We start from the raw sequence: 57,671 nt of genomic DNA on the forward strand, positions 1-57,671 counted from the left end.
AGATCTGGAAGAATATCAGCAATCAAGACTGGCTGAAGGACTTCCGGTTCAGGAAATCAGGCATCACCAGCATTTTGTGAGCAGCATTGAGAAAACAATTGACCATTATCAAAAGATGGTCGCAAATGCAAGAAGCCAAATGAATTTCCAGCAGGAAAAACTAATGGAAAAAAATATTGAAGTAAAGAAATTTGAAAAAATTCAAGAAAAAGATTTAGCAGGATTTTTGGAAAGCATGAAGCAAGCAGAAGGAAGGCAAATGGATGATATCTCGATTCAGCTGTATATGAATCGGGGAAATTAGGTGGTTAAATGGAAAAAATACCAGAAAAGCAAGAGACACGCAAAACTAGCCGGTTTCAATGGTTTATATTTGCTTTCTTAATCCCGATCCTGTTCGTAATAACTGTAGCCCTGCTGGTTTTCACGCTATCAGGAAACAATATTTTTGAAACAGCCAAAAAATATAGCCAGGAAGTGCCATTTTTAGCTACGGTGTTTGATGATAAGAAGTCCCGTTCACAGGAAGTAATGGAAGAGCAGCTCATCGGACTGCAGGCAGAAGTTAAAGATCGTGAAGCAAGAATATCTCAGCTGGAAAGCGAGCTTGACAGCAAAGAGCTGGAAATAGAAAGAGCAGGGCTCGAAAAGCAAAGGCTGGAGGAAGAAATCAGCGAGCTTACGGCTATAAAGGAAGAGAACAAGCGGGCCTTTAAAGATATCGTAAAGACTTATGAAAATATTTCTGCTAAAAAAGCAGCACCCATTCTAACTGAGATGAAGGATGAAGAAGCTGTAAAAATATTATCAAATGTTAATTCTGACGCGCTGGCTGCCATTATGGAGAAGATGAACCCGGAAGATGCCGCTCGATATACAGCACTCCTGACGGCAGCCAAAGAAAAAAGCGGATCGGATGATTAACACCAAGTTTTGAGAGGAGGTGAAACTAAGTGGAAATTGGAGGATTGGGATTTATTCAGTCACAATATTCATCCGAAGATAAAGTATCTCTGCAGGATGCATCCAGCAGTGGTTTTGGAAGTCTTTTCTCCGCTTTAACCGGAACCGCTAAAGCTCAAGGAGAAAGCTTAACTTCTGCTGCAGATGAGAATAGGATTGAACAGTTACAGGAAATAATTAAATTTCTTAAAGTAAGTGAGATCTCTGAAATAGAAAATGGAAGCGAGCTGCTAGGGAAGAATTCCTTTCAAAATGGAACTGACATCATTGAAATCATTTCAGAGCAGCTGGATCTTTCACAGGAAGAATTGGTGCAAATGCTTGAAGGTTTTATTGGACATGTTCTTCCGGAAGTAAAGCGTAAGGATGTATATCCTGAAGAAGATATAGATGCAGAAAATAAAATCAGTTTACTAATTTCTGCAATATCAAATCATAAGATAAGCATCAACTTGGAGGGCAAAGATCTTAGCGGGGCATTAAAGGTTCTGAAATTGTATGAATTGCTTTCTTCGAAACAAGACTTTCACACTAGTAAATTAAATCTGAAAGATTTCCTGAAAGATGTTCAAGTGAAAATTGAGAGTCTGCTAAACAATAGAGAGGGTATTTTACAGAAAATTGTTACCCCGCTCGCAAGCGAATTAAACTCTTTAAAACAACAAAAGAATGCTGCTAATGAACCTGCGGGTCAGACTGCCGCTAAAATTGTTCACAGAGCAGAAACTGGTTTACAGGGATTTATTCAGGTTCAAACCTTTTCTAAACCTGAACAGATGTCTCTCTTAAATCCACAGGGAAAGACAGTAAGTGCAGACCAGATTATGCAGCAATTTGAAAACATATTATCCCGGAGCAGCTTCCTTAAAACGGGAGGGACACAAAAGCTATTTATTAAGCTTAACCCTGACCATCTTGGAGCGCTGCGTATAGAGCTTATTCAAAAGGACTCTGCGATGATTGCCAGGATACTTACTTCCTCTGGAGCAGCAAAAGAAATTCTGGATTCACATATTAACGGATTGAAGCAGGCCTTTAGTTCACAAAGTATCCAGATAGAGAGAATAGAAATCTCTCAGCAAATGACACAGCAGGATCGGGCCTTCAACAAAGATCCTCAGCAGCAGGAACAGAGGCAGCAGCAGAATAAGGATGATAATACGCAGCCTGAGAGAGAATTTAACAGCTCTTTTGAAGAAGCACTTCTTAATACAGAAGCATAGGAGTGATAGTAAATGGCAAATACAATAGATTCTTCCTTAATGCTATCAAACTACCAAAGCCAAACTCGAAAAACCGGCTCAGATATATTAGGCAAAGATGATTTTCTGAAAATTCTAATGACACAGCTGCAAAACCAGGATCCCATGAATCCGATGCAGGACAAAGACTTCATTGCGCAAATGGCAACATTCTCGTCTTTGGAGCAGATGACCAATATGAATAAGACGATGGAGAAGTTTGTACAAGCCAATGAGCAAAATCAATTAATTTCATACAATCAATTTGTTGGGAAGAATGTTACATGGCATAAATTGAAAGAATCAGATGATCCAGCTAAGCCGCCAACTATTGAAGAGGGGAATGGCAAAGTAGCTTCTATTCTATTTAAGGACAGCAGTGTCCTCTTTATCTTAGAAGATGGAACCAAGCTGGAACCTGCAAATATATCAGAGGTTAAAGAAGCATCTAATGATAGTCATGTACAGCAGGCCAGTATGATGATAGGCAAAAAGGTTACTTTTCTGAATGCTGACGAAAAGGAAGATTCTTCTATAATCAAGTCAGTTTCTTTTAGAGATGGCAAGACACTTTTCCAATTGGAAGATGGCAAAATGAGCATAACAGCGTCTCAAATAATCGGTGTTGAATAAACAAAGGAGTGTGATTGGATGGATAAGTTGATGTTTCGTCCGATCCATACCCAGAATGCAGTCACCAAACAGGCTAGCACTGTTCATTTACCAAACAAGGTGCAAAATGGTTTTTCAAATCATTTGCAGACTGCCCTGGAAAATAACTGCAAACTAATTGTCAGTAAACATGCAGAACAGCGGATGAACCAAAGAGGCATAGAAATTACAAGTGAACGCTGGCATCAAATTGAAAATAAAATGCGTGAAGCAAAAAAGCTGGGTGTAAATGAATCGCTTGTATTACTGAAAGATGCTGCACTTGTTGTAAGCGCCAAAAACAATACAGTAATAACTGCTATGGATAGACAAGAAGCAGGTACTCAAATATTCACCAACATTAATGGAACTATTATTCTTGATTAAATTAACAAGGCTGGACCTTTATAAAGGAAGCCTGGGCTGCGGAATGACAGAAGCTGCCAATAATGAGAGGAGCAATTTAAGATATGCTACGTTCTATGTACTCAGGAATAAGCGGTATGAAAAACTTCCAAACGAAGCTTGATGTTATTGGAAATAATATTGCGAATGTAAACACATTCGGCTACAAAAAGGGCCGTGTAACTTTTAAAGATACGATGAACCAGACAATTTCCGGAGCAAGTGCCGCCCAGGATAATCGCGGTGGTAAAAACCCGATGCAGGTTGGACTGGGTTCGACGATTGCTACGATTGATACGATTCATACGCAATCTAGTTTGCAAACTACTGGACGATCACTTGATCTTGCTATTTCCGGTGATGGATATTTTGTTGTAAAACAAGGGGATGCACAATTTTTTACCAGAGCAGGAAATCTTTATTTAGATGATAATGGAACTTTAGTTAATGGCGATGGTATGAAAGTTCAAGCTTATGAAGTTGATCCTGCTACCGGGAAATCAACTGGTCAAATTGGCGATGTTTCAGTGAATGTTAATGCTTTATTACCTGCTGTAAAAACGGACAAAATAACATTTTCTGAAAACTTAGCTGCAAATTCTAATAATGGTTCTATCTTTACTCAACAAATAAAGATTGTTGATGAGCTTGGAGAAGAAAGATCAGTAGAGGTTCATTTTAAAAAGACAACTACAAGCAATCAATGGGAATTATTTATTAATAAAGATCCTAATGGTGCCGGTGTTACTCCTGATCACACATTAACTTTTGTAAATGGTAAAATAAATGCTGCTAATGCTCTTGTTACAGGTAAGTCGATAAGTATTCCTTCAGGTATAAATGATGACCCAAGTACTGCTGCTGCTGATGAAAGTGTTAAGAATATAACAGTAAGTTTTGATTTTAGTAATTTAACACAGAAAAATGGGACAACTACTGCTTTAGTAAATCCTAATGGAAACACAGAAGGTGCTTTAGAAAGCTTTAATATCGGTGCTCTTGGAGAGATTAATGGTGTATATTCTAATGGTCTAGTTGTGACTTTAGGTCAATTAGCATTAGCTAAATTCAGCAATCCATCAGGTCTAACCAAAGCTGGCAACAATTTATTCCAGGAATCTATTAACTCTGGTACAGCAAATATCAATGTAGCAGGTGATGGACGTGGCTCAATCGCTTCCGGCTCCCTGGAAATGTCCAATGTAGACCTGTCAGAAGAATTCACTGAAATGATCACAGCGCAGCGCGGATTCCAGGCAAACACCCGCATCATAACAACATCTGATGAAATCCTGCAGGAGCTTGTTAATTTAAAACGTTAATCTAAAGGAGGGTCAGGGCTGAAGGTACAGGATCTTTAGCCCTGAAAAAAACATTGATTAAAGTATCTCGCCTGAACGGCAAAACTTTTGTATTGAATGCTTTGTACATAGAAACAGTAGAGTCTTTTCCAGATACTACAATTACGCTCACGAATGGGAAGAAGTATGTTGTAAAGGAATCTGAAGATCGAGTCATGCAATCGATTATTAAATTTTATCAATCTGTTAATCTACTGGGGCAGCAGCTGGCGGAGGGGAATGAAAATGAAGAATAATAAGCTATTAATGATTATGTTAATGATGCTTGTAGCGATCACGCTTGTAGGAGCTATTGCCCTGGTGATTGTGATGAAATTTACGGATGATGATGGTTCAAATGAGCCAGACATAGATGAAGTTCTGGAGGCCTCTGTTGATATTCCGCAGGTAACAGCTAATTTAGCGAGTGATGATTATATCAGGATTTCTTTTAAAATTCAGACTGAAAACAAAAAAGCAAAAGAGGAATTGCAAAAAAGAGATTTTCAGGTGAAAAATCTCATCATTCAGGAATTGTCCGAAATGAAAGCAGAGGATATACAGGGGAAAGAAGGCCAAATCAAGCTGCAGGAAGATTTAAAAACCAAGATTAACGGTTTAATGCAAGAAGGAAAGATCGTTCAGGTGTACATTACCGAATCTCTCCTCCAGTGATAACCAAATAATTAACTGCATTAGATGGAGGTGAAGATTCATGTCAGGTGAGGTTTTATCGCAGAGCGAGATTGATGCCCTGCTTTCGGCTCTCTCTACCGGAGAAATGGATGCAGATGAGCTGAAAAAGGAACAAACTGAGAAAAAAGTAAAAGTTTATGATTTTAAAAGAGCATTAAGATTTTCTAAAGATCAAATACGAAGTTTAACGAGAATTCATGAGAATTTTGCCCGGCTTTTAACTACCTTTTTTTCTGCGCAGCTAAGGACCTATGTGCAGATTTCGGTTGCTTCTGCGGACCAGATACCATATGAAGAATTTATCCGGTCCATACCGAAAATGACCATATTGAATGTAATTGAAGTGCCCCCTCTGGATGGAAGAATTCTCATGGAAGTGAACCCGAACGTGGCCTATGCCATGATGGACAGGCTGATGGGCGGCAGAGGAACAAGCATCAATAAAATTGATAATTTAACAGAAATTGAAACAAAAATCATGTCAGCTACATTTGAAAGGGCTTTTGAAAACTTAAGGGAAGCCTGGAGTACAATCGCTGACATTGATCCGATATTATTTGATTTTGAGGTAAATCCGCAATTTCTGCAAATGGTCTCTCCAAATGAAACAGTTGTCGTGATCTCACTAAATACGATCATTGGGGAAACGAGCGGAATGATTAATATATGTATCCCTCACGTTGTTCTTGAGCCCATTATTCCTAAGCTGTCTGTACATTATTGGATGCAGACGGACAAAAAGGAAAGGGAGCCGGAGGTCATTGCCCGGCTGGAACGAAACATTCAGAAAGCGGAAGTTCCGGTCATATGTGAACTCGGCAGTTCTGACATAGCCATTCAGGATTTCTTAACACTCGATATTGGAGATGTCATTGAGTTAAACCAGGGGATTGACCAGGCGCTTACAATAAAAGTCGGCAATATCCCAAAATTCATCGGGCAGCCCGGAAAAATGAATAAAAAAATGGCAGTGCAAATTTTAGACACTGTGAAAGGGGGAGATGAGGATGATGAGTGATGATATGCTTTCGCAAGATGAAATTGATGCTCTATTAAGGGGAGCAGCTGACGACAGCGACGAAACGGAAAGTTATAATGAGGCATTTTTTCAAACAGAAGATTATTTATCCCATATGGAGCAGGATGCATTAGGTGAAATCGGCAATATCTCTTTTGGAAGCTCTGCAACAGCATTGTCTACTTTGTTAAATCAAAAAGTTGATATCACAACACCTGCTGTATCAGTTGTTTTGCGCAAAAAATTAGCTGATGAATTCCCGCATCCTTATGTAGCAATTCAGGTGAGTTATACGGAAGGTTTCTTTGGAAGCAACCTGCTTGTAATACAGCAATCAGATGCAGCCATCATTGCTGACTTAATGCTTGGGGGCGACGGAACCAGCCCGGCTGACCTACTGGGAGAAATTCAGTTAAGCGCTGTTCAGGAGGCAATGAACCAGATGATGGGTTCTGCAGCCACTTCGATGTCAACCATTTTTGGTAAAAAGGTAGATATTTCACCGCCGGCAATCGACATCCTTGATTTGCCTCAGGGAGAAGGTGCCGAACGAGTCCCGGCTGATGAAATGCTTGTAAGGATTTCGTTCCGATTAAAAATTGGCAGTCTGATTGACTCGAATATTATGCAGCTGCTTCCTTTGGAATTTGGCAAAAGCCTAGTAAATGAATTATTAAATCCGGGTCAGAATCTTCCAGAAAATAGCGCTGTAACTGAAGAGAAGCCAGTGGCGCAAACACAGCCCGATTATCAGGAAAGTCAGCTTTCGTATGATCATAAACCTGAAGTACACACAGGCGGATTAGATCAGCCATACACTCAAACGAGTTATTCCGGAGAGCAGCCGACATATTCGCAGCCGGTTATGGGTCAGGCATCAAACCCTCAAAGCTATCCACCTGCTCAAAACCAGGCTCAGCATTCAGGACCGCAGCATTTCGGAGGCTCTTATGCAAATGGAGTGCAGCCGAATGTACAGCCCGCAGCCTTTTCGAGTTTTGAACCATACCATATGCAAGAGACTGAAACAAAAAATTTGGATATGCTTTTGGATATTCCTCTTCAGGTAACGGTCGAGCTGGGAAGAACCAAACGTTCCGTAAAGGAGATTCTTGAATTGTCTTCCGGTTCAATTATAGAACTGGATAAACTGGCAGGTGAACCTGTTGATATTCTGGTGAATAACCGGTTAATTGCGCAGGGAGAAGTGGTTGTCATTGATGAAAACTTTGGTGTGAGAGTTACAGATATTATCAGCCAGAGTGACCGAATAAAAAAATTAAGATAAAAAGTGGGGGTTATTAGAATGGCACATAAAATTTTAATAGTTGACGATGCAGCTTTTATGCGAATGATGATCAAAGATATTTTATCCAAGAATGGGTATGACGTAGTAGGCGAAGCTGCTGACGGTGCACAGGCTGTTGAAAAATATAAGGAAACACAGCCTGACCTTGTCACAATGGATATAACCATGCCGGAAATGGACGGAATTACAGCTCTGAAAGAAATTAAAAAATTAAATCCAGCTGCAAAAGTCATTATGTGTTCTGCAATGGGCCAGCAGGCGATGGTTATTGATGCTATTCAGGCTGGGGCAAAGGATTTTATCGTAAAACCGTTCCAGGCTGATAGAGTACTGGAAGCAATCGGCAAAACTTTGGGCTAGTCATTATTCTTTTTAGAGGGTGCAAAATAGTGTGTAATGTAAAGAAAGTGATTTCTTTGCTGCTGTTGTTTTCAATTGTTCTGCTGGGCGTGCAGCCGCAGGCCCAGGCAGAGCAATTGAATAATAGTGTTAAAGAATGTATGAAAAATTCTGAGGAATGCGGAAAACAGGAATTAAAAGAATCAAAGGATTCAAAGACGGCAGAAGGACAGAACCAACAGGATGAAAGCGGCAAAATTGGTCTTACTTTTTGGGATTTTATAAAGATGATTTTAGCAACAGGCTTCACGATTGGATTACTGTATGGTCTTCTAAAGTTCATCAATAAAAAAAGTAAGGTGTATAACAGGTCGCAATTGGTTGAAAACCTCGGAGGGACAGCTTTAGGTGCAAACAGGTCAATACAGCTGATTAAAGTTGGACAACGCATTTTGGTAGTAGGGGTAGGAGAAAATATTCAGCTGTTAAAAGAAATAGACAACTCAGAAGAGTACAGCCAGATCATCAAAGAGCATAATGACAAACTGGAACAGCTTATCCGTCCAAGCGATATTGTGACAAAGGTGATGAAAAGAACACAGCAAACAGAGGAAAGCAAGCAAGGCAGCCAAAATTTCAGTACACTGCTCGGGATTCAGCTGGCTGAAATGAAAAAGGGCAGAAAAAAACTGTTTGATGAATTAGAAAGAAAGGGCCAGAAGAAAGATGAATGAATTCATGGAGTTTTTTAATAGCAGCTCTCCTGAAAATGTATCTACATCTGTGAAGCTTTTTTTATTGCTGACGGTACTTTCTCTCGCACCGAGTATTCTAATATTAATGACATGCTTTACAAGGATTGTCATCGTTCTTTCCTTTGTCAGAACGGCGCTTGCTACTCAGCAAATGCCGCCGAACCAGGTTTTAATCGGCCTATCCTTATTCCTGACATTCTTTATTATGGCTCCAACCATGCAGGAAGTGAACGAACAGGCTTTAACTCCTTTATTCAATGAAGAAATAAATCTGGAACAAGCGTACGAAAAAGCATCAATACCCTTCAAGGAATTTATGAGTGCCCACACAAGGCAGAAGGACTTGGCTCTATTTCTTGAATACTCCGGGGCTGAAGCTCCGGCTTCCATTGAAGATATTCCGCTTACGAGTCTTGTTCCGGCATTTGCTATAAGTGAAATTAAAACAGCTTTTCAAATTGGCTTTATGATTTTTATTCCTTTTCTGGTTATCGACATGGTTGTTGCCAGTGTGTTGATGTCCATGGGGATGATGATGCTTCCTCCGGTTATGATTTCGCTTCCGTTCAAAATATTATTATTTGTACTGGTGGACGGATGGTACTTAGTAGTTAAATCCCTTTTACAAAGCTTTTAAGCAGGTGAACATTCAGAATGACTCCAGAAACAGTTATATCCATTGCAGAAAGAGGGATCATCACAGTATTGATGATTTGCGGTCCCTTGCTAATTCTGGCACTAGTAGTCGGCTTAGTTGTCAGCATTTTTCAGGCTACAACTCAAATTCAGGAACAGACGCTGGCTTTCATTCCTAAAATTGTAGCGGTCCTTGTCGGTGTTGTATTCTTTGGTCCTTGGATGCTTAGCCACATGCTCTCGTATGCAAATGAGATTTTCTCTAATTTGACCAGGTTTGTAGGCTGATGACATGTTAGATTTTCTGCCTTCTTTTCCGGCTTTTTTACTTATTTTTGTAAGGGTGACATCTTTCTTTTTAATGATGCCTCTTTTTTCTTACAGATCCATCCCGGCATCACATAAAATTGGCCTTGGCTTCTTTTTGGCCTGGATTATGTTCCTGGGCATGGATGTCCCTGCACTTGAAATTGACGGCACATTTTTTCTTTTAATCATAAAAGAAGCATTGGTTGGGCTGATGGTTGGATTTATTGCCTATTTAATCCTTTCAGCCATTCAAATTGCCGGAGGATTTATTGATTTTCAGATGGGCTTTGCCATTGCGAATGTGATTGATCCGCAGACAGGAGCGCAGAGCCCTTTAATGGGACAGTATTTGTATACGATCGCTCTCTTTTTTTTATTAACCGTTAATGGCCACCATCTCATGCTAGATGGAGTGTTTTACAGCTATAATTTTATCCCGCTGGATCAGGCATGGATTTCTTTCGGGGATGAAAATATGGCTGAATATGTCATTAAAGCCATGAATACGATGTTCGTTATTGCCTTTCAGATGTCCATCCCTGTTGTCGGCAGTCTGTTTCTTGTAGATGTTGCTTTAGGGATTGTCGCCAGGACAGTTCCTCAGCTAAATGTTTTCGTCGTAGGACTTCCTTTGAAAATAGGCGTCAGTTTTATTGTTCTGATCGTTGTTATGAGTGTATTAATATATGCTTTTTCCCTTGCAATTGAAACGATGCTGCAGACAATGAGAGGGCTTATGGAGCTTATGGGAGGTTCATAGAATGAGGTTACTGCTTTCTTTAGATCTTCAGCTGTTTTCCGGAGAAAAAACAGAAAGAGCCACTCCGAAAAAAAGGCAGGATTCCAGAAAAAAAGGACAAGTAGCCAAAAGCCAGGATGTTAATACAGCCATCGTCCTTTTAGCTGTGTTTCTATTTTTGCTGTTTGCCGGATCGTATTTGAAGAATATCATCCTTTATATATTTACGCATTCATTTAATGATTATATGATGATGCCGCTGACAGAGGCGAATGTTCAGGTGATTTTTCTTGATGTACTAAAGGAACTGGTGCTTTTTTTAGCTCCTATCATGCTGATTGCTATGCTTGCGGGTGTAGCTGCAAACTTCATGCAGGTAGGTACTCTTTTTTCAACAGAAGCCATACAGCCTAAATTGGAGAAACTGGATCCGATAAAAGGCTTTAAGCGCATTTTTTCCATGAGGGCGATCGTGGAGCTGCTAAAGTCAATGCTTAAGATTGCTTTTGTCGGTGTCGCTGCGTTTACCGTCTTATGGTTAAGGATAGATGAAATATTAATTCTTTCTCAAAAATCAGTAGGAACGGCGATGGCCACAATTGCCAGCCTGACCGTTCAAATGGGTTTAATTGCTTCAGCGGCACTTCTATTTTTATCCGTCCTGGACTATCTGTATCAAAAATATGATTTTGAAAAGAACATTCGCATGTCAAAACAGGACATTAAGGATGAACACAAAAATATTGAAGGGGATCCGTTAATTAAATCCAAGATTAAGCAAAGACAGAGGGAAATGGCAATGAGAAGGATGATGCAGGAAGTCCCTAAAGCAGATGTGGTTATTACCAATCCGACACATTTTGCCATAGCCTTGAGCTATGAAGAAACAAAAAGTGATGCTCCTATTGTAGTGGCGAAAGGTGTGGACTTTGTTGCCCAAAAGATTAAATTAATCGCAAAGGAGCATGATGTAATCGCTGTTGAAAACAGGCCGCTTGCCAGGGCTCTTTATAGTCAGGCAGAAATTGGCCAGGCTATCCCTGAAGAGTTTTTCAAAGCTGTTGCAGAGATTCTAGCTTATGTGTACAGAACTAAAAACAAAATTTAACCAGAGAAATATGAAATAGCTGGTCTTAGGAAGCTGTTGGATGGCTGCCAAGGCGTTTCCGCTTTTGTAAGGAGAGAGTTTTCAATGCAATTAAGAGACTTATCAGTATTGATGAGTGTAATTTTAATAGTAGCCATGCTTATTATTCCTTTTCCGCATTGGCTTTTAAGTGTACTGATAATCATTAATATTGCGCTTGCACTTATGGTTTTGCTGATGGCCATGAATATGAAGGAAGCGCTCGAATTTTCCATTTTTCCTTCCTTAATATTGTTAATGACATTATTCAGGCTGGGATTGAATGTTTCTACAACCAGGTCCATTTTATCTGAAGGGGAAGCAGGAAAGGTCGTTGAAACATTTGGTTCATTCGTAACCGGCGGTAATGTTATAGTCGGACTCGTTGTTTTCTTAATCCTCATTATTATTCAATTTATCGTCATTACCAAAGGATCTGAGAGGGTTTCCGAAGTGGCAGCGCGTTTTACACTTGATGCCATGCCGGGTAAACAGATGAGCATCGATGCAGACTTGAATGCAGGAATGATCTCTGAGCACGAAGCCCGGGAACGCCGTGAAAAAATCAGCCGTGAATCTGATTTCTATGGTGCAATGGATGGTGCGAGTAAATTTGTAAAAGGTGACGCCATAGCAGGAATCATTATAACTCTAATAAATCTTCTATTCGGAGTTGTCATCGGAATGATGCAGCTGGGGCTTCCGTTTGCAGAGGCTGCCATGAAATATTCAATGCTGACGGTTGGGGACGGAATCGTCAGTCAAATTCCGGCCCTGTTAATCTCCACCGCGACGGGTATTGTAGTAACAAGGGCAGCATCAGATGGAAATATTGGAAAGGACATTACTTCCCAGCTGTTTGCTTATCCTAAAATGTTATATGTTACTGGCGGAACTATCATTCTGCTAGGGTTGTTGACACCCATAGGGCTCGTTTTAACACTGCCGATTGGCGGCTTGATGATTTTTGGCGGATATACGATAGCTAAGACTCCACAGCCAGATAAAGATCAGTTGCTGGAGATGGAAGAAGAGGTCGAAACCGATGAAATGAAAAGTCCTGAAAGCGTGGTTAACCTATTAAATGTAGATCCGATAGAATTCGAGTTTGGCTATGGGTTAATACCTCTTGCCGATACGAATCAGGGCGGGGACCTTCTAGATAGGATTGTCATGATCAGAAGACAGCTGGCGATTGAATTGGGCCTAGTCATTCCGGTAGTTAGAATACGTGATAATATTCAGCTGCAGCCGAATGAATACAGATTGAAGATTAAAGGAAATGAAATGGCCCGCGGCGAGCTTCTGCTAGATCATTATTTGGCAATGAGTCCCGGTATTGAAGATGATAGCATCGAAGGAATTGATACAATTGAACCTTCCTTTGGCCTGCCTGCAAAATGGATAACAGAAGAAATGAAGGAGCAGGCAGAAATTTTCGGCTATACAGTCGTTGACCCTCCATCAGTTGTTTCTACTCATATCACAGAAGTAATAAAAAGCAATGCCCATGAGTTATTAGGCCGCCAGGAAACAAAACAGCTGATTGATCATGTTAAGGAAAGCTATCCGATCCTTGTTGAAGAAGTTACACCAAATCCAATGTCTGTTGGTGAAGTTCAAAAGGTGCTTGCAAAGTTATTGAGGGAAAACGTTTCGATCCGGAATTTGCCGGTTATTTTTGAAACGCTTGCCGATTTTGCCAAATCTACAAGTGATACAGATTTGCTTACAGAATATGCCCGTCAGGCTTTGGCCAGACAAATTACGAACCAGTTTTCACAGCAGGGTGACTCTATAAAAGTCGTTACCCTATCAGGGAGAGTCGAGAAAATGGTTGCTGAAGGTGTTCAGCAGACAGAACATGGCAATTATTTATCCATGGATCCAACGGTCTCGCAGAATATTCTTGAATCGATTGCTTCCCAGGTAGAACAGCTTTCCTTGATGGAGCAGACGCCTATTGTCCTTTGTTCTCCAGCAGTCAGAATGTATGTCAGGCAATTAACAGAAAGGTATTTCCCGCAGATACCGATCCTTTCCTATAACGAGCTGGAAGCAAATGCGGAAGTTCAAAGTGTCGGGGTGGTGAATATAGATTGAAGGTAAAAAAGTTCATGGCTGCTTCCATGCCTGATGCGATGAAACAGATACGCGCGGAACTGGGTAAGGATGCCGTAATTTTGAATTCACGAGTAGTATATACCGGCGGGGTTTTAGGCTTTTTTAAAAAGAGAAATATAGAAGTGATGGCGGCAGCGGATTCATATAAGGAGATAGAGCAAAAACCTGCTGTTAAGCCTGCAGCCATCCCTGCTGCTTCAAATCATTTCAAGGGAACCACTGAAGAGTCTCAATTTCCCGGATCTAGAACATCAGATGAGCTGATTAAAGAGATAAACGGCCTGAAAAAAATGATGTCCTCATTGGCCGGTGGACAGCAGACAAGTACTGTTTACCCTGAAGCGATAAGAAAAGTCATGCATGTTCTTTATGAACAGGAAATTGACAATTCTATTCAGGACCAGGTGCTGCAAGTAATGCTGGAAAAATGGTACCTTGGCGGTGCCAAAGCTAAAGTTGCTGAAGTAGAAGCCTGGCTGCATGAAGAACTGATAAAGCAAATTGAGAATATTCCATTCAGCGGGATTTCATTCACCAAAAAATATATCAATGTAGCAGGTCCAACTGGCGTAGGGAAAACAACTACCTTGGCGAAGATGGCAGCAGAGTGTGTAATTAAACATAAAAAAAAGGCTGCATTTATCACAGCCGACACCTACAGGATCGCGGCGATCGATCAATTAAAAACATATGCAGGCATCTTGGATATACCTTTAGAAGTTTGCTATACAATAGATGACTTCAGACAGGCAGCAGAGAAACTGAAAGATTACGACCTTGTACTAATAGATACAGCCGGACGGAATTTCAGAAACAGACAGTATGTGGAAGATTTGAAGAATGTGATTGACTTTGAGAAGGATATGGAAACCTTTTTAGTGCTGTCGCTTACCGCGAAACAAAAGGATATGGAAGATATATATAACCAGTTTTCAATTATTGACATTGATAAACTTATCTTCACAAAGGCAGATGAAACGTCAACTTACGGTGCCATGTACAACATCATTCATAAATACAAAAAAGGCGCAGCTTATATTACAAATGGCCAGGATGTTCCGGATGATATCCTGATGGCAGGGCCGGAAGCTATTGTAAAACAACTCATGGGGAATAAGAAATGAACGATCAGGCAGAAAGGCTAAGGTCAAGGCTGAAAGAAGAAGAGAGACGAAGTCATCAATTTAAAACAATAGCAGTGGTAAGCGGAAAAGGGGGAGTAGGGAAAACAAATTTTTCATTGAATTTCTCTATTTCCCTATCCAAAACGGGCCACAGAGTATTGTTATTCGATTTGGATATCGGCATGGGGAATGTTGAGATTCTCATGGGAAGATCAGCTGAGTATTCAATTGCTGATTTTTTAGAAAAGGATATACCTTTAAATAATATTATCTCAGAGGGGCCATATGGACTGAATTATATTGGCGGCGGGACAGGCCTTTCGCATATTGTGAAACTCGATGATAAGCAAATTTCCAGGTTTACCGGAGAACTTGCCCAGCTCATTCAAAACTATGATTATATCATCTTTGATATGGGTGCAGGCATTACAGAAGAATCGGCGAAGTTTATACTCTCTGTTCAGGAAATAGCGGTCATTACTACACCTGAACCAACGTCTATCACAGATGCATACTCAGTAATGAAGCATATACATCTATTGGATGATAAGATACCATTACAATTGGTCATTAACCGATCTGAAGGAGAGCGGGAAGGGCAGGAAACATATAAAAGGATTTCTGCTGTCGCTTCAAGGTTTTTAGGGAGGGATGCTGACCTCCTGGGAATTATTCCGGATGATCGCAGCATACAGCAGGCTGTTAAACGGCAGATTCCTTTCATTATTTATCATGAAAATTCAGCTGCTTCAAAAGCAATTCGGAGTATGACTGAGAAAGTTGGCGGCAAGCCTGGAGGCATTGCTGGTGAGTATCATACTTCCCAATTTATTTCAAAGCTCAAAAAATTTCTTTTTAATAGGGGGTGAATCAGCATGAAAACTATAAAAGTGCTTGTAGTGGATGATTCAGCCTTTATGAGGAAACTGATTGCGGACCTCCTCTCTGAAGATGAGAGAATTCTAGTTGTTGGGACAGCCAGAAACGGAGAAGAGGGCTTAAGGAAGATTAAAGAATTAACTCCTGATGCGGTAACAATGGATGTTGAAATGCCGGTTCTAAACGGCCTGGAAGCTCTCAAAATAATTATGAAAACTATGCCTGTTCCTGTAGTCATGCTTTCAAGCACAACGAAGGAAGGCACTGAAAACACCTTCACTGCCATGGAATATGGGGCAGTAGATTTTATAGCAAAGCCATCCGGGCCAATTTCACTAGACCTGCATAAAATTAAAACTGAATTAACAGATAAAGTAGTGCAGGCCAGCAACGCGAATTTGAAAGGTCTGGTTAATTTTTCAGGTATTGGAAAAAAATCTGACGGACTTCGGCGGAATTATAGTAAAATAGAACCACGTCATTCTATTCCTCTTAATCGTTCTGCTGATGAATCAAGCCTTAACGTCAAACAGCTTATCTGTATGGGAACTTCCACTGGCGGACCACGGGCACTTCAAAAAGTGCTGAGTGATCTTCCGGGAGATCTTAACGCACCGATTCTGATTGTTCAGCATATGCCTGCGGGATTTACGAAGTCACTGGCAAGCAGGCTAAACGGATTATCGGCGTTATCGGTTAAGGAAGCCGAAGAAGGAGATATTCTTAAAAACGGGACAGCCTATATTGCTCCTGGCGGCTTCCATATGACAGCTTCAAGGTCAGGCAGGGATCTGGTTATACATCTGGATAAATCACCTCCAAGGAACGGACACAGACCTTCAGTTGATGTGATGTTTGAGTCTTTGGGTGAAGTTAACGGGATCAGGAAGATTGCTGTCCTAATGACTGGAATGGGATCAGATGGCAAAAATGGCTTGATGGCACTGAAGAAAAGCGGTGAGGTAAAAGCCATCGCTGAATCAAAAGAATCATCGATTGTATTTGGAATGCCAAGAGCAGTGATTGAGTCAGGCCTGGCAGATGATGTGCAGCATATTGAACGTATAGCAGAATCCATATTGAAATTTGTTTAAAGCCGAGGGGGCAGGCACATGGAGATGAACCAATATTTAGAGGTGTTTATCGAAGAAAGCAAGGAGCATTTGCAGTCGTGCAATGAACAGCTACTTGAATTAGAGAAAAATCCTGATGATATAAAAATAGTTAATGAGATTTTCAGATCAGCTCATACGCTGAAAGGCATGTCAGCCACCATGGGATATGAAGATCTCGCAAATCTAACTCATCAGATGGAAAATGTTCTTGATGCAATCAGAAATCAGAAGATTAAGGTAAATGCTGAAATTCTCGATGTCGTTTTTCTGGCTGTTGATGATCTTGAAGCAATGGTCCAATCAATTGCAGAAGGTGGAGACGGCAAAAGAGATGTTTCTATAGCTGTTGAAAAGCTGATGCTCATTGAAAAAGGGGAAAGCCCGGCATTATCAAAAGCAAGAGCCGAAACGGCAGCAGCTATTGCTGAACCGCAGGGACTGGTCAAGAGTACATACGATGATTTTGAGTGGACCGTAATTCAGCAATCGAAGGAGCAGGGCTTTGAGACCTATGAAATATCAATAGCCTTGCGGGCTGATTGCCTGCTGAAAGCAGCCAGAGTATTTATGGTTTTTGAGGTCCTTGAGAAGAGCGGGGAAGTGATCAAAGCGACTCCTTCTGTTGAGCAGCTAGAAGAAGAGCAATTTGATCAGGAATTTTCTGTAACAATTGTGACCCAGGAAACACCCGAAGTTATCCGTCAGAAATTATTGAAGGTCTCAGAAGTGGATAGGATAGATGTACTTGAGGTTTCTATGGGTGCTTACACCTCCCGGGAAGCTGTGAAGAATGAAGGTACTCTGCAGCCAGAAATGGAGGAGAAGGCAGATCGTGCATCAGATATGCCAAAAGAGGAAAAGAAGGCGCCTGCAGCAAAGCAAGTCAGCAACAAAACTATCAGGGTGAATATAGAGAGACTGGATATCCTTATGAACCTATTTGAAGAATTGGTGATTGACAGAGGCAGACTTGAACAAATATCCAAGGAATTAAACAATCAGGAACTTCATGAAACGGTTGAGCATATGTCAAGGATCTCCGGAGACCTGCAGAATATTATTCTGAATATGCGCATGGTCCCAATAGAAACAGTATTCAATCGTTTCCCGAGAATGGTCAGACAATTAGCAAGAGATTTAAACAAAAAGATCAATCTCGAAATTGTCGGTGCAGATACCGAACTGGACCGAACGGTTATTGATGAAATTGGCGATCCGCTTGTTCACTTAATCCGAAATGCATTAGACCATGGTGTTGAAACACCGGAGGTCCGTAAAGCAAATGGTAAAGGTGAAGAAGGAAATGTCATTCTTAAGGCTTATCACAGCGGCAATCATGTTTTCATTGAAATAGAGGATGATGGCGCAGGAATAAACAAAGATAAGGTTATAAAGAAGGCATTAAAAAATGGCATCATTACGGAGCAAACGGCTTCAGCACTAACGGACAAACAGGCATATGAACTTATTTTTGCCTCAGGATTCTCGACTGCGGATAAAATCTCCGATGTTTCCGGACGGGGTGTAGGGCTGGATGTTGTCAAGAATACAATTGAGTCATTGGGAGGATCCGTTTCAATAGATTCAAAAGTTGGACAGGGGTCCATATTCTCCATACAGCTGCCATTAACTTTATCCATTATTTCTGTCATGCTCGTCGAGATTGAGAAGGAAAAATACGCAATCCCTCTATCTTCTATTATTGAAACAGCTATTATCAGAAAAGAAGACGTCTTAAGTGCACATAATCAGAAGGTGATTGATTTCAGAGGCAAGGTTGTTCCTCTCCTTTCATTGAAGGAAATCTTTGAAGTGCCATCTGACAATCATGAAGATAATTTTATTTCAGTTGTCATCGTCAGAAAAGGGGAAAAGATGGCCGGACTTGTGGTGGATTCCTTTATCGGGCAGCAGGAAGTCGTTTTAAAATCACTTGGAAACTACTTAACAAGCGTGTTTGCCATTTCCGGAGCAACTATATTAGGAGATGGACAGGTTGCCCTGATAGTGGACTGCAATGCATTGATTAAATAATACTTTATGATGAGGAGTGAACATGATGAGCGAAACGGCAGCCGCGGATTTAAAATTGATAGTATTTCAGCTGAAAGATAAGGAATATGCGATTCCAGTTAATCAGGTGCGTTCCATTGAAAAGGTTGAGCATATTACACGGGTTCCTCGAACAGTCGGTTTTGTTAAAGGAGTAATTAATTTAAGGGGTGTTGTGACACCTATCATTAGTCTGAGAAGCAGATTTAATCTTGAAGAGGCTGAATATAATGAGCATTCACGAGTAATAATTGCTGTATTGAACGATATGGAAGTCGGATTAATTGTAGATTCTGCAAATGATGTGATTGATGTGGCGCCTGAATCAATTGAACCCCCTCCGGAGGTAATCGGTTCAGAAGATGCCGATTTTATCAAGGGTGTTACAAAAATCGATAAACGGTTATTTATCCTAATAGATTTGGAAAAAGTCCTGAATCCGGAAGAATTGACAGCTCAGGATGGAAAAGGATTAGCGGGATGAATTTTTTAGAGAAAAATATCAGCAGCATGCAATTGGATATTCTTAAAGAAATCGGGAATATCGGTGCGGGTCATGCTGCTACTGCATTATCAACCTTGCTTAATAAAAAAATTGATATGTCTGTCCCGGATGTGAAAATTGTTTCTTTTGATGAAATGATCGATATGGCCGGAGGTCCGGAAAATGTTGTGGCAGGGGTGTTTCTAAGGATAGAAGGAGATGCCCCTGGCAGCATGTTTTTTGTCCTTCCTCTTGCACAGGCTGAAATCTTTATTCGGGAACTGCCTGGAAACATTCCTTTCTGTGCAGATGAGCTGCCATATGATGAACTTGCTCTTTCCGCTCTCCAGGAGCTTGGCAACATTCTTTCAGGATCATATTTATCTTCATTATCGGATTTTACTAAGCTGTCACTTTTCCCTTCAGTGCCGATGCTAAGCATTGATATGGTGGGGGCAATTATCGGAACGGGTCTCCTGGAAATTTCGCAGGTGAGCGATTACGCCATCGTAATTGATACAGCTTTAAATGATGAGCTTCAAAATAAGGATGCTGTTAATGGACATTTCTTTCTGCTGCCTGATCCTGAATCATTTCAAATAATCTTTAAGGCATTGGGAGTTCCGGATTATGAATAGTATTCTAGAAATTGTAAAAGTTGGCATAGCAGATATGAATATTGTTAAAACTCCCGGATTAATCAGGACATCAGGACTTGGTTCCTGTGTCGGTGTGGTACTTTATGATCTTAGTTCAGAAATTGCCGGGCTGGCACATATTATGCTGCCTGATTCATCTCTTGCAAAAAACACAAGCTTTAATTCAGCTAAATATGCTGATACTGCAATTCGGGATTTAGTGAGCCTGCTGGAGAAAAAAGGTGCAAAAGCTTCACGATTAAAAGCCAAAATTGCCGGCGGAGCCCAAATGTTCCAATACTCCTCCGGAAGTGATTTAATGAGGATTGGCCCAAGGAATGTGGAAGCAGTTAAAAAGGAACTAAATTCCTTAAAGATTGCTATTTTAGGTGAAGATGTTGGCGGACATAGCGGCAGAACAATTGAATTCAATCCTCAATCAGGCGATCTGATGGTGCGGACTGTTAATAAAGGCCAAGTTGTTATTTAAACTCACGTTCCAGGGTGGGCAGATACAGCCTTATATAAATCGTCTTAAAAGTCTTAATTGCTGCCGGATGATCACTGCCAGCCATACAAGCTGATTTTTTCTCCGGCTTAATTATTGCTCTCTCCAATTATTTCTTCGAAAGCACCCCCTTTTTTTTGGAAAAGAACTGAGCAGTTTAGGATGAAAGGTAATATTTTTATATAAAAGTTTTGATATACTAACAATAATTAATAGAAATGGAAACGTTTGAGGAGGATGGCCATGGCAGACATGATAACCGAAGAAAGCACATACTGGGCTAAATGGGTCGACTCTCGTGATGCTCAAGCGGGGAATTTTCTTGTGAAAAAATATTTGCCTCTTGTAAGCTATCATGTTCAGCGAATATCCGCTGCCCTGCCGAAGAATGTTTCAAGAGATGATATAAGAAGCCTTGGGCTAATGGGTTTGTACGATGCGCTGGAAAAGTTTGAGCCTGCAAGAGATTTGAAATTTGATACATATGCTTCGTTTCGAATTCGCGGTGCCATTCTTGATGGATTAAGAAAAGAAGATTGGCTTCCCAGAAGTACGAGGGATAAGGCGAAAAAAATTGAAGCAGCCACTGAGAAGCTGGAGCAGCGGCTGATGCGCAATGCAACAGTTTATGAAATTGCTGAAGAAACAGATATGCAGGAAGAAGAAGTATATTCTGTTATGAACGAACATTTTTACGCAAACATCCTCTCAATTGATGAGCAGCCTGATTCAGAAGAAAAAGATGCCAGTTATTCAATTAAGGATGAAAAAGCAATCATTCCAGAAGAAAAGGTATTAAAAAATGAAATCTTGGAAGAAATGGCTGAAAAAATCTTACAGTTAAATGAAAAAGAGCAGCTTGTGCTAAGTTTATTTTACAAAGAGGAATTAACTCTTACAGAAATTGGCGAAGTAATGGGCCTATCAACTTCCCGCATATCCCAAATCCATTCTAAATCAATTTTTAAGCTGAGGCAGTTGCTGGAAAAAGCCATATAGTTTTATGCCATTACTTTCTGCGAAGGAAGGAATCAGCATGGAAAACCAATTTCAACTTTTAGTTGATGCTCACGGTTTATCTGCATGGATACAGACGACAGATATTGATGAACTGGATGGAACTGTCCAGCCTGAAATGATCCATAAACTGCTTGCTGACGAAAAGGTCATTTTTGGTGTGAGCGAAGATGTAATCCAGAGAATCTGCAGAGATCCGTTCTCAGTGGAATATCCCATACGAATAGCAAAAGGAATTCCTGCAGAAAACGGCAGTGATGCATATCTGTTAAATGAAATCTCTTTTGACCGGAAAACGGGCAGAAAGAGATTTAATTTTAGAGATGTTCTCCATATCCCATCTGTTACACAGGGACAGCTCCTGGCCTCTGTTATTCCTGCTACCCCCTGTGCTTCCGGAAAGAATATTTTTGGCAAGCTGATACCGGCAAAGGATGGAAAACCTTTAAGAGTCAAGGCAGGGAAAAATGTTTTCGTAAATGGCGACAAATATTATTCGCTATTAGATGGACAGGTTAGTTTCACTCAGAACAGCATTTCTGTGAATCCAGTGTTTGAGGTTAAAGGAGACCTTGACTTGAAGACAGGGAATATTAATTTTGTCGGGAACGTTGTGATTCGGGGAAACGTTCCTGCCGGTTATGAAGTCAAAGCCGGAGGTGACATCATTGTTGCCGGTATGGTTGAAGGCTCTTTCCTGCAGGCGGATAATAACGTGCTTGTTACTGGCGGAATTTCAGGCAGTCATAAAGGTTCGCTTGTTTCTGGAGGTTCTGTTCAGGCAGCATACCTGAATCAGGCAAATGTGAAGGCAGAACAGGATGTTATTATACAAAAGTCAATTCTGCACAGCAATGTTCAAGCTGGCGGAGCCATCAGATGCAGTGGCGCATTGGTTATTGGAGGAAAGCTTCAGTCCGGGTCAGACATTGAAATCAAAGAACTGGGCAATCACTTATTTACTAAGACAGAGCTTCTTGCCGGAATGGACTCCAATGTGGATAACACCCAAAAAGAACTATTAAATGAAACAGCCAAACTTCACGAATCGATCAAAAAGCTTGATAGTATCGAAGGCAGACTGACAGAAATGGCAAAGCTGACAGGAAAGCTGACAGATGAACAAAGAATAATTATTCTCAAGCAAAGGGCTACCAAAGCTCATTTGCAGAAAAAAATGAGCAAAATAAATGAAGATCTGGCTGAATTGGAAAGAGAAAAAGAAGAAAAAATGAATGCTTCAATCCTTATTTACGGTCAGGTCTATCCCAACACGGAAATTCACTTTGGAAAGTATTCAAAAGTGATTCGGCAAACTGTCAAATCTTTAAAGTTTCATTTTCTAAAAGGAGAAATAAGAAGTGAGCCGTTATCAGGGTGTGATCAGGGATGAGTTTGAAATCAATAGAACTTCAGATAGCACTTCCAAGAACGTTCGAAGCAGGTAAAATTCAGGATCAGCTTCAGCAGAGGGGACAGACCATCAGCGGGTTTGCTGCCGACAGTATACAGGAAAATGCTGAAAAGCAGCGTAAAACTGTGGTAAAACAGGAGCATAAACAAAATGTCAATCTTGGCAATGATGACAGTGAAAGACAAAAAGAGGCCGGGGGACAAGATAGGAAAGAAGATCAAAAAAAAGACAGCAATGACAGACAGAGCCATCCATACAAAGGGAAGGTTATTGACTACAGCGGATAGAGGGATATCATGACAGCTTTTCTATTAGCTATAAGCCTGCTATTAAATATTGTAGCCTTATTAGCCATTATTCTGCTTTATTTGCGTCAGAATAAACTAATGGATACAGAGAAGAGACAGGAAAAAGTGCTTATTGAAATGGAAGAGGTTATATCGGCGTACCTTGTTCAAATGAAAGAAGAAAACGATGATTTTATTAGCAGACTTTCGAAGATCAATGTGAAAAACGATACTTCTATAAAAGAGACAAGCATCAGAGTAAATTTGGACAGAAAAAATGATCAAGATATAGCTAAAGCAGATGAGAAATCAATGCCATTAGCCAGAGCGTCCATTTACCAGGCATCTAAAGCCTACAAACAGAATCTGAGGGCAGCTGAGGATAAATTGAGTGAAACAGAAAGCTTATCATCCTTAAAGGAAACTGAATCTGTCACACGGTCAGATAGCAGTCAGTCAACTAAGGAAGAAAATTCCTCATCAATAGATGATCAAGTGTTTATTCTGAAAAAACAGGGAATGAGTGCAGGGGATATTGCCAAAAAATTAGGCAAAGGGAAGACAGAAGTCGAGCTAATGCTTAAATTTCGTCAAAATCAGCAAGAATAGCTTGATTGTGAAAAACACTTATGCTATATTAACAAATGGTGTTAATACACACGCTTATGGATTTAGCCGGATGGTGCTGTTCACATGCAGTTGCCGGCTGAAAATGATATAGGCGGAGGAAATAAAAACCATTAGGAGGAAACACAAATGTCAGTAATTTCAATGAAGCAATTGCTTGAAGCTGGTGTACACTTCGGACACCAAACACGCCGCTGGAACCCTAAGATGAAGAAATATATCTTCACTGAGCGTAACGGCATCTACATCATCGACCTTCAAAAGACTGTTAAGAAGGTAGAAGAAGCTTACAACTTCGTTAAGGAGCTTGCTGGAAACGGCGGTACTATCCTTTTCGTAGGAACTAAGAAACAAGCTCAAGATTCTGTTAAAGAAGAAGCTATCCGTTCTGGTATGTTCTTTGTGAACCAGCGCTGGTTAGGCGGAACTTTAACAAACTTTGAAACAATCCAAAAGCGTATTTCGCGTTTAAAGGATATCGAAAGAATGTCAGAAGATGGAACTTTCGAAGTTCTTCCTAAAAAAGAAGTTGTTCAATTGAAGAAAGAGCAAGAGCGCTTAGAGAAGTTCTTGGGCGGAATCAAAGACATGAAGAGCCTTCCAGATGCTCTATTCATCATTGACCCTCGCAAAGAGCGCATTGCTGTTGCAGAAGCACATAAATTAAACATCCCTATCGTTGGTATCGTTGATACTAACTGTGATCCGGATGAAATTGATGTTGTAATCCCTGCAAATGATGATGCTATCCGTGCTGTTAAATTGTTAACAGGCAAAATGGCAGATGCTATCCTTGAAGCTAAACAAGGTGAAGAAGTTACAACTGCTTAATAGAAAAGCGGAAGCGCTCTGTGGCGCTGGGGCTGTACAGCTCTAAGTTGCTTTTTTCTTGATTTAAAGAAGGTGATAAGAGGGAGCCCCTTTATCACCTTTTTTTAAAGAAAAGGCAAAGTTTAGTTTTCTATACAGTAATAAATGGTAAAGATATTATTACATAACTCATTAAGGAGGATCTCATAATGGCAATTACTGCTCAAATGGTTAAAGAACTTCGTGAAAAAACAGGCGCAGGCATGATGGACTGCAAAAAAGCTCTTCAGGAAACTGAAGGTGATATGGAAAAAGCAATCGACTTCCTTCGTGAAAAAGGAATTGCTAAAGCTGCTAAAAAAGGTGACCGTATCGCTGCAGAAGGTCTTACTTCTGTAAAGGTTGACGGAAACGAAGCGGTTATCCTTGAAGTAAACTCTGAAACAGATTTCGTTGCTAAAAACGAAGGATTCCAAACACTTGTTAAAGAAATCGCGGAGCACTTACTTACTGCAAAGCCGGCTTCAGTAGAAGAAGCAGCTGGACAAACTATGGCTAACGGTGCTACTTTAGAATCTCACATCAATAGTGCGATTGCTAAAATCGGAGAAAAGCTTTCTCTTCGCCGCTTCGAAATCAAAACAAAAACTGACAGCGATGCATTTGGTGCATACCTTCACATGGGCGGACGCATTGGTGTGCTAACAGTTCTTGAAGGAACAACTGACGAAAATGCAGCGAAAGATGTTGCAATGCATATTGCAGCTCTAAATCCTAAATATGTATCCCGTGATGAAGTGTCACAGGACGAAGTTGAGCGCGAGCGTCAAGTATTGACTCAGCAGGCTCTTAACGAAGGCAAGCCGGAAAACATCGTTGCAAAGATGGTTGAAGGACGTCTTGGCAAGTATTTCGAAGATGTTTGCGTAAACGACCAGGCTTTTGTTAAAAACCCTGATCAAAAAGTTGGCAAATTCGTTGAATCTAAAGGCGGAAAAATCCGTGAGTTCGTTCGCTATGAAGTTGGAGAAGGCATCGAAAAGCGTGAAGACAACTTCGCTGAAGAAGTAATGAACCAAGTTAAGAAGTAATATTTTATAGAAATAAATCAGCTATGATTCAGGGAACACTTTGTGTTCCCTGTTTTTCAAGAATGAGATAGATTGTAAATGCAGCAATAGCGCCTTTAAGCGCTTGAGCTTTTTATACTACATATGGAGGTTCTTATGAGCAGCCCAAAATTCAAACGCGTAGTCTTGAAATTAAGTGGAGAAGCTTTAGCAGGAGAGCAAGGTTTCGGAATTAATCCTTCAGTGATTAAATCAATTGCTGCACAGGTTAAGGATCTGGCTGATCTGGGTGTCGAGGTTGCTGTTGTAGTTGGCGGCGGAAACATTTGGCGAGGAAAGATCGGAGAAGAAATGGGTATGGACAGAGCAAATGCAGACTATATGGGTATGCTTGCAACTGTTATGAACTCATTGGCATTACAGGATAGCCTCGAGAATCTTGGAGTGGAGACGAGAGTTCAAACCTCAATCGAGATGAGACAGGTTGCTGAACCGTACATCCGCAGAAGAGCCATCCGCCATCTCGAGAAAAAGCGGGTTGTAATCTTTGCTGCCGGAACCGGAAATCCTTACTTCTCTACTGATACTACAGCAGCATTGCGAGCTGCAGAAATTGAAGCAGAAGTAATTCTTATGGCGAAAAACAATGTGGATGGGGTCTATTCAGCTGATCCCCGTGTTGATAAAAACGCAAAGAAATACGATGAACTTTCCTATCTTGATGTATTGAAAGAAGGATTGGCAGTAATGGATTCTACAGCATCATCTTTATGTATGGATAACAACATTCCGTTAATTGTATTTTCAATCATGGAAAAAGGCAATATTAACCGCGCCGTAATGGGTGAAACAATCGGAACAATCGTTAGGGGGAAAAAATAATGCCAAAACAAGTTATTTCAGATGCAAAAGAAAGAATGACTAAAGCAATTTCAGCTTATACAAGGGAGCTTGCGAGCATCCGTGCAGGTAAAGCTAACGCTTCTTTGCTTGATCGCATCACTGTTGATTACTACGGTGCGCCGACTCCAGTTAACCAGCTTGCCGGGGTGTCTGCTCCTGAAGCGCGCCTTTTAGTCATTACGCCTTATGACAAAACTATTCTGGGAGAAATTGAAAAAGCCATTCTTAAATCTGATATCGGCTTAAATCCCTCAAATGACGGCAGTGTAATCAGACTGGCTATTCCGCAGCTAACAGAAGAACGCCGTAAAGAGCTTGTTAAGGTTGTTAAAAAAGAATCAGAAGAAGCAAAAGTTGCCATCCGCAATGTTCGCCGCGATGCCAATGATGACCTGAAAAAGCTTGAGAAAAATGGAGAGATCACAGAAGATGATCTTCGCGGTTTTTCTGATGATATTCAAAAACTTACTGATGACCATATCAGCAAGATTGACGAATTAACAAAAGAAAAAGAAAAAGAAATCCTTGCAGTCTAATTTATTCTATAGTTAGAACCCTCTATCAATAGGGGGTTCTTTTACTCTTTAGAAGCATACATAATCAGATCAGGTGCTAAGGCGCCAACTCTGCTGTAATATACGAAGAAGGCAGATTCCTATCCTGAATTAACTTTCTGGTAACATACTCTTTTATAGAGATATATTTAATTATTTTTGGTATGATATTATCATGCGGAAAGAGGCAATATCATTATTTTACCATTAGAATAATCTCTAAAAGATACTATGACTGAATTTCAACTATTAATAAGCGGGAAAAAGCTCCTGCTTATTGAAGTTTCACACTTTGTCTTTTATCGGAGGATTAACCTATTTTAAAGGAGCAGACTTATGTTTGATAAAATGAAGTTATGGAAGTCCCAAAACAGTTCTTCCAATCTCCGAGAGAGAGTTGAAAAAATAAAAGAATTACAAATACCTGAGCATGTTGCCATCATTATGGATGGTAATGGCAGGTGGGCAAAAAAACGAGCGCTCCCGAGAGTTGCCGGCCATCATGAGGGAATGAAGGTCGTCCGAAAAATCACCAGATTTGCAAGCGATATTGGAGTGAAGACTCTAACCTTATATGCATTTTCAACTGAGAATTGGAAGCGTCCTAAAATGGAAGTGGACTTTCTTATGAAGCTGCCAGAGGAATTTCTGGGAACTTTCCTTCCAGAACTGATTGAAGAGAATGTGCAGGTAAGAATGATTGGTTATTTTGACCACCTGCCTGCTCATACGCGTAATGCAGTTTCCAAAGCGATGGAAGAGACAAAAAACAACACCGGGCTGGTGCTGAACTTTGCATTAAATTATGGGAGCAGAGCAGAAATACTCGAAGCCGTCAGGCATGTCTTAAATGATTGCAAAAGTGGTATAATGAATGAAAATGAATTGAATGAAGAAAAATTCTCATCCTACCTTATGACAGGCGGGCTGAAGGATCCTGATCTGCTGATACGTACAAGCGGTGAAATTAGATTAAGCAATTTTATGCTCTGGCAGCTTGCATACACAGAATTCTGGTTTACAGATGTCTTATGGCCGGATTTCAATGAAGAGCAAATGCTTGAAGCGATCGAAGTATTCCAAAGCCGCCAGAGGCGTTTTGGAGGAGTACAATAAAGGTGTTGAAAATTGAATGAAACAGCGTATTATCACAGCCATAATATTTGGAGCAATCCTCCTGCCGATCATTATCTTTGGAGGCATGCCAATCATCATCCTGGCATATTTGCTGGCATCCATTGCCCTATTTGAATTATTGAAAATGAGAAATTTAAGTTTATTCTCGATTCCAGGCATTATTTCTTTATTATTATTGTGGATTTTCCTTTTGCCTAAAGAATTTCAGTCAATCCTGGATGATATGAATTATACAAAAATTGAGGTAGCTCTTTTTGGGGTGCTTCTTTTCTTAACGTATACAGTCGCGACAAAAAACAAATTTACTTTTGATGATGTGGCTTTTTCCATTATGTCCACATTATATGTTGGCATTGGATTTTATTATTTTATGGAAACCCGCTTCGCCGATCAAGGCCTGACCTATCTCTTTTTTGCACTTTTCCTCATTTGGGCAACAGATTCAGGTGCCTATTTTATAGGGAAAGCAATGGGAAAGAAGAAGCTTTGGCCTGAAATCAGTCCAAATAAGACCGTTGAAGGTTCGCTTGGCGGTGTTGCCTGCGCACTGGCAGTTGCGGTGTTATTTATTATCTTTACAGATATTGATGAATCCCTGCTTGGGTTATTAGTAATTACTGCAATCCTGTCTGTGTTTGGGCAAATAGGGGATTTAGTGGAATCAGCATTAAAGCGTCATTATAATGTAAAAGACTCAGGAAATATTTTACCTGGTCATGGCGGAATTCTGGACCGCTTTGACAGTTTATTATTCGTCCTGCCATTGCTTCACTTTTTTCACCTGCTGTAAACCTATAGGCAAAAGAGCAGTATATATTTGGATACCAGATAATTGTTCAGCTCCAGCGCCAGCCACCTCAAGGTCATAAGATTGTCTAATTGCGGCTCCTAGGGACTCGAGACATAAGCCAATCCCTTCCAGAAGGAAAGAACACCTTCTTGCAGGGCTCGTCATATGCTTGTCGTCCCTAAGCAGTCGCCTCCACATTTCGGGCAATCCTCCCAGAAAGGCAAAAAACGCCTTTCTGGAAGGCTCGTCTTATGCTTGCCGGGGGTGGGCAAGGCGCTTCCGCTTTTCTTATAAGGAGGAGACTATGAAACATATCAGTTTGATGGGGGCAACAGGGTCTATTGGAATACAGACCCTCGATATTATTAAGGAGCACCCCGAGGATTTTAAGCTGGCAGCCATGTCTGCCGGCAGGAATATAGATCTTGCCAGGAAGATTATATCTGACTTTCAGCCAGAACTTGTCTCACTATCAGAAAAAAGTTCCGCAGATATTCTTAAAACGGAGTTTCCCGGCATAACATTTACATATGGACATGAAGGTTTGATAGAAGTTGCTGTTTACAAAAAATCAGAAATACTGGTTAATGCAGTATTAGGCAGTGTAGGCCTTAATCCTACCCTGCAGGCGATTGAGGAAAAGAAGACAATCGCCATCGCGAATAAGGAAACCCTTGTAACTGCCGGCCACCTGGTCATGGAAGCAGCAAAGCGGAATGGTGTACCCCTGCTTCCTGTAGACAGTGAACACTCTGCTATTTTTCAATCTCTGCAAGGGGAAAAAGAAAAAAATATTGAAAGGCTCATTTTAACAGCTTCCGGAGGCAGCTTCAGGGACCGCTCCCGCAAGGAACTGGAAAATGTGACTGTTCAAGAAGCGCTAAATCATCCAAACTGGTCAATGGGAGCAAAAATAACTATTGATTCTGCCACTATGATGAATAAGGGACTCGAAGTTATTGAAGCACATTGGCTTTTCTCCATGGACTACAGTAAAATAGATGTCCTTCTTCATAAAGAAAGCATTATCCATTCCATGGTGGAATATCATGACAGCAGTGTAATCGCACAGCTTGGCACACCGGATATGAGAGTACCTATACAATATGCATTAACATATCCTGACAGGCTCCCTCTGCAAACAGCAAAACGGCTGAATCTTGCTGAAATCGGCAAGCTCCATTTTGCAGAAATGGACTTTAATCGTTTTCGCTGCCTGAGATTTGCCTATGAAGCCGGAAAAGCTGGCGGATCAATGCCAGCCGTATTGAATGCTGCGAATGAAGCTGCTGTTGCTGCATTCCTGGATGGAAAGATTACCTTCCTGCAAATAGAAGATTTCATCGAAAGAGCACTGGGCAGCCATGACATCATCTCAAATCCAAGTCTGACTGAAATTCAGGAAACAGATTTGGAAACAAGGAGATTTGTCAGCTCGCTTCTATAAGCTTGTGTTCAAGTGCTGAAAGGTGCGTAACAAGTTATAAATTAATGCACGTACCAGCAGCAGTTGAACAACCTCTAAAAAAAGGTGGTTAAAACTTGAGTACAGTAATAGCCTTTATTGTTATTTTCGGGGCACTGGTATTTTTTCATGAGCTCGGACATTTAATATTCGCAAAAAGAGCAGGAATACTCTGCCGGGAATTTGCAATTGGATTCGGGCCAAAGGTGTTTTCCTTTAAAAAAGATGAAACAGTATATACGATTCGTCTTCTGCCTATCGGCGGGTTTGTCCGCATGGCCGGTGAAGATCCTGAAATGGTGGAAATCAAACCAGGCTACCGTATTGGTTTGATCCTTGATAAAAACGAGGAAGTAAGCAAAATTATATTAAACAACAAAGATAAGTATCCTGATGCAAGAATCGTTGAAGTTGAAGATGCTGATATTGAGCATACCCTTGTAATAAAAGGATACGTTGAGGGAGAAGAGGATGAGTCCATCCAAATTTTCAAAGTCAGCCGTTCAGCTGTACTGGTTGAGGATGGGACCGAAACGCTCATTGCTCCGTATGATCGTCAATTTGCATCAAAGACCTTGGGCCAGAGAACAATGGCGATCTTCGCGGGCCCAATGATGAATTTTGTTCTGGCTTTTATCGTTTTTGTTCTAATAGCCTTATTGCAGGGAATTCCAACAAATGAACCTGCCCTTGGCAAGCTGACGCCTGATGGTGCTGCATATGAAGCTGGGCTAAAGGAAGGCGATATGGTTCAAAGTGTGGATGGAGCCGAAATTTCAAGCTGGTCAGATGTAGTGGAAATCATTAGAAAGAACCCAAGTGAAGAACTCGAATTTTTAGTGGAAAGAAACGGCCAGGAACATACTATATCGGTTACACCAAAGGTTCAGGATGTAGAAGGCGAAAAAATTGGAATCATTGGTGTATATAGCCCGATGGAAAAATCTCCATTAAAGGCTATTACCTACGGAGCCAAGGAAACGTATTTCTGGACAAAAGAAATTTTTGTTATGCTGGGCAAGCTTGTCACTGGACAGTTTTCAATTGATGCATTATCAGGCCCGGTAGGCATTTATGTTTCAACAGATACTGTAGCCAAATCTGGCATCTACTACCTGATGAAATGGGCAGGAATCCTAAGCATAAATCTGGGAATTATGAACCTGCTTCCAATTCCGGCTCTTGATGGCGGAAGGTTAATGTTCTTTGCAGTCGAGGCAGTAAGAGGGAAGCCGATTGACCGCCACAAAGAGGGAATGGTCCATTTTATAGGATTTGCCCTTTTAATGCTATTAATGCTAGTGGTCACATGGAACGATATTCAGAGATTTTTCCTGTAAAAAATATGTGCAGATCAACATTCCTGCATAAAAAATATGTGCAGATCCATTAATTTAGATGAAAAAACGGGTTCCAAAATGGAATCCGTTTTTTCAATCACTATCTCATACGATATGTTATAATTAAGTCCGTCTGTTTTTTAAATACAATAAAAAATTCAACTTAAAATAGAAACCAAGATTATTGGATGGGAGAGAGAAAGATGAGCGAACCTTCTAGATTTCAGCTCTTGCTCCAGCAGATGCAGCTAACTGAAGATGCCTTTGTGCAGCACTTTCATGATGCCCAAATCGAAAGGCTCATAGTCGAAAGACAGTCACGGAAATGGCATTTTTATTTTGCCTTTCCACACATATTGCCTTGCAGTGTATACAGTCGTTTCACAGATCAGCTGGAAAAAACATTTTCCCATATCGCAGAAATTTCATATAGCATCTCTGTCAGAAATCAGGATTTTACTGAACAGCTTGTACTTGAATACTGGCATAACTGCATTAAAGAAATGGATGGCATGGCGCCGCCGCTTTTAAAGCTTCTGAATGAGCAGGTTCCTTCTGTACAGGGTAACAAACTTATCATTAAAGTTCGTAATGAATTGGAAGGATTGTCTATCAAGAAGAAGTATGCCGGCACTATTTCAGATGTCTTTCAAGTGTTTGGCTTTCCGGCGTTAACAGTTGATACAGAAGTTTCCACTGATGGTTCCAATGAAGAATATGAAAAATTCATGGAAGCCAAACGCAAAGAAGACCAGGAACGCGGTCTTCAGGCAGCAATCGAAATGCAGAAGAAAGAAGCGGAAGCTGAGTCTGCAGATCACACAGCACCCAAGGGGCCGCTTACGATCGGTCTTACCATTAAAGATGATGCAGATTACCGCAAATTGATTGATATAGTAGATGAAGAACGCCGGGTAGCCATTGAAGGCTACGTGTTTGCTGCTGAGACAAGAGAGCTCCGCAGCGGCCGGACACTCTTAACTTTTAAAATAACGGATTATACCAGTTCCATTCTAGTAAAAATGTTTTCCCGGGATAAAGAGGATGCCGCATTATACCAGCACATTCAAAAAGGGATGTGGCTAAAGGTCCGCGGAAGCATTCAAAATGATACATTTGTCCGTGATCTGGTAATGATCGGGAACGATATTAATGAGATCAAACCTATTCAAAGGCAGGATACATCGCCTGCTGAAGAAAAAAGGGTTGAACTTCACCTGCATACACCGATGAGCCAAATGGATGCTGTTTCATCTGTCAGTGCACTGGTTTCCCAGGCGAAGAAATGGGGCCATAAAGCAGTAGCCATTACAGACCATGCTGTTGCTCAATCATTCCCTGAAGCCTATGGTGCCGGGAAAAAGAATGATATTAAGATCTTATATGGAATTGAAGCAAATCTTGTGGATGATGGTGTACCGATTGCTTATAACGATGCTCATCGCAAGCTTACTGAAGATACGTATGTTGTATTTGATGTTGAGACAACCGGTTTATCAGCTGTTTATGATACGATTATTGAACTTGCTGCAGTTAAGATTCATGATGGTGAAATCATTGACCGGTTTGAATCCTTTGCAAACCCTCATCATCCTTTATCCGCAACGACCATTAATTTGACTGGAATAACAGATGATCTTGTGGAGAATGCACCGGAAGTGGAAGAAGTCCTGAAGAAGTTCCATCAATGGACAGAAGATGCTGTTTTAGTAGCACATAATGCTTCATTCGACATGGGATTCCTGAATGTCGGCTATAAAAAAATCGGTATTGGCAAGGCGCCAAATCCAGTAATAGATACCCTCGAACTTGCACGTTTTTTATATCCCGACATGAAAAATCACCGTCTGAATACCCTTGCCAAAAAATTTGATGTTGAACTCACCCAGCATCACCGTGCTATCTATGATGCAGAGGCAACAGGCTATCTGCTACTTAAGATGCTAAAGGGTGCAGAAGAAAAAGGGATCGAATATCATGATCAATTCAATGACAATATGGGACAGGGAAATGCTTATCAGCGTGCAAGACCAGCTCATTGCACCCTGCTTGCACAAACAGAAACAGGTCTGAAGAACCTCTTTAAACTCGTGTCCATCTCGCATATGGAATACTTTTACAGAGTTCCTCGCATTCCCAGGTCAGTCCTTCAAAAGCATCGTGAAGGAATACTGGTTGGTTCCGGGTGCGATAAAGGGGAAGTCTTTGAAGGCATGATGCAGAAATCTCCGGATGAAGTCGAAGATACAGCACAATTCTATGATTATCTTGAAGTGCATCCAAAAGCCGTTTATGCACACCTTTTAGAGCTTGAACTTGTAAGAGATGAAAAAGCGCTGGAAGAAATCATCACAAATATTGTAAAACTGGGAGACAAGCTTGGTCTGCCGGTAGTTGCAACAGGAAATGTTCATTACCTGAATCCAAATGATAAAATCTACCGGAAAATCCTTGTTAATTCACAGGGAGGAGCGAATCCGCTGAACCGCCATCAGCTTCCGGATGTTCATTTCAGGACTACCAATGAGATGCTTGACGCTTTTTCATTTCTTGGAAAAGACAAAGCGAAAGAAATTGTGGTAGAGAACACGAACAAAATAGCAGATATGATTGAAGAAATAAAGCCGATTAAAGATGATTTGTATACGCCAAAAATTGAAGGCGCAGATGAAGAGATGCGCAGCATGAGTTACGAAATGGCAAGAAGAATTTATGGTGAGCCGCTGCCTGAGATTGTTGAGGCGCGCCTTGAAAAAGAACTTAAGAGTATTATCGGACATGGTTTCGCGGTTATCTATCTGATCTCTCACAAACTTGTAAAAAAATCATTGGATGATGGCTATCTGGTTGGTTCCCGTGGATCTGTCGGATCCTCCTTTGTTGCAACGATGACCGAAATAACGGAGGTAAATCCGCTGCCGCCGCATTACGTTTGCCCGGAATGCAAAACATCCGAGTTTTTCAATGACGGGTCAGTAGGCTCCGGCTTCGACCTGCCTGATAAAGATTGCCCGAGCTGCGGAGCTAAATATAAAAAGGATGGACATGATATTCCGTTCGAAACATTCCTTGGTTTCAAAGGAGATAAAGTTCCCGACATTGACTTGAACTTCTCTGGGGAATACCAGCCTAGAGCCCATAACTATACAAAGGTGCTTTTCGGCGAGGATTATGTATACCGTGCCGGAACAATCGGCACTGTTGCCGATAAGACAGCTTATGGGTATGTCAAAGCATACCAGAATGATAATAATCTGCAAATAAGGGGTGCGGAAATTGACAGGCTCGCTTCCGGCTGTACAGGGGTGAAGCGGACAACCGGACAGCACCCGGGCGGTATCATTGTTGTGCCGGATTACATGGATATTTACGACTTTTCGCCAATTCAGTTCCCTGCAGACGACCGGACATCTGAATGGAAAACAACCCATTTTGACTTCCACTCCATTCATGATAATCTATTAAAACTTGATATACTGGGTCACGATGATCCGACTGTTATTAGGATGCTTCAGGACCTGAGCGGAATTGATCCAAAAACCATTCCCACAGATGACCCTGAAGTAATGAAAATTTTTAGCGGGTCGGCATCACTTGGTGTCACCGAAGAGCAAATCATGTGTAAAACCGGAACACTCGGCATACCCGAATTTGGTACGCGGTTTGTCCGCCAGATGCTCGAAGATACAAAGCCGACCACTTTCTCAGAGCTTGTGCAGATTTCAGGTCTTTCTCATGGTACAGATGTTTGGCTCGGAAATGCCCAGGAATTAATCCATAATAATATTTGTAACCTAAGTGAAGTTATCGGCTGCCGTGATGATATTATGGTTTATTTAATCTATCAGGGCCTGGAGCCTGCTTTTGCTTTCAAAATCATGGAATCGGTCCGTAAGGGTAAAGGCCTGAGTGATGAGATGGAAGAGGAAATGAGAAAGAATGAAGTGCCTGAATGGTATATTGATTCCTGTAAAAAGATTAAATACATGTTCCCTAAAGCCCATGCAGCTGCTTACGTATTAATGGCTGTCCGGATTGCGTACTTTAAAGTGCACCATCCGCTTCTTTATTATGCAGCATACTTTACTGTCCGCGCAGAGGACTTTGATGTGGATGCAATGGTTAAAGGATCACAGGCGATCCGTGCGCGCATCGAAGAAATCAATGCAAAGGGACTTGATGCTTCAACGAAAGAAAAGAACCTGCTGACTGTAATGGAATTGGCTCTGGAAATGAATGAAAGGGGCTTTAATTTCCAAAAGGTGGACTTATACCGCTCAAGCGCAAGTGAGTTTATCATTGATGGAGATTCTTTGATACCGCCATTTAATTCCATACCAGGTTTGGGTACAAATGCAGCATTCAATATAGTTAAAGCAAGGGGAGAAGGGGAATTCCTCTCGAAAGAAGATCTGCAGCAGCGCGGAAAAGTGTCGAAGACGATTATCGAGTATCTCGATAACCACGGCTGCCTGGAATCCCTTCCGGAACAAAATCAGCTGTCTCTATTCTAAAAATAAGACCAGCGGATGGTCCAAACCCTTCTGCTGACAGCTATTCCATTTGCATAAAAAAATTGGTTATGGTATAGTTTTATTGGAAATACTAAGAATAACTCTCGCAAAAGGAAGAGTGGGGCAACCCACTCTTTCGTGTTGTGTACGGTTTTTTCTTACTATCGGATCTATGTTAAAACTATATGTTAATTAAGTTTAGCAGAGCCAATTTCTGATTTATTGATTGAAAAACAGCGCTTTAGATTCCAGGAAAAAGGAGGGATATGAATGAGCAAAGTGACTGAAACGGTGGAACAACTGGTCACCCCTATTGTGGATGAACTTAATTTAGAATTAGTCGACATTGAATATGTAAAAGAAGGGAAAGACTGGTTCCTTCGCGTATTTATTGATAAAGAAACTGGTGTTGATATCGAGGAATGCGGAATGGTCAGTGAGAGGCTAAGCGAAAAGCTCGATGCTGAAGATCCGATTCCATACAACTATTTCTTGGAAGTTTCATCGCCGGGAGCTGAACGCCCTCTTAAGAAAGACAGTGATTTTATTAAAGCAGTCGGCAAGAATGTTTACATTAAAACATACGAGCCAATTGATGGTGAAAAGACGTTCGAAGGTGTGTTAACCCAATTTGACGGCGAGACCGTTACGGTAGAAGTGAAAATCAAAACAAGGAAGAAAAATATTGAAATTCCTTATGAGAAGGTAGCAAATGCCCGTTTAGCCGTTGTATTTTAATAACGGCTGATTGCGGGCTTGCTTATTAAGAAAAGCAAAATGCTGCTTTAGAGTTGATCATTTTTTAAAAGAGAAATAAAGGGGGATATAAATCTCATGAGCAGTGAACTTTTGGATGCTCTGACATTGCTTGAGAAAGAAAAAGGCATTTCTCGCGATGTGATTATCGAAGCCATTGAAGCAGCATTGGTGTCAGCCTACCGCAGAAACTTTAACCAGGCACAGAATGTGCGCATTGATTTAAACCTAGGGAACGGAACGATGAGAGTCTTTGCCCGCAAAGAGGTAGTGGATGAAGTATTTGATCCGCGTCTAGAGATCTCTGCTGAGGATGCTCAAAAAATCAACCCTAACTACCAGGTGGAAGATGTCGTTGAAATGGAAGTAACACCTAAGGACTTTGGGCGCATCGCTGCCCAGACGGCAAAACAGGTAGTTACACAGCGTGTCCGTGAAGCGGAGAGAGGCATCATTTATTCTGAATTTATCGACCGTGAAGAAGATATTATGACGGGGATTGTTCAGCGTACAGATCCTAAGTTCATCTATGTGAGCCTTGGAAAGATTGAAGCGATCCTTCCGGCGAACGAACAAATGCCAAATGAGCGTTATCAGCCCCATGACCGCATTAAAGTCTTTATTACAAAGGTAGAAAAGACAACAAAAGGTCCACAGATCTTCGTAAGCAGGACCCATCCTGGCCTGCTGAAGAGATTATTTGAGATCGAAGTTCCTGAAATCTATGATGGAACTGTAGAAATCAAATCCGTTGCGCGTGAAGCAGGGGACCGTTCCAAGATCTCGGTTCATTCTGACAATGAAGAAGTTGATCCGGTAGGTTCATGTGTAGGTCCTAAGGGCACACGTGTACAGGCAATAGTCAATGAGCTCAAGGGTGAGAAAATTGATATCGTAAAATGGTCTTCAGATCCGGTAGTATTCGTCGCAAATGCACTAAGTCCTTCAAAGGTGCTTGACGTAATCGTAAATGAAGATGACAAAGCAACAACTGTTGTAGTTCCGGATTATCAGCTTTCACTGGCAATCGGAAAGCGCGGACAGAATGCCAGACTTGCAGCTAAGCTTACAGGCTGGAAAATAGACATCAAGTCAGAAACAGATGCCCGTGAAGCAGGAATTTATCCTAGGGATGAAAAACTGTTGAACTTTGATAATGATGATTATGAAAACGAAGACTATGAAAATGATGCAGACTTCGACTTTCAGGATGAACTTTTAGAGGAAAAAGAATAGGGAAGAGGTGAATGATCGTGAACAATCGTAAAAAAGTTCCTTTGCGAAAATGTGTCGCTACCGGTGAAATGAGACCGAAAAAAGAACTCGTTCGCATCGTTCGCTCCAAAGAAGGGGAAGTCTCTGTTGACCCGACCGGAAAAAAATCAGGGCGCGGGGCTTATCTTTCCAAAGAAAAGGAAGCAGTTTTGTTAGCAAAGAAGAAGAATATCTTAGCCAATCATTTAGAAGTTTCCATAGATGATGCTATCTATGAAGAACTCTTGGAGTTAATAGAGAAGGAGAAACGGCAATCCAAATGAACTCAAATCAATGGATGTCATTGCTTGGCTTAGCCAATCGGGCACGGAAAATTACTTCGGGAGAAGAGCTTGCTGTTAAAGAGATCAGAAACGGCAAAGCAAAGCTTGTTTTGCTGTCTGCAGATGCATCCGCAAATACGGCAAAAAAAGTTACAGATAAATGTAAATCATTTGGGGTTCCATATAAGCTGATTCAAAACCGGGAAATGCTCGGCAAGGCTATAGGGAAGGAAGCCCGCGTTGTGGTGGCAGTGTTAGATGCCGGATTTGCAAAAAAGCTGTTAACGTTGCTCGATTAATACTAGCGGGGGTGAAAGTATGAGTAAAATGCGCGTTTATGAATATGCGAAAAAACATAACATTTCAAGCAAGGATGTTATTACAAAATTAAAAGACATGAATATTGAGGTTTCCAATCATATGACTACGATTGAGCCGGCGGCAGTCCAGAAGCTTGATGGTATTTTTATCAAGAATGACAGCCAGGCTCAAAACCAGAGCAAACCTCAAAACCAGCAGAAGCCGCAGGGAAATCAAAAACCGGCTTCAAATAATAGTGCAGGCAATTCCACAGCTGCCAAAAGCAAGCCTCAGAATAAATCCGGTGAAAACAGAAGCCAGGGACAGGGCAGCCAGTCAGGCAAAAACTTCTCCGGCAATAATAGAGGCAATAACAATAACAACAACAGAAACAATAATAATAATAATAGAAACAATAACAATAACCGAAACAACAATAAGAATAAAAACAATAAAGGCAAACAGCAGCAGACGCATGTGGCCCCAGCTCCTAAAAAGGTGAAGGAGCTTCCTTCAAAAATTACTTTCAGCGAATCACTGACAGTAGCGGAACTGGGAAAGAAGCTTCACCGCGAGCCTTCCGAAATCATTAAAAAGCTATTTATGCTTGGTGTTATGGCAACCATTAACCAGGAACTTGACAAAGATGCGATTGAGCTGATTGCAGGTGAATACGGTGTTGAAGTAGAAGAAGAGATACTGGTTGATACAACCGATCTTGAAGTATACTTCACTGAAGATGAAAATGCTGAACTGGTGGAACGTCCATCTGTTGTAACAATCATGGGACACGTTGACCATGGTAAAACAACATTGCTTGACTCCATCCGCAACACGAAAGTAACTGCGGGAGAAGCAGGCGGAATCACTCAGCATATCGGAGCTTATCAAGTTGAGGAAAACGGCAAAAAGATTACTTTCCTTGATACTCCTGGACACGCTGCGTTCACAACGATGCGTGCCCGCGGTGCAAAAATTACCGATATTACTATTCTCGTTGTAGCAGCTGATGACGGTGTTATGCCGCAAACAGTTGAAGCAATTAACCATGCGAAAGCAGCTGAAGTGCCAATCATTGTGGCTGTTAATAAAATGGATAAGGAAGCAGCAAATCCTGACCGTGTTATGCAGGAATTGACTGAACATGGCCTGGTTCCAGAAGCATGGGGCGGAGACACGATCTTTGTTCCAATCTCAGCTATTAAAGGCGAGGGAATTGATGAACTGCTTGAAATGATTCTTCTTGTAGGTGAAGTGGAAGAATACAAAGCAAATCCTGATCGCAATGCCGTTGGTACAGTTATCGAGGCACAGCTTGACAAAGGACGCGGTTCAGTTGCGACGCTGCTTGTGCAAAACGGTACATTGAAGGTAGGAGACCCGATCGTTGTCGGCAACTCATTTGGACGTGTCCGTGCAATGGTTAATGACCTTGGCCGCCGCGTGAAAACTGCCGGACCTTCAACTCCTGTTGAGATTACAGGTCTTAACGATGTTCCTCAAGCCGGTGACCGCTTCGCTGTTCTTGATGATGAAAAGACAGCCCGCCAGGTTGGAGAAGCCCGTGCCCAGCAAGCATTGCAGGCTCAAAGAAATGAAAAAACACGCGTGAGTCTGGATAACTTGTTTGAACATATGAAACAAGGGGAAATGAAAGACTTAAACATCGTTGTGAAAGCGGACGTTCAAGGTTCTGCGGAAGCATTGACTGCCGCTCTTCATAAAATTGATGTAGAAGGTGTTAATGTTCGTATCCTTCATACAGGTGTAGGTGCCATTAACGAGTCTGACATCACTTTAGCTGCTGCTTTCAACGCTATTGTGATTGGATTCAATGTACGTCCTGACAATAACGCGAAACGTGCAGCAGATGCAGAAAATGTTGACATCCGCCTGCACCGCATTATCTACAAAGTAATCGAGGAAATTGAATTGGCGATGCAGGGTATGCTTGATCCTGAGTTCCAGGAAAAAATTATCGGCCAGGCTGAAGTACGCCAGACATTCAAAGTTTCCAAAATCGGTACAATTGCAGGTTCTTATGTTACGGATGGAAAAATCACCCGTGACAGCGGCGTTCGTTTAATCCGCGATGGAGTTGTAATTTTTGAAGGTGAAGTTGACGCTCTTAGGCGATTCAAAGATGACGCTAAAGAAGTTGCACAAGGCTATGAGTGCGGTATTACCATCAAAAACTTCAACGACGTCAAAGAAGGCGACGTTATCGAAGCATATATTATGGAAGAAGTGGAACGTTAATGATAATTGGGCTTGCTGCCTGTGAATGTATCATTTATGACACACATTCTTTGAAAGAAAAACGGGCTGTTTTGCAGCGCATTCTAACCCGGATGAAACAAAAATACAATGTTTCTGTATCTGAGGTGGACTATCAGGACCTATGGCAGCGGACAAAAATTGCCATTGTGGCCGTTTCGTCCACTCGGGTTTCAACTGAGCACGAGCTGCAAAATGCGCTGAAAATGATTGATTCGTTCCCGGAAATTGAACGGACAATTACAGATTTAGAGTGGCTTTAAGAAGAGGTGATATAGAATGAGCCTTAGAGCAAATCGAGTTGGAGAACAAATGAAAAAAGAACTGGGCGAAATCATCAGCCGAAAAATCAAGGACCCGCGGGTTGGTTTTGTAACAGTCACTGATGTTCAAGTAACCGGGGATCTTCAGCAGGCAACCGTGTATATTTCAGTTCTTGGTGATGAGGAACAAAGAGAAAATACGCTTCGCGGGCTGGCAAAAGCAAAAGGCTTTATCCGATCTGAAATCGGCCAGCGAATCCGGCTGCGGAAAACACCGGAAATCCTATTCGAATTTGATGAATCAATCGACTACGGCAACCGCATCGATTCCCTGCTTCATCAAATCCAGGACGAAGGCCGTTCCAAAGATGAGGAACGCTCCAAAGAAGAAGAATAATGGAATGGATAGACACTTTGTCTATCCATTTTTTTCTAAATACAAATTGACAAGGTGGTACATAATATGGAAGGGATTTTGCCGCTTTTTAAACCTAAGGGAATGACTTCCCATGATTGTGTGTTCAGGCTGAGGAAGATTCTGCGAATGAAAAGAATCGGGCACACCGGAACATTGGACCCTGACGTGACAGGAGTACTTCCCATCTGCCTTGGGAGGGCAACGAAGGTGGCTGAATACATAACAGACGCAGGAAAATCTTATGAGGGAGAAGTCACAATAGGCTTTTCTACGACAACAGAGGATGCATCTGGTGAAGTCGTAGAAAGGAAAGAAGTTTCCTCACCTATTACCAGAAATCAGGTGATGAAAGTGCTTCAAAGCATGACAGGGGAAATTACACAGACTCCTCCCATGTATTCAGCAGTAAAGGTAAATGGCAAGCGTCTCTATGAATATGCAAGACAGGGAATAGAAGTGGAACGGCCTTCCAGGAAAGTTACTATCTACTCAATCGAACTTCTCGATGAGAGAGAGATGTTTGAGGGTGAGAATATTACCTTCCGTTTCCGTGTAGCCTGCAGCAAAGGTACATACATCCGTACGCTTGCGGTCATGATTGGGAGTGAACTGGGATATCCTGCCCATATGTCTGAACTGGTAAGAATCCAGTCGGCCTCACTGACACTTGAAGATTGCCTGACTTTTGAAGAAATAGAAGACAGGGCTGAGAAGGGGACAATGGACGAGGTTCTTCGGCCTATGGAGTCCGCGCTTTCTCATTTGCCGAAATTTCATATAAGTGATAAAGTAGCAGAGAAAGTAAAAAATGGGGCTGTATTAACTATCCCTGATCATTTGTACGACACTAAAGGCCCAATCGCAGTAGAGGTAGAGGAAGGTCTTGTTCTGGCAATTTATGAACATCACCCCCGCAAACCAGGGTTTATGAAGCCAGTAAAGGTGTTAAGGAATGATCAATAAGCACTCGTTAAAAAGCTGTGCATTTATATAGGTCCAGGCTCTGTAGAGAAAAGGTGAATTATTAATATGGAAGTTATTCATATACATCATCCTCATCGAATGGATAGAAACGAAATGCCTGAATTGGCAATAGCACTAGGTTATTTTGACGGTGTTCATCTGGGTCATCAGAAAGTAATCCGTGAAGCAAAATCGATAGCTGAACAAAAAGGATTAAAAAGTGCTGTCATGACATTTGATCCTCATCCCTCGGTCGTTTTGGGGAAAAGCGTTCAGCATGTCGAGTATATTACACCTCTTGAGGATAAAATTGGTATCATAGCTGATCTAGGTATAGATTATTTGTTTGTTATTAATTTTACAAGGGAGTTTGCTAATCTGCTGCCACAGGAGTTTGTGGACCAATACCTGATTGGTCTTAATGCAAAACATGTCGTGGCAGGCTTTGATTATTCCTATGGACGAATGGGACGCGGCACAATGGAAACATTGCTGTTCCATTCTAGGGATCAATTTGATTACTCGGTCGTTGCTAAGCTGGCAAAAGAAGACGAAAAAATCAGCTCTACGCTAATAAGGAAATATATACGTGAAGGGAAAACGGGTGAGCTTCCCGGCCTTTTAGGAAGATATTATAAAACATCCGGAATCGTTGTCCATGGTGATAAGAGAGGCCGGACAATCGGCTTTCCTACAGCGAATGTAGACGTTTCTGATGACTGCATCATTCCCCCTCCCGGTGTATATGCTGTAAGATTCTCAGTAGATGGCAGCTGGTATGAAGGTGTCTGTAATGTCGGCTACAAGCCTACTTTTAATCAGGAAAAAAGGGACAGGCCATCAGTTGAAGTCCATATTTTTGATTTTTCTTCAGATATTTATGGCAGGAAGGTTACCGTTGAATGGCATAAACATCTTAGAAGCGAAAGGAAATTTGCCGGCGTGCGGGAGTTAATTGCGCAAATTGAAAAGGATAAACAGCAGACTGAGCAATATTTTGAGAAAAACAGGGTTTAGCCTTGCTTTTTGTCATAAAAAGTTGTATTCTAAGTAACGTACCAAATGAACCTTTGCTTGGCAAGTCGAGTCACCGACGCTTGCTCAGTAACAGGGGATTGAAAATTTAGGAGGTGAACCGGATGGCAATCACTAAAGAACGTAAAAATGAGCTAATCAATGAGTTCAAAACTCATGAGAGCGACACTGGATCTCCAGAAGTTCAAATCGCTGTCCTTACTGAAGAAATCAACAATTTGAACGACCATTTACGTACTCACAAGAAAGACCACCATTCACGTCGCGGTCTTTTGAAAATGGTTGGTAAGCGCCGTAACCTATTAACTTACCTTCGCAACAAAGACGTTGCACGTTACCGTGAGTTAATCAATAAGCTTGGCTTACGTCGATAATCAACAGAAGCGGGATTTTTTCCCGCTTTTTTATTAGCTTTAAAAACTTGAATTTTGTTCCTGATCATGTACATACATAACTTATCCTATTTTAGCAAACGGGAAAATTGTGCATACTATAAGATGCCTAATTTTATTATGATTAACGAGCATTTCATGCTTTTATATAAAACTGGACTGCGGGCAATGCAAAGCTTATGAGCTTCTGCTGTCTTCGCAGGAACGCCTGCTGAATATGCAGGAAATTAACAATTAAACGGACCAGGCAGAATTGACGCCTGTCCTTAAAGTGAATGCAGAGAGGGGTAAAATTATGGGACAAGATAAACATGTCTACAGCCTTGATTGGGCTGGGCGCAAATTGACCGTAGAGATTGGCCAGCTGGCTAAACAGGCTAACGGTGCAGTTTTAGTGCGCTATGGTGATACTGTAGTTTTAAGTACAGCTACAGCATCCAAAGAACCAAAAAATCTGGATTTCTTTCCTCTGACAGTTAACTATGAAGAACGTTTGTATGCTGTTGGTAAGATTCCGGGCGGTTTTATTAAGAGAGAGGGCCGGCCAAGTGAAAAAGCGATTTTGGCAAGCCGTTTAATTGACAGGCCAATTCGTCCATTATTCGCTGACGGTTTCAGAAATGATGTACAGGTTGTAAGCATGGTGATGAGTGTGGATCAAAACTGCTCATCAGAAATGGCTGCAATGTTCGGTTCATCATTAGCCCTTTCTGTGTCGGATATTCCATTTGGCGGACCGATTGCTGGAGTCAGCGTAGGCCGCATCGATGGAGAATTCATCATTAATCCATCTGTAGAACAGGCTGAAAAAAGCGATATCAGCCTTGTTGTAGCGGGTACAAAAGATGCGATTAACATGGTTGAAGCAGGTGCAGAGGAAGTGCCTGAGGAAACTATGCTTGAAGCAATTATGTTTGGTCATGAGGAAATTAAACGCCTTATTGCTTTCCAGGAAGAAATTGCATCTGAAATCGGGAAAGAGAAAATGGAAATTGTTTTATACCAGGTTGACCAGAACTTAGAAGCAGAAGTTCGCGGTATCTGTGAGAAGGATATGATTCAAGCTATCCAGGTGCAGGAGAAACATGCACGTGAAGCTGCCATAAAAGCAGTTAAGGAAGAAATCACAGCTAAATATCAAGGTGAAGAGGCAGACGACGACAAGCTTAAGCAAATCAGGCAGATCCTTGATAAAATTGTTAAAGCTGAAGTTCGCCGCTTAATTACAGAAGATAAAGTGCGTCCGGATGGACGCGGATTGGATGTCATCCGCCCGCTGTCCTCAGAAGTAGACCTTCTGCCGCGCACACATGGTTCAGGTTTGTTTACACGTGGACAAACTCAGGCATTGAGCATTTGTACATTAGGAGCTCTTGGAGATGTACAGATTCTGGACGGGCTGGGAATTGAAGAAGAAAAAAGATTCATGCACCATTACAATTTCCCTAATTTCAGTGTAGGTGAAACTGGGCCAATCAGAGGACCGGGCCGCCGTGAAATCGGGCATGGTGCTCTTGGAGAACGTGCTCTTGAGCCGATTATTCCTTCTGAAAAGGATTTTCCTTATACGATTCGTCTTGTATCTGAGGTGCTTGAATCAAATGGTTCAACATCACAGGCAAGTATTTGTGCAAGTACTCTGGCTATGATGGATGCAGGTGTGCCTATAAAAGCGCCGGTTGCCGGTATAGCAATGGGCCTAATTAAATCAGGCGAGCATTATTCAATCCTGACAGACATTCAGGGTATGGAAGATCACCTTGGCGATATGGACTTCAAAGTGGCTGGTACCTCTAAGGGAGTTACTGCTCTGCAAATGGATATTAAGATTGAAGGTCTGTCCCGTGAGATTCTGGAAGAAGCACTGCAGCAGGCGAAGAAAGGCCGCATGCAGATTCTTGATTCCATGCTGAGCACTATTGAACAGCCAAGAAAAGAGCTGTCTGAATATGCTCCTAAGATTCTGATGATGTCAATCAACCCTGACAAAATCCGTGATGTTATTGGGCCGAGCGGAAAGCAAATCAATAAGATCATCGAAGAAACAGGCGTTAAGATCGATATTGAACAAGATGGAACAGTATTCATTTCATCTGTAAATGAAGAAATGAATCAAAAAGCGAAGAAGATTATTGAAGATATCGTACGTGAAGTGGAAGTTGGACAAATGTATCTGGGCAAAGTAAAACGGATTGAAAAATTCGGTGCATTTGTTGAAATCTTCTCTGGTAAAGATGGATTAGTTCACATTTCAGAACTTGCTGAAGAGCGTGTAGGGAAAGTGGAAGATGTGCTATCCATTGGTGACGAACTTCTGGTAAAAGTTACTGAGATCGATAAACAAGGCCGCGTAAATCTTTCCCGCAAAGCCGTATTGCGTGAACAGCGTGAGCAAAAGGAAAAAGCACAGCAATAATACTAACCTCTATTTAAATAGAGAAGCATTTTGCGTGGCGAATTTTCCTAAAAGCCAGGGGAAACCCTGGCTTTTTACATATACGATTTTCGATGGGCTTTTGCCCTATACTGCATACCTTTGTTACTTGGTTCCGTTCTACCTTGTCCCTTCAACTCATACTATGAATTGAAGGAGGCATGAAGAATGAGAAAGTTTATTCATATTACGATCATGTTTTTGATGGCACTTGTTTTTATCAATAATCCTTTTACTGATCAGTATGTATCAGGCCTTAAACAAGAAACAGATGCCATAACTGTTTCCAAGCCAAAGGATTCACTATATGAAGAAATTACGGCAAAAAGAGAAGAATTCAGCATTCCTGCACAGGATGCAAAAATAGACCCTGTATGGAAAGCCATTCCCGGCCTTAATGGAATTGAAGTAGATGTTGAGGCTTCGTATAGAAAGATGAAGTCAGGCAAAAAGTTCAATGAAGATAAACTTGTATTTACACAAATTGAACCGAAGGTGAAGTTAAAGGACCTGCCGCCGTCACCTGTATATAAAGGTCATCCCGATAAACCGATGGTCAGCTTCATCATTAATGTGGCATGGGGAAATGAATATTTATCCGGTATGCTGGCCACTTTAAAGGAACATAATGTGTCAGCAAGTTTTTTTCTTGAAGGAAGATGGGTAAAGAATAATCCGGAACTCGCCAGAATGATTATGGATGCAGGCCATGAAGTAGGCAACCATTCGTACACCCATCCGGACATGAAAGTGATCTCTTCTGCAAGGACAAGGGAAGAAATCCAAAAGACAAATGATGTAATTGAAGCCACAATGGATGAAAAGCTGAGTAAGCCTATTACATGGTTTGCTCCACCAAGCGGCAGCTATAGAGATGAAACAGTGAAGATTGCTGCCGAGAAAAACCTTGGCACCGTCATGTGGACTGTTGATACAGTGGATTGGAGAAAACCCTCCCCGGATGTGCTGATAAACAGAGTGTTATCAAAGGTCCATAATGGAGCACTTATTCTGATGCATCCTACGGAATCCACCGAAAAATCACTTGATAGACTTATAACAGGGCTAAAGCAGAAGAACCTGGAGATTGGAACAGTATCCGAGCTGTTAAGCGAGAAGAGAATCCAGTATAGAGAAAATAAAAATCAGGATTTTGGAAAAAATAACAATAATCATATAAACTAATGTAAGCGTATGTCTTTGGGTTTCAGAACAGGAGGAATTTATTTGATTAAGAAATATACATGCCAAAACGGAGTAAGAGTCGTACTAGAAAATATTCCAACCGTCCGTTCTGTAGCGATAGGGGTATGGATCGGAACAGGCTCAAGAAATGAAGTACCAGAGAATAATGGAATTTCTCATTTTCTTGAGCATATGTTCTTCAAAGGGACCAAAACGAGAACAGCCCGTGAAATTGCTGAGAGCTTTGATAGCATTGGCGGCCAGGTGAACGCCTTCACTTCAAAAGAATATACATGTTACTATGCAAAAGTACTGGATACCCATTCTGATTTTGCTCTTGAAGTGCTTTCTGATATGTTTTTTAACTCCACGTTTGTGGATGAAGAACTGAACAAAGAAAAAAATGTTGTTTACGAAGAAATCAAAATGTATGAAGATACGCCTGATGATATCGTTCATGATCTTTTGAGCAAAGCAATCTACGAGAACCACTCACTTGGTTATCCGATTCTTGGCACTGAAGGAACGCTGGCCGCGTTTAATGGCGAAACATTAAAACAGTATATGCATGAAACATACACGCCTGAAAATGTTGTGATTTCCATTGCCGGAAATATTGAGGAATCTTTCATCAAAGAAGTTGAAAAATACTTTGGATCCTACGAAGGCGGTAAGAGAGAACGTAAAGAGCAGAAACCTGAGTTTCATTCAAACCATCTTGCCCGTAAAAAGGATACCGAGCAGGCTCATCTTTGCTTAGGGTTCGAAGGTCTGCAGGTAGGACATGAGGAAATATACAATCTGATTGTTTTAAATAATATTTTGGGTGGAAGCATGAGCAGCCGCTTATTCCAGGATGTCAGGGAACAAAAAGGTTTGGCTTATTCTGTTTTCTCTTATCACTCTGCCTTCCAGGATAGCGGTATTGTGACGCTTTACGGCGGTACGGGAGCTAAACAGCTGGATGTTCTTTTTGATACGATTCAGGAAACCCTTGCCACTCTTAAAAAAGAAGGCATCACAGATAAAGAGCTGAATAACAGTAAAGAACAGCTCAAAGGAAGCTTAATGCTAAGCCTTGAAAGCACAAACAGCAGGATGAGCCGCAATGGCAAAAATGAACTGCTTCTGGGCCGCCATCGGTCTATGGATGAAATCGTGGATGAAATCGATGCAGTTTCCATGCAGGGCGTGAATAATATGGCGAATTCCATTTTCACAGATCATTATTCAGTGGCATTAATAAGTCCGGATGGAGAACTTCCGAAAAATCTTTAAATTTTAGTCCAATTGTGGAGAAAAGACAGCCTGTATCATGCAGGCTGTTTTCTTTTTGGCCTGGACTTCTAAAACTTCAGTCTGAACGATAAGAATATAGAGAAGAGAAAAGGAGGGAAGATGATGAGATTAAGTGAGCTGAGCGGAAAGGAAATTGTGGATGTGAAGCGTGCAGAACGGCTGGGAGTACTTGGGCAGACAGACCTTGAAATAAATGAAAAAAGTGGACAGATTCAGGCATTGCTCATCCCTTCATTAAAGTGGTTTGGCTTCAAGCGCCAGGGAGATGAAATCCGGGTTTCTTGGCAGCATATCAGGAAGATAGGAAATGACATGATCATTATTGATATCCCGGATTCTGTAGATCAGCAGGAATAGTTTTGAAGGAAGGGCCGGTTAGGTCCTTTTTGTTTTTACCGGGAAGTTAATCTCCTCCATCCCTTTATAAATCCCTCCAACTTTGACCCATTTTCTTTTAAGTGGAAAACTCACCTATTGCCCCGTTCATACATAAGATGTTGAAGTAGTTCAATACAACAATTCCCTTATGATTATTAATTGATTTGCCGGCCCCAATTTAACGCCATTTCGTTTAAAGATAAAACTGCTTGCAATTGCTGTCTTTTGCAACTGCTTAGTAAAGCGGCGTTGCCGGTGCAAGGATACTTTTTAACAGGAGTCATGAAGTTGTTGGCTTCAAAAATAAATGCTTTCTTAAAAAGAAAGAAAAAAGAAGGTGAGTGTTGCATGCTGACAGGAACCCAAATTGCAGTCATCGGCGGTGATGCAAGGCAGCTCGAAATCATCCGTAAACTGACCGAGCTTGATGCAAAGCTCGCATTAATTGGTTTTGAGCAGCTTGATCATGCGTTCTCAGGTGCGGTAAAAGAAAAAATAGATGAAGTGGACTTTACCAATATAGACGCAATTATCCTGCCTGTGCCCGGTACGGGTCTGGAGGGGCAGATTGAAACGATTTTCTCCAATGAAAAAGTGATTTTTGAAGAGGAAATCCTCGCTCAGACTCCAGCACACTGTACAGTTTATTCCGGCATAACCAATTCATATTTAACCGGAGTAACCAAATCGGCGGACCGCCGTCTTGTTCAATTATTTGAACGGGATGATGTAGCTATTTATAATTCCATCCCAACAGTTGAAGGAACCATCATGATGGCAATCCAGCATACAGATTTCACCATTCATGGTTCTAACATAGCCGTAATAGGCCTTGGCAGAGTTGGAATGAGTGTCGCAAGAACCTTTCATGCCCTGGGTGCAAAAGTAAAGGTGGGAGCGAGAAAAAGTGAGCACATCGCCAGGATAACGGAAATGGGGTTAACTCCATTTAACCTGAAGGAAATTGAGGATGCGGTAAAAGATGTTGATATTTGCATAAACACTGCTCCCCATTTAGTTGTAACAGCGTCCGTCATATCGAAGATGCCGACACATACGCTCATCATTGACCTGGCTTCCAAGCCCGGAGGCACCGATTTTCGCTACGCAGAAAAACGGGGAGTAAAAGCACTGCTCGCCCCTGGCCTGCCTGGAATCGTTGCTCCGAAAACAGCCGGACAAATACTGGCGAATGTTCTTTCTCAATTGATTAAGGAAGATTTGCAAAAGAGAAAGGGGAATACAATATGAATTTGAAAGGGAAAAGAATAGGTTTCGGATTAACAGGATCGCATTGCACATATGATGCAGTGTTCCCTGAAATAGAAAGACTTGTTCTCGCAGGGGCTGAAGTGCTCCCGGTCGTCACCTTTACGGTAAAGAGCACTGAGACCAGATTTGGAAAAGGGGAAGACTGGGTTCAAAGAATTGAAGACCTGACTGGTCATAAAGTGATTGATTCGATTGTGAAAGCGGAGCCGCTGGGACCTAAAATCCCTCTTGATTGCATGGTAATTGCCCCGCTTACCGGAAATACGATGAGCAAATTCGCCAATGCGATGACCGACTCGCCTGTCCTGATGGCAGCAAAGGCAACTTTAAGAAACGGTAAACCAGTCGTGCTGGGAATATCCACAAATGATGCATTGGGATTAAATGGAGTAAACTTAATGAGACTAATGGCAACGAAAAATATTTATTTTATTCCATATGGCCAGGATGATCCTGTGAAAAAGCCGAATTCAATGGTGGCAAGAATGACAGCATTATCTGATACAGTGCTTCATGCCATGGAAGGCAAACAGCTTCAGCCGGTCCTAGTGGAAAGATACAAAGACGACAATTAGCCCCCTATTTTTTCTAGCAAAAATTTTAGTCCTTTAGTGAACGAATATGTTAGAATAAAGATTATTAAGATAACCAACCTCCAAGGTCTGTTTAAAATAAATATTAACCTCTTGGAGTATTAACAATATGCTGATAATATAAATGGAAGCCTGCCATCTTTATAATCAGGCAGGAAAACGGCTGCCAATTGACTTTGGCTGCCGTTCTATTGAATTTTGGGCTATTGTTTTTCACTAAAAACTAACTTTGCTAGAAAAATATAATGGTATTGGAAGGGGAAAAGAAATTTGGAACAGAAAAAAGGATTTCATGTCGCGGTAGTTGGAGCAACTGGTGCAGTTGGCCAGCAAATGATTCAAACACTTGAAAATAGAGATTTTCCGATCTCTCAATTAACCCTCTTATCATCTGCCCGTTCTGCCGGATCAAAGGTAACATTCAAGGGCCGGGAGTATACGGTTCAGGAAGCAAAGCCAGAGAGCTTTAAAGGCGTGGACATCGCACTATTCAGCGCGGGAGGAAGCGTTTCACAGGAACTGGCTCCACATGCTGTCGAACATGGTGCCATTGTAGTAGACAACACAAGTGCTTTCCGTATGGATCCAAATGTGCCTCTTGTCGTACCTGAAGTAAATGAAGATGACCTTCATAAGCATAATGGCATTATCGCCAATCCAAACTGTTCAACAATCCAAATGGTTGTTGCACTAAAGCCGGTAAAAGAGAAATTCGGCTTGAAAAAAGTAATTGTTTCTACTTACCAGGCTGTTTCAGGTTCTGGAGCAGCTGCAGTTCAAGAGCTGAATGAGCAGACAAAAGCCATTTTAAATAACGAAGAGTATGTGCCGTCAATTCTTCCTGTAAAGAGCGATAAAAAACATTATCAAATTGCATTCAATGCGATCCCGCAAATTGATAAATTTCAGGATAACGGCTACACGTATGAAGAAATGAAAATGATCAATGAGACAAAAAAAATCATGCATATGCCAGAGCTGCAAGTGGCTGCTACATGCGTGCGTCTTCCAGTGGCAACAGGCCACTCAGAGTCCCTTTATTTTGAAGTGGAATCAGACAGCGTTACGGCAAATGAAGTAAAGAGCCTTCTGGGAAATGCACCTGGAGTTGTCCTGCAGGATGATCCGGAAAATCAAATATACCCTATGCCAGCTGATTGTGTCGGTAAAAATGATGTGTTCGTCGGCCGTATCCGCAAAGATCTGGATGAAGATAAAGGCTTTCATATGTGGGTAGTTTCTGATAATCTTCTTAAAGGGGCAGCATGGAATTCCGTGCAGATCGCCGAAAGTTTAATTAATCTGGGAATAGTGAAATAGTTATCGTATTCTCTTCATGTTGAGAGGTTAGAGGTGTTTTAATGAATATCATCGTTCAAAAATATGGAGGCACATCAGTCCGCGACGAGAGTAGCCGCGAGCATGCAGCTAAGCATATTAAAAAAGCGCTGGCAGATGGATACAAGGTTGTTGTCGTTGTTTCGGCAATGGGCCGAAAAGGTGATCCATATGCAACCGACACACTGCTTTCGCTGGTAGAAGGCAATAATACCAAAATCAGCAAACGCGAAACGGATCTGCTCTTATCCTGCGGTGAAATCATCTCAAGTGTTGTATTTTCAAACATGCTAAAAGAACATGGGATCACAGCAGCAGCTCTGACTGGTGCACAGGCAGGGTTTAGAACGAATAATGATCATACTAACGCAAAAATTATCGATATGAAATGCGACAGGCTTTTGAAAGAGCTTGAAAATCATGATGTGATCGTGGTTGCAGGATTTCAGGGATCATCAAAAACCGGTGATGTCACAACGATCGGCAGGGGCGGCAGTGATACCTCTGCAGCGGCTCTTGGAGCAGCCTTAAATGCGGAGTGGATAGATATCTTTACTGATGTGGAAGGCATTATGACCGCTGATCCGCGAATTGCTGAAAATGCGCGCCCATTATCAGTGGTCACTTACACAGAGGTCTGTAATATGGCATATCAGGGTGCTAAGGTCATTCACCCCCGGGCAGTCGAAATTGCTATGCAGGCAAAAATTCCGATCAGAATCCGTTCAACATACTCCGACAGTCCAGGAACCCTTGTCACAACATTGAATAAGAACAGACGCGGAACAGATATTAAAGAGCGTTCGGTAACTGGAATAGCCCATGTTTCCAATGTGACACAAATAAAGGTCCTTGCGAAGAAAGACCAATACGATCTACAGTCTGAGGTCTTTAAAGCCATGGCTAACCAGGGAATCAGTGTTGACTTTATCAATATATATCCTAATGGCGTCAACTACACCGTAACGGAAGAAATGACCGATAAAGCAATTAGTATTTTAAAGGGCCTGGGTCATGATCCGCTGGTTGAAAGAGAGTGTGCGAAAGTTTCGGTTGTAGGAGCTGGAATGCAGGGTGTACCCGGAGTGGCCTCGCGGATCGTTACGGCATTGTCCGAGCAGGGAATCCGTATTCTGCAGTCAGCAGACAGCCATACAACAATCTGGGTCCTGGTAAAGCAGGCAGATTTGATAAAGTCTGTTAATGCATTGCACGATGCTTTCCGCCTGGAAGAAGATTTAGCTGAATATGAGAGAACAGACATTTAAAAATTTTGAAAATAACATGTTTAAAAAGGGGAAGAAAGCCATTCAGCGGTTAACGACGGATTTGTATCCTAAGCGGCAGATCCGCCCGTTTCTTCCCGATCTTTTAAACATCTGCAAGGAGTGTAAACATGGTTCTATTTGGCCGAGTATCAACAGCAATGGTAACACCATTCGATAATAAGGGACATATTGATTTCCCTAAGACGACGCAGCTAATCAATCATCTTATTGAAAACGGAACAGATTCTTTAGTTATTGCCGGGACAACAGGGGAGTCCCCGACACTAACAAAAGAGGAAAAGCTGGCATTATTCAAACATGCAGTGAAAGCAGCTGACAAACGGGTGCCTGTCATTGCCGGCACCGGAAGCAATAACACGTATGAATCCATTGAATTAACGAAAAAAGCAGAGCAAATTGGTGTTGATGCGATCATGATCGTAGCACCATATTACAATAAGCCAAATCAGGAAGGGCTTTACCGGCATTTCAAGGCTATTGCGGAAAGCACGAGCCTCCCGGTAATGGTTTATAATATTCCGGGACGCTCTTCAGTGAATATTCTGCCAGAAACAATCATCCGCCTTTCCGAAATCTCTAACATCGCGGCAGTGAAAGAAGCAAGCGGAGATCTGAATGCAATGGCCAAAATTATTGCTAATACGGATGATGACTTTATGCTATACAGTGGTGATGACGGACTTACTCTTCCATGTATGGCAATAGGCGGGACTGGAATTGTGTCTGTTGCTTCCCATGTAATAGGGAATGAAATGCAGGAAATGATCACAGCTTACCTGAATGGTGAAAATGAAAAAGCTGCAAAAATCCATCAAAAAATTCTTCCGATCATGGAGGGGCTTTTCGCAGCCCCAAGCCCAGTGCCTGTAAAAACAGCGCTGCAGCTTAAAGGGCTGGATGTCGGATCCGTCCGTCTTCCAATGGTCCCATTAACAGAACAGGAACGCAGTGCAGTTGCTGCCCTATTTAAATAATACTTTGCTTGCCAACCAGTGCTTTGCTGGTTGGTTTTTATTTTATTATATGGCAGATTTATAACGCCCAAAAACCAGAGACTAATTATAAAAAGCCCCAGGAACGCTCAAATAAAGCCCATGTATAAATTTGGTTGTCATGTTTTTACGACTTCAAGTATAATATGGATAACTGATCTTGATCGGCTGAACATGCATGGGAGGATATTACATTGAAAAAGAGACAGAATGAAAGCATCAAGCTGGCAGCACTCGGAGGAGTCGGAGAACTTGGGAAGAATATGTATTTGGCAGAGGTGGACGAGGATATATATGTCATCGATGCCGGATTAATGTTCCCTGAAAATGAAATGCTCGGAATTGATATCGTGATACCAGATGTTACATATCTAGTTCAAAACAAGGAAAGAGTAAAAGGAATTTTTCTGACACATGGACACGAGGATCATATTGGTGGACTGTCTTATGTGCTTGCAAAGGTCAATGTACCTGTTTACGGAACAAAGCTGACTCTGGCGCTGGCCAAAGCCAAAATGAAGGAACAGGAATACAAAGGCAAAGCACAGTTTATTGAAATCAATTCAGATACCAGGGTTGAATTTGATTCGGCAGATGTAACTTTTTTTAGAACCAGCCATAGCATTCCGGATAGTGTGGGTGTTGCCATACATACATCAGAAGGTGCAATTGTGTATACCGGCGACTTTAAATTCGATCAGGCAGCGACTGACTTATACAAACCTGAAATCGGCAAAATGGCGCGCTTAGGGGAAGAAGGTGTTCTTTGCCTTCTATCTGACAGTACCGAAGCAGAAAAACCAGGCTACACCAGCTCAGAATCGAAGGTGGCCAGAGAGATGACAGCTGCATTCTATGCTGCTAAGGGGAGAGTCATTGCGGCTTCCTTCGCATCTGACTTAATTCGAATACAGCATATTTTTGATGCAGCGATCGAAACAGGCAGGAAAGTGGCAGTAGTCGGCAAAAGTCTGCAGAGAATCTATGACATTGCTCTGCAGCTCGGATATTTGCAGGTAGGAGAAGATGTGATTATTCCTGTTGCTGAGATCGGCAAATACAGTGATGACCAAATCGTTGTTCTTACCACGGGTACACAGGGAGAGCCGATCGAAGCCCTTCAAAAAATGGCGAAGCAGTCCCACAGACAGGTCAATATTAAACAGGGCGATACCGTTTTACTCGCTGCATCACCATTAAGAGGAACTGAGGTATTTATTTTCAAAACGATTGATATGCTGTTTAGAGCGGGGGCTGAGGTAATCCCAGGAAAGGGAACCTTTAATACCTCGAGCCATGGCAGCCAGGAAGAACTTAAATTTATGATTAATCTGATGAGTCCCAAATTCTTCATCCCTGTTCATGGGGAGTACCGAATGCTGAAAGCCCATGCAAAAGTTGCTTTGGAGTGCGGATTATCAAGCGGACAAATTTTTATCCCGGATAAAGGCGATGTAGCAGAAATCAAGGATGGCACAATCGTACCCGGAGGGAAAATTCCATCAGGTAATGTTCTGATTGACGGAATTGGTGTCGGCGATGTCGGGAATATTGTCTTAAGAGACCGGAGGCTGCTTTCTCAGGATGGTGTATTACTGGTAGTAGTTACTCTTAATAAAAAAGAAAAGAAAATCTCAGCTGGCCCTGAAATCATTACAAGAGGATTTGTGTATGTCAGGGAATCAGAAAAGCTTCTTGAGGAAGCTGTAAAAATAGTAAGAGAAGCGGTAGAACAGAACCTTGCCAGAGAAGCATTTGACTGGTCAGGAATTAAGCAGGATATGCGTGACAGTCTGAATCAGTATCTTTATGAAAAAACAAAACGCAGACCAATGATCCTTCCAATTCTTATGGAGGGATAACAGTCAAAACACAGCCCGCATCGATTGCAGGGCTGTGTTTTTTGCTTTTGACCTTCAGGCAATAATGCGCATGAAAAATGATCACGCGTTCATACTAACAATATATTGCTTGAAGGGAGAAATAAGGATGGAAAACGATTTGAAAAATACCCGCAATGAGGGCGGAGAAGGGCAAGAACAGCCGAAAGAAGATAAACCTTCTGCCCTTATGGAAAAAATTCAGCAGCTTGGACAAACAAATGTGCCGCAGCTGTCTCAGGATTCCAAAATTCACTGCTTGACCATTGTCGGACAGGTGGAAGGGCATCTTCAGCTTCCGCCGCAAAATAAAACAACAAAATATGAGCATTTAATCCCTCAGATCGTTGCGATTGAGCAAAACCCAAAGATAGAAGGTCTTCTGGTTATCTTGAATACTGTTGGCGGCGATGTGGAGGCCGGGCTGGCAATATCAGAAATGCTTGCCTCATTGTCTAAGCCAACTGTCTCAATAGTACTTGGAGGCGGCCATTCCATTGGTGTTCCTATTGCGGTATCATGCGATTATTCCTTTATTGCAGAGACGGCTACGATGACCATCCACCCTATCAGACTGACCGGCCTGGTAATCGGTGTGCCGCAAACGTTTGAGTATATGGATAAAATGCAGGATCGGGTAATTAATTTTGTAACGAAGCATTCCAATATATCGGAACAGAAATTTAAAGA

General features: G+C 41.6%; 58 protein-coding genes (2 of these 58 running past the window's edge). All 58 read left to right on the top strand.

Annotated features, from left to right (window positions below):
- On the top strand, positions 1-304 hold the 3' portion of the coding sequence (gene fliJ / locus BK139_RS00540; RefSeq protein WP_076255783.1) for a flagellar export protein FliJ. The gene continues 140 nt to the left of window position 1, outside the view; only the last 304 of its 444 coding nucleotides appear in the window; the start codon falls outside the window, past its left edge; the stop codon is at positions 302-304.
- An 8-nt stretch (positions 305-312) separates the two neighbouring features.
- Entirely contained in the window at positions 313-924 is a 612-nt protein-coding gene (locus BK139_RS00545; protein ID WP_076255785.1) for a MotE family protein, read from the top strand.
- 29 nt (positions 925-953) lie between these two features.
- Complete coding sequence (locus BK139_RS00550; RefSeq protein WP_076255787.1) at positions 954-2,186, top strand: flagellar hook-length control protein FliK; 1,233 nt, start codon at positions 954-956, stop codon at positions 2,184-2,186.
- Between the two features lie 12 nt (positions 2,187-2,198).
- On the top strand, positions 2,199-2,837 hold the full coding sequence (gene flgD / locus BK139_RS00555) for a flagellar hook assembly protein FlgD (protein ID WP_076255789.1): 639 nt from the start codon (positions 2,199-2,201) through the stop codon (positions 2,835-2,837).
- 18 nt (positions 2,838-2,855) lie between these two features.
- On the top strand, positions 2,856-3,242 hold the full coding sequence (locus BK139_RS00560; RefSeq protein WP_076255791.1) for a TIGR02530 family flagellar biosynthesis protein: 387 nt from the start codon (positions 2,856-2,858) through the stop codon (positions 3,240-3,242).
- Between the two features lie 83 nt (positions 3,243-3,325).
- Positions 3,326-4,582 (top strand): flagellar hook protein FlgE, encoded by a 1,257-nt coding sequence (locus tag BK139_RS00565; protein ID WP_076255792.1) that lies wholly within the window; start codon positions 3,326-3,328, stop codon positions 4,580-4,582.
- 53 nt (positions 4,583-4,635) lie between these two features.
- Positions 4,636-4,857 carry a flagellar FlbD family protein gene (locus BK139_RS00570; RefSeq protein ID WP_076255794.1) on the top strand — a complete coding sequence of 74 codons (222 nt, stop codon included), beginning with the start codon at positions 4,636-4,638 and terminating at the stop codon, positions 4,855-4,857.
- Positions 4,847-5,275 carry a flagellar basal body-associated protein FliL gene (gene fliL / locus BK139_RS00575; RefSeq protein ID WP_076255795.1) on the top strand — a complete coding sequence of 143 codons (429 nt, stop codon included), beginning with the start codon at positions 4,847-4,849 and terminating at the stop codon, positions 5,273-5,275. Before BK139_RS00570 ends, fliL begins: the two co-directional genes overlap by 11 nt.
- 40 nt (positions 5,276-5,315) lie before the next feature.
- On the top strand, positions 5,316-6,314 hold the full coding sequence (gene fliM / locus BK139_RS00580; RefSeq protein ID WP_076255797.1) for a flagellar motor switch protein FliM: 999 nt from the start codon (positions 5,316-5,318) through the stop codon (positions 6,312-6,314).
- Entirely contained in the window at positions 6,304-7,602 is a 1,299-nt protein-coding gene (gene fliY / locus BK139_RS00585) for a flagellar motor switch phosphatase FliY (RefSeq protein ID WP_076255799.1), read from the top strand. Before fliM ends, fliY begins: the two co-directional genes overlap by 11 nt.
- Positions 7,603-7,620: 18 nt before the next feature.
- Entirely contained in the window at positions 7,621-7,983 is a 363-nt protein-coding gene (locus BK139_RS00590; RefSeq protein WP_048009014.1) for a response regulator, read from the top strand.
- A 29-nt stretch (positions 7,984-8,012) separates the two neighbouring features.
- Positions 8,013-8,696, top strand: a complete 684-nt coding sequence (locus tag BK139_RS00595) for a flagellar biosynthetic protein FliO (RefSeq protein ID WP_286147485.1) — start codon at positions 8,013-8,015, stop codon at positions 8,694-8,696.
- Complete coding sequence (gene fliP, locus BK139_RS00600; RefSeq protein ID WP_035328986.1) at positions 8,689-9,354, top strand: flagellar type III secretion system pore protein FliP; 666 nt, start codon at positions 8,689-8,691, stop codon at positions 9,352-9,354. Before BK139_RS00595 ends, fliP begins: the two co-directional genes overlap by 8 nt.
- A 17-nt stretch (positions 9,355-9,371) precedes the next feature.
- Positions 9,372-9,641 (top strand): flagellar biosynthesis protein FliQ, encoded by a 270-nt coding sequence (gene fliQ / locus BK139_RS00605; protein WP_009330744.1) that lies wholly within the window; start codon positions 9,372-9,374, stop codon positions 9,639-9,641.
- A gap of 4 nt (positions 9,642-9,645) precedes the next feature.
- On the top strand, positions 9,646-10,422 hold the full coding sequence (fliR, locus tag BK139_RS00610) for a flagellar biosynthetic protein FliR (protein ID WP_076255802.1): 777 nt from the start codon (positions 9,646-9,648) through the stop codon (positions 10,420-10,422).
- Position 10,423: 1 nt separating this feature from the next.
- A complete protein-coding gene (gene flhB, locus BK139_RS00615) occupies positions 10,424-11,509 on the top strand; it encodes a flagellar biosynthesis protein FlhB (RefSeq protein ID WP_076255804.1) in 1,086 nt (361 codons plus the stop codon).
- Positions 11,510-11,593: 84 nt separating this feature from the next.
- Positions 11,594-13,630: a flagellar biosynthesis protein FlhA gene (gene flhA / locus BK139_RS00620; RefSeq protein ID WP_076255805.1), complete on the top strand. Its 2,037-nt coding sequence runs from the start codon at positions 11,594-11,596 to the stop codon at positions 13,628-13,630.
- Positions 13,627-14,775: a flagellar biosynthesis GTPase FlhF gene (gene flhF, locus BK139_RS00625; protein ID WP_076255807.1), complete on the top strand. Its 1,149-nt coding sequence runs from the start codon at positions 13,627-13,629 to the stop codon at positions 14,773-14,775. Before flhA ends, flhF begins: the two co-directional genes overlap by 4 nt.
- Positions 14,772-15,644 carry a MinD/ParA family protein gene (locus tag BK139_RS00630; protein WP_076255809.1) on the top strand — a complete coding sequence of 291 codons (873 nt, stop codon included), beginning with the start codon at positions 14,772-14,774 and terminating at the stop codon, positions 15,642-15,644. The genes flhF and BK139_RS00630 overlap by 4 nt, the downstream gene beginning before the upstream one ends.
- A gap of 6 nt (positions 15,645-15,650) precedes the next feature.
- On the top strand, positions 15,651-16,748 hold the full coding sequence (locus BK139_RS00635) for a protein-glutamate methylesterase/protein-glutamine glutaminase (RefSeq protein ID WP_076255811.1): 1,098 nt from the start codon (positions 15,651-15,653) through the stop codon (positions 16,746-16,748).
- Between the two features lie 18 nt (positions 16,749-16,766).
- Complete coding sequence (locus tag BK139_RS00640) at positions 16,767-18,803, top strand: chemotaxis protein CheA (protein WP_076255812.1); 2,037 nt, start codon at positions 16,767-16,769, stop codon at positions 18,801-18,803.
- Between the two features lie 25 nt (positions 18,804-18,828).
- Positions 18,829-19,305, top strand: coding sequence for a chemotaxis protein CheW (locus BK139_RS00645; protein WP_076255814.1), 477 nt, complete (start codon positions 18,829-18,831; stop codon positions 19,303-19,305).
- Positions 19,302-19,943 carry a chemotaxis protein CheC gene (locus BK139_RS00650; RefSeq protein ID WP_076255816.1) on the top strand — a complete coding sequence of 214 codons (642 nt, stop codon included), beginning with the start codon at positions 19,302-19,304 and terminating at the stop codon, positions 19,941-19,943. Before BK139_RS00645 ends, BK139_RS00650 begins: the two co-directional genes overlap by 4 nt.
- On the top strand, positions 19,936-20,433 hold the full coding sequence (locus BK139_RS00655) for a chemotaxis protein CheD (RefSeq protein WP_076255817.1): 498 nt from the start codon (positions 19,936-19,938) through the stop codon (positions 20,431-20,433). The genes BK139_RS00650 and BK139_RS00655 overlap by 8 nt, the downstream gene beginning before the upstream one ends.
- Positions 20,434-20,694: 261 nt before the next feature.
- The gene (locus BK139_RS00660; protein ID WP_076255819.1) at positions 20,695-21,450 is read left to right on the top strand and encodes a FliA/WhiG family RNA polymerase sigma factor; all 756 of its coding nucleotides are present in this window, start codon (positions 20,695-20,697) and stop codon (positions 21,448-21,450) included.
- Between the two features lie 37 nt (positions 21,451-21,487).
- Entirely contained in the window at positions 21,488-22,861 is a 1,374-nt protein-coding gene (locus BK139_RS00665; RefSeq protein WP_076255821.1) for a flagellar assembly protein A, read from the top strand.
- On the top strand, positions 22,858-23,169 hold the full coding sequence (locus tag BK139_RS00670) for a hypothetical protein (RefSeq protein WP_076255823.1): 312 nt from the start codon (positions 22,858-22,860) through the stop codon (positions 23,167-23,169). Before BK139_RS00665 ends, BK139_RS00670 begins: the two co-directional genes overlap by 4 nt.
- Before the next feature lie 9 nt (positions 23,170-23,178).
- A complete protein-coding gene (locus BK139_RS00675; protein WP_076255824.1) occupies positions 23,179-23,778 on the top strand; it encodes a DUF6115 domain-containing protein in 600 nt (199 codons plus the stop codon).
- A gap of 147 nt (positions 23,779-23,925) precedes the next feature.
- The gene (rpsB, locus tag BK139_RS00680) at positions 23,926-24,627 is read left to right on the top strand and encodes a 30S ribosomal protein S2 (RefSeq protein ID WP_048008998.1); all 702 of its coding nucleotides are present in this window, start codon (positions 23,926-23,928) and stop codon (positions 24,625-24,627) included.
- Between the two features lie 188 nt (positions 24,628-24,815).
- Positions 24,816-25,697, top strand: coding sequence for a translation elongation factor Ts (tsf, locus tag BK139_RS00685; protein ID WP_076255826.1), 882 nt, complete (start codon positions 24,816-24,818; stop codon positions 25,695-25,697).
- A gap of 135 nt (positions 25,698-25,832) precedes the next feature.
- A complete protein-coding gene (gene pyrH / locus BK139_RS00690) occupies positions 25,833-26,558 on the top strand; it encodes a UMP kinase (protein ID WP_076255828.1) in 726 nt (241 codons plus the stop codon).
- Complete coding sequence (gene frr / locus BK139_RS00695) at positions 26,558-27,115, top strand: ribosome recycling factor (protein ID WP_076255829.1); 558 nt, start codon at positions 26,558-26,560, stop codon at positions 27,113-27,115. Before pyrH ends, frr begins: the two co-directional genes overlap by 1 nt.
- Positions 27,116-27,469: 354 nt before the next feature.
- Positions 27,470-28,249: an undecaprenyl pyrophosphate synthase gene (locus BK139_RS00700; RefSeq protein ID WP_076255831.1), complete on the top strand. Its 780-nt coding sequence runs from the start codon at positions 27,470-27,472 to the stop codon at positions 28,247-28,249.
- 16 nt (positions 28,250-28,265) lie between these two features.
- On the top strand, positions 28,266-29,060 hold the full coding sequence (locus BK139_RS00705; protein ID WP_076255833.1) for a phosphatidate cytidylyltransferase: 795 nt from the start codon (positions 28,266-28,268) through the stop codon (positions 29,058-29,060).
- Positions 29,061-29,364: 304 nt separating this feature from the next.
- Positions 29,365-30,507 (top strand): 1-deoxy-D-xylulose-5-phosphate reductoisomerase, encoded by a 1,143-nt coding sequence (dxr, locus tag BK139_RS00715; protein ID WP_076255836.1) that lies wholly within the window; start codon positions 29,365-29,367, stop codon positions 30,505-30,507.
- A 95-nt stretch (positions 30,508-30,602) separates the two neighbouring features.
- Positions 30,603-31,865 (top strand): RIP metalloprotease RseP, encoded by a 1,263-nt coding sequence (gene rseP, locus BK139_RS00720; RefSeq protein ID WP_076255837.1) that lies wholly within the window; start codon positions 30,603-30,605, stop codon positions 31,863-31,865.
- Positions 31,866-32,068: 203 nt separating this feature from the next.
- Entirely contained in the window at positions 32,069-36,379 is a 4,311-nt protein-coding gene (locus BK139_RS00725) for a PolC-type DNA polymerase III (RefSeq protein WP_286147499.1), read from the top strand.
- Between the two features lie 270 nt (positions 36,380-36,649).
- Positions 36,650-37,117, top strand: coding sequence for a ribosome maturation factor RimP (gene rimP / locus BK139_RS00730; RefSeq protein ID WP_048008989.1), 468 nt, complete (start codon positions 36,650-36,652; stop codon positions 37,115-37,117).
- Positions 37,118-37,213: 96 nt separating this feature from the next.
- Complete coding sequence (gene nusA, locus BK139_RS00735) at positions 37,214-38,371, top strand: transcription termination factor NusA (protein WP_048008988.1); 1,158 nt, start codon at positions 37,214-37,216, stop codon at positions 38,369-38,371.
- Positions 38,372-38,388: 17 nt separating this feature from the next.
- Positions 38,389-38,673: an RNase P modulator RnpM gene (rnpM, locus tag BK139_RS00740; RefSeq protein WP_009330705.1), complete on the top strand. Its 285-nt coding sequence runs from the start codon at positions 38,389-38,391 to the stop codon at positions 38,671-38,673.
- Positions 38,670-38,972 carry a YlxQ family RNA-binding protein gene (locus BK139_RS00745; RefSeq protein ID WP_009330704.1) on the top strand — a complete coding sequence of 101 codons (303 nt, stop codon included), beginning with the start codon at positions 38,670-38,672 and terminating at the stop codon, positions 38,970-38,972. The genes rnpM and BK139_RS00745 overlap by 4 nt, the downstream gene beginning before the upstream one ends.
- A gap of 19 nt (positions 38,973-38,991) precedes the next feature.
- Positions 38,992-41,232, top strand: a complete 2,241-nt coding sequence (infB, locus tag BK139_RS00750) for a translation initiation factor IF-2 (RefSeq protein ID WP_076255840.1) — start codon at positions 38,992-38,994, stop codon at positions 41,230-41,232.
- Entirely contained in the window at positions 41,232-41,513 is a 282-nt protein-coding gene (locus tag BK139_RS00755; RefSeq protein WP_076255842.1) for a DUF503 domain-containing protein, read from the top strand. The genes infB and BK139_RS00755 overlap by 1 nt, the downstream gene beginning before the upstream one ends.
- A gap of 16 nt (positions 41,514-41,529) precedes the next feature.
- Positions 41,530-41,910, top strand: a complete 381-nt coding sequence (gene rbfA / locus BK139_RS00760) for a 30S ribosome-binding factor RbfA (RefSeq protein WP_076255844.1) — start codon at positions 41,530-41,532, stop codon at positions 41,908-41,910.
- Positions 41,911-41,976: 66 nt separating this feature from the next.
- Positions 41,977-42,894 (top strand): tRNA pseudouridine(55) synthase TruB, encoded by a 918-nt coding sequence (gene truB / locus BK139_RS00765; RefSeq protein ID WP_076255846.1) that lies wholly within the window; start codon positions 41,977-41,979, stop codon positions 42,892-42,894.
- 66 nt (positions 42,895-42,960) lie between these two features.
- The gene (gene ribF, locus BK139_RS00770) at positions 42,961-43,911 is read left to right on the top strand and encodes a bifunctional riboflavin kinase/FAD synthetase (RefSeq protein ID WP_076255848.1); all 951 of its coding nucleotides are present in this window, start codon (positions 42,961-42,963) and stop codon (positions 43,909-43,911) included.
- A gap of 122 nt (positions 43,912-44,033) precedes the next feature.
- Positions 44,034-44,303, top strand: coding sequence for a 30S ribosomal protein S15 (rpsO, locus tag BK139_RS00775; RefSeq protein ID WP_009330698.1), 270 nt, complete (start codon positions 44,034-44,036; stop codon positions 44,301-44,303).
- Between the two features lie 313 nt (positions 44,304-44,616).
- On the top strand, positions 44,617-46,737 hold the full coding sequence (pnp, locus tag BK139_RS00780; protein WP_076255850.1) for a polyribonucleotide nucleotidyltransferase: 2,121 nt from the start codon (positions 44,617-44,619) through the stop codon (positions 46,735-46,737).
- Positions 46,738-46,923: 186 nt separating this feature from the next.
- A complete protein-coding gene (locus tag BK139_RS00785; protein ID WP_076255851.1) occupies positions 46,924-47,940 on the top strand; it encodes a polysaccharide deacetylase family protein in 1,017 nt (338 codons plus the stop codon).
- Positions 47,941-47,982: 42 nt separating this feature from the next.
- Complete coding sequence (locus BK139_RS00790) at positions 47,983-49,218, top strand: M16 family metallopeptidase (RefSeq protein WP_076255853.1); 1,236 nt, start codon at positions 47,983-47,985, stop codon at positions 49,216-49,218.
- A gap of 123 nt (positions 49,219-49,341) precedes the next feature.
- Positions 49,342-49,596, top strand: a complete 255-nt coding sequence (locus BK139_RS00795; RefSeq protein ID WP_076255855.1) for a YlmC/YmxH family sporulation protein — start codon at positions 49,342-49,344, stop codon at positions 49,594-49,596.
- A 369-nt stretch (positions 49,597-49,965) separates the two neighbouring features.
- Positions 49,966-50,868, top strand: coding sequence for a dipicolinic acid synthetase subunit A (dpaA, locus tag BK139_RS00800; protein ID WP_076256224.1), 903 nt, complete (start codon positions 49,966-49,968; stop codon positions 50,866-50,868).
- Positions 50,865-51,464 carry a dipicolinate synthase subunit B gene (gene dpaB / locus BK139_RS00805; protein ID WP_076255857.1) on the top strand — a complete coding sequence of 200 codons (600 nt, stop codon included), beginning with the start codon at positions 50,865-50,867 and terminating at the stop codon, positions 51,462-51,464. The genes dpaA and dpaB overlap by 4 nt, the downstream gene beginning before the upstream one ends.
- 288 nt (positions 51,465-51,752) lie before the next feature.
- Positions 51,753-52,802, top strand: coding sequence for an aspartate-semialdehyde dehydrogenase (gene asd, locus BK139_RS00810; RefSeq protein WP_076255858.1), 1,050 nt, complete (start codon positions 51,753-51,755; stop codon positions 52,800-52,802).
- 41 nt (positions 52,803-52,843) lie between these two features.
- Positions 52,844-54,088, top strand: coding sequence for an aspartate kinase (gene dapG, locus BK139_RS00815; protein WP_076255860.1), 1,245 nt, complete (start codon positions 52,844-52,846; stop codon positions 54,086-54,088).
- Between the two features lie 128 nt (positions 54,089-54,216).
- A complete protein-coding gene (gene dapA, locus BK139_RS00820) occupies positions 54,217-55,083 on the top strand; it encodes a 4-hydroxy-tetrahydrodipicolinate synthase (protein WP_076255861.1) in 867 nt (288 codons plus the stop codon).
- Between the two features lie 212 nt (positions 55,084-55,295).
- On the top strand, positions 55,296-56,963 hold the full coding sequence (locus tag BK139_RS00825) for a ribonuclease J (protein ID WP_076255863.1): 1,668 nt from the start codon (positions 55,296-55,298) through the stop codon (positions 56,961-56,963).
- 127 nt (positions 56,964-57,090) lie between these two features.
- Positions 57,091-57,671, top strand: the 5' portion of a protein-coding gene (locus BK139_RS00830) for a ClpP family protease (RefSeq protein ID WP_076255864.1). Its footprint extends 172 nt past the window's final position; the window shows 581 of its 753 coding nt (coding positions 1-581); it begins with the start codon at positions 57,091-57,093; its stop codon lies beyond the right edge, outside the window.

It is taken from the genome of Paenibacillus sp. FSL R5-0490 (genome assembly GCF_001956215.1).
Taxonomy (GTDB): Bacteria; Bacillota; Bacilli; order Bacillales; family Cytobacillaceae; genus Cytobacillus.

Coding starts and splice junctions, on each gene's coding strand:
- BK139_RS00545 (WP_076255785.1), top strand. CDS start 313: ATGGAAAAAATACCAGAAAAGCAAGAGACACGCAAAACTAGCCGGTTT.
- flgD (WP_076255789.1), top strand. CDS start 2,199: ATGGCAAATACAATAGATTCTTCCTTAATGCTATCAAACTACCAAAGC.
- BK139_RS00560 (WP_076255791.1), top strand. CDS start 2,856: ATGGATAAGTTGATGTTTCGTCCGATCCATACCCAGAATGCAGTCACC.
- BK139_RS00565 (WP_076255792.1), top strand. CDS start 3,326: ATGCTACGTTCTATGTACTCAGGAATAAGCGGTATGAAAAACTTCCAA.
- fliL (WP_076255795.1), top strand. CDS start 4,847: ATGAAGAATAATAAGCTATTAATGATTATGTTAATGATGCTTGTAGCG.
- fliM (WP_076255797.1), top strand. CDS start 5,316: ATGTCAGGTGAGGTTTTATCGCAGAGCGAGATTGATGCCCTGCTTTCG.
- fliY (WP_076255799.1), top strand. CDS start 6,304: ATGATGAGTGATGATATGCTTTCGCAAGATGAAATTGATGCTCTATTA.
- BK139_RS00590 (WP_048009014.1), top strand. CDS start 7,621: ATGGCACATAAAATTTTAATAGTTGACGATGCAGCTTTTATGCGAATG.
- fliP (WP_035328986.1), top strand. CDS start 8,689: ATGAATGAATTCATGGAGTTTTTTAATAGCAGCTCTCCTGAAAATGTA.
- fliQ (WP_009330744.1), top strand. CDS start 9,372: ATGACTCCAGAAACAGTTATATCCATTGCAGAAAGAGGGATCATCACA.
- fliR (WP_076255802.1), top strand. CDS start 9,646: ATGTTAGATTTTCTGCCTTCTTTTCCGGCTTTTTTACTTATTTTTGTA.
- flhB (WP_076255804.1), top strand. CDS start 10,424: ATGAGGTTACTGCTTTCTTTAGATCTTCAGCTGTTTTCCGGAGAAAAA.
- flhA (WP_076255805.1), top strand. CDS start 11,594: ATGCAATTAAGAGACTTATCAGTATTGATGAGTGTAATTTTAATAGTA.
- BK139_RS00630 (WP_076255809.1), top strand. CDS start 14,772: ATGAACGATCAGGCAGAAAGGCTAAGGTCAAGGCTGAAAGAAGAAGAG.
- BK139_RS00635 (WP_076255811.1), top strand. CDS start 15,651: ATGAAAACTATAAAAGTGCTTGTAGTGGATGATTCAGCCTTTATGAGG.
- BK139_RS00640 (WP_076255812.1), top strand. CDS start 16,767: ATGGAGATGAACCAATATTTAGAGGTGTTTATCGAAGAAAGCAAGGAG.
- BK139_RS00645 (WP_076255814.1), top strand. CDS start 18,829: ATGAGCGAAACGGCAGCCGCGGATTTAAAATTGATAGTATTTCAGCTG.
- BK139_RS00650 (WP_076255816.1), top strand. CDS start 19,302: ATGAATTTTTTAGAGAAAAATATCAGCAGCATGCAATTGGATATTCTT.
- BK139_RS00655 (WP_076255817.1), top strand. CDS start 19,936: ATGAATAGTATTCTAGAAATTGTAAAAGTTGGCATAGCAGATATGAAT.
- BK139_RS00660 (WP_076255819.1), top strand. CDS start 20,695: ATGGCAGACATGATAACCGAAGAAAGCACATACTGGGCTAAATGGGTC.
- BK139_RS00665 (WP_076255821.1), top strand. CDS start 21,488: ATGGAAAACCAATTTCAACTTTTAGTTGATGCTCACGGTTTATCTGCA.
- BK139_RS00670 (WP_076255823.1), top strand. CDS start 22,858: ATGAGTTTGAAATCAATAGAACTTCAGATAGCACTTCCAAGAACGTTC.
- BK139_RS00675 (WP_076255824.1), top strand. CDS start 23,179: ATGACAGCTTTTCTATTAGCTATAAGCCTGCTATTAAATATTGTAGCC.
- rpsB (WP_048008998.1), top strand. CDS start 23,926: ATGTCAGTAATTTCAATGAAGCAATTGCTTGAAGCTGGTGTACACTTC.
- tsf (WP_076255826.1), top strand. CDS start 24,816: ATGGCAATTACTGCTCAAATGGTTAAAGAACTTCGTGAAAAAACAGGC.
- pyrH (WP_076255828.1), top strand. CDS start 25,833: ATGAGCAGCCCAAAATTCAAACGCGTAGTCTTGAAATTAAGTGGAGAA.
- frr (WP_076255829.1), top strand. CDS start 26,558: ATGCCAAAACAAGTTATTTCAGATGCAAAAGAAAGAATGACTAAAGCA.
- BK139_RS00700 (WP_076255831.1), top strand. CDS start 27,470: ATGTTTGATAAAATGAAGTTATGGAAGTCCCAAAACAGTTCTTCCAAT.
- BK139_RS00705 (WP_076255833.1), top strand. CDS start 28,266: ATGAAACAGCGTATTATCACAGCCATAATATTTGGAGCAATCCTCCTG.
- dxr (WP_076255836.1), top strand. CDS start 29,365: ATGAAACATATCAGTTTGATGGGGGCAACAGGGTCTATTGGAATACAG.
- BK139_RS00725 (WP_286147499.1), top strand. CDS start 32,069: ATGAGCGAACCTTCTAGATTTCAGCTCTTGCTCCAGCAGATGCAGCTA.
- rimP (WP_048008989.1), top strand. CDS start 36,650: ATGAGCAAAGTGACTGAAACGGTGGAACAACTGGTCACCCCTATTGTG.
- nusA (WP_048008988.1), top strand. CDS start 37,214: ATGAGCAGTGAACTTTTGGATGCTCTGACATTGCTTGAGAAAGAAAAA.
- BK139_RS00745 (WP_009330704.1), top strand. CDS start 38,670: ATGAACTCAAATCAATGGATGTCATTGCTTGGCTTAGCCAATCGGGCA.
- infB (WP_076255840.1), top strand. CDS start 38,992: ATGAGTAAAATGCGCGTTTATGAATATGCGAAAAAACATAACATTTCA.
- BK139_RS00755 (WP_076255842.1), top strand. CDS start 41,232: ATGATAATTGGGCTTGCTGCCTGTGAATGTATCATTTATGACACACAT.
- rbfA (WP_076255844.1), top strand. CDS start 41,530: ATGAGCCTTAGAGCAAATCGAGTTGGAGAACAAATGAAAAAAGAACTG.
- truB (WP_076255846.1), top strand. CDS start 41,977: ATGGAAGGGATTTTGCCGCTTTTTAAACCTAAGGGAATGACTTCCCAT.
- ribF (WP_076255848.1), top strand. CDS start 42,961: ATGGAAGTTATTCATATACATCATCCTCATCGAATGGATAGAAACGAA.
- rpsO (WP_009330698.1), top strand. CDS start 44,034: ATGGCAATCACTAAAGAACGTAAAAATGAGCTAATCAATGAGTTCAAA.
- pnp (WP_076255850.1), top strand. CDS start 44,617: ATGGGACAAGATAAACATGTCTACAGCCTTGATTGGGCTGGGCGCAAA.
- BK139_RS00785 (WP_076255851.1), top strand. CDS start 46,924: ATGAGAAAGTTTATTCATATTACGATCATGTTTTTGATGGCACTTGTT.
- BK139_RS00795 (WP_076255855.1), top strand. CDS start 49,342: ATGAGATTAAGTGAGCTGAGCGGAAAGGAAATTGTGGATGTGAAGCGT.
- dpaA (WP_076256224.1), top strand. CDS start 49,966: ATGCTGACAGGAACCCAAATTGCAGTCATCGGCGGTGATGCAAGGCAG.
- dpaB (WP_076255857.1), top strand. CDS start 50,865: ATGAATTTGAAAGGGAAAAGAATAGGTTTCGGATTAACAGGATCGCAT.
- dapG (WP_076255860.1), top strand. CDS start 52,844: ATGAATATCATCGTTCAAAAATATGGAGGCACATCAGTCCGCGACGAG.
- dapA (WP_076255861.1), top strand. CDS start 54,217: ATGGTTCTATTTGGCCGAGTATCAACAGCAATGGTAACACCATTCGAT.